49 protein-coding genes and 1 other annotated feature (1 of these 50 only partly in view) are annotated in these 57,671 nt (G+C 48.5%); of the genes, 18 read left to right on the top strand and 31 right to left on the bottom strand.

Annotated elements, in window-relative coordinates; genetic code table 11:
- The 5 genes from zwf to H583_RS0108810 all read left to right on the top strand — a co-directional run.
- Window positions 1-1,448, top strand: the 3' portion of a protein-coding gene (gene zwf / locus H583_RS0108830) for a glucose-6-phosphate dehydrogenase (protein ID WP_028560154.1). The gene continues 76 nt to the left of window position 1, outside the view; 1,448 of the gene's 1,524 nt are visible here — the last part of the coding sequence; its start codon lies off the left edge, out of view; the stop codon is at window positions 1,446-1,448.
- Window positions 1,426-3,417, top strand: a complete 1,992-nt coding sequence (gene tkt, locus H583_RS0108825; RefSeq protein ID WP_028560153.1) for a transketolase — start codon at window positions 1,426-1,428, stop codon at window positions 3,415-3,417. Before zwf ends, tkt begins: the two co-directional genes overlap by 23 nt.
- A 203-nt stretch (window positions 3,418-3,620) precedes the next feature.
- Window positions 3,621-4,289: a fructose-6-phosphate aldolase gene (gene fsa / locus H583_RS0108820; protein WP_028560152.1), complete on the top strand. Its 669-nt coding sequence runs from the start codon at window positions 3,621-3,623 to the stop codon at window positions 4,287-4,289.
- A 29-nt stretch (window positions 4,290-4,318) separates the two neighbouring features.
- Window positions 4,319-5,734: an NADP-dependent phosphogluconate dehydrogenase gene (gene gndA / locus H583_RS0108815; RefSeq protein WP_028560151.1), complete on the top strand. Its 1,416-nt coding sequence runs from the start codon at window positions 4,319-4,321 to the stop codon at window positions 5,732-5,734.
- Window positions 5,735-5,961: 227 nt separating this feature from the next.
- Window positions 5,962-6,423 carry a GNAT family N-acetyltransferase gene (locus tag H583_RS0108810; protein ID WP_028560150.1) on the top strand — a complete coding sequence of 154 codons (462 nt, stop codon included), beginning with the start codon at window positions 5,962-5,964 and terminating at the stop codon, window positions 6,421-6,423.
- Window positions 6,424-6,498: 75 nt separating this feature from the next.
- On the opposite strand, the gene trpS is transcribed toward H583_RS0108810, so the two are convergent.
- The 5 genes from trpS to H583_RS32355 all read right to left on the bottom strand — a co-directional run bounded on the left by trpS (window position 6,499) and on the right by H583_RS32355 (window position 11,142).
- Window positions 6,499-7,485 carry a tryptophan--tRNA ligase gene (gene trpS / locus H583_RS0108805; protein ID WP_028560149.1) on the bottom strand — a complete coding sequence of 329 codons (987 nt, stop codon included), beginning with the start codon at window positions 7,483-7,485 and terminating at the stop codon, window positions 6,499-6,501.
- Window positions 7,486-7,633: 148 nt separating this feature from the next.
- Window positions 7,634-7,915: a binding site (T-box leader), on the bottom strand.
- Window positions 7,916-8,024: 109 nt separating this feature from the next.
- On the bottom strand, window positions 8,025-8,312 hold the full coding sequence (locus H583_RS0108800) for a hypothetical protein (RefSeq protein WP_028560148.1): 288 nt from the start codon (window positions 8,310-8,312) through the stop codon (window positions 8,025-8,027).
- A gap of 227 nt (window positions 8,313-8,539) precedes the next feature.
- Window positions 8,540-9,313, bottom strand: coding sequence for an ABC transporter permease (locus H583_RS0108795; protein ID WP_028560147.1), 774 nt, complete (start codon window positions 9,311-9,313; stop codon window positions 8,540-8,542).
- 34 nt (window positions 9,314-9,347) lie between these two features.
- Window positions 9,348-10,118, bottom strand: coding sequence for an ABC transporter ATP-binding protein (locus H583_RS32360; protein WP_036708962.1), 771 nt, complete (start codon window positions 10,116-10,118; stop codon window positions 9,348-9,350).
- A 118-nt stretch (window positions 10,119-10,236) separates the two neighbouring features.
- Window positions 10,237-11,142, bottom strand: a complete 906-nt coding sequence (locus H583_RS32355) for a LysR family transcriptional regulator (protein ID WP_051236219.1) — start codon at window positions 11,140-11,142, stop codon at window positions 10,237-10,239.
- Between the two features lie 153 nt (window positions 11,143-11,295).
- Here H583_RS32355 and H583_RS0108780 point away from each other — a divergent pair, with 153 nt between their 5' ends.
- From H583_RS0108780 to H583_RS0108760, 5 genes are all read left to right on the top strand, one after another.
- Window positions 11,296-12,303, top strand: coding sequence for an ABC transporter substrate-binding protein (locus tag H583_RS0108780; RefSeq protein WP_051236216.1), 1,008 nt, complete (start codon window positions 11,296-11,298; stop codon window positions 12,301-12,303).
- Between the two features lie 99 nt (window positions 12,304-12,402).
- On the top strand, window positions 12,403-12,873 hold the full coding sequence (locus tag H583_RS0108775) for a DinB family protein (RefSeq protein WP_028560145.1): 471 nt from the start codon (window positions 12,403-12,405) through the stop codon (window positions 12,871-12,873).
- A 14-nt stretch (window positions 12,874-12,887) separates the two neighbouring features.
- Window positions 12,888-14,075, top strand: coding sequence for an amidohydrolase (locus tag H583_RS0108770; RefSeq protein ID WP_051236214.1), 1,188 nt, complete (start codon window positions 12,888-12,890; stop codon window positions 14,073-14,075).
- A 179-nt stretch (window positions 14,076-14,254) separates the two neighbouring features.
- Window positions 14,255-14,998 carry a bleomycin resistance protein gene (locus tag H583_RS0108765; protein ID WP_051236212.1) on the top strand — a complete coding sequence of 248 codons (744 nt, stop codon included), beginning with the start codon at window positions 14,255-14,257 and terminating at the stop codon, window positions 14,996-14,998.
- A 73-nt stretch (window positions 14,999-15,071) separates the two neighbouring features.
- Window positions 15,072-15,590: a P-loop nucleotide/nucleoside kinase family protein gene (locus H583_RS0108760; protein ID WP_028560142.1), complete on the top strand. Its 519-nt coding sequence runs from the start codon at window positions 15,072-15,074 to the stop codon at window positions 15,588-15,590.
- Window positions 15,591-15,662: 72 nt separating this feature from the next.
- Here the strand turns inward: H583_RS0108760 and H583_RS35220 are convergent, their stop codons facing one another.
- From H583_RS35220 to H583_RS32340, 3 genes are all read right to left on the bottom strand, one after another.
- Entirely contained in the window at window positions 15,663-20,624 is a 4,962-nt protein-coding gene (locus tag H583_RS35220) for a glycosyl hydrolase family 28-related protein (RefSeq protein ID WP_051236210.1), read from the bottom strand.
- A gap of 191 nt (window positions 20,625-20,815) precedes the next feature.
- On the bottom strand, window positions 20,816-21,541 hold the full coding sequence (locus tag H583_RS32345; protein ID WP_051236208.1) for a YukJ family protein: 726 nt from the start codon (window positions 21,539-21,541) through the stop codon (window positions 20,816-20,818).
- Between the two features lie 51 nt (window positions 21,542-21,592).
- Entirely contained in the window at window positions 21,593-22,420 is an 828-nt protein-coding gene (locus H583_RS32340) for an endonuclease I family protein (protein WP_425414509.1), read from the bottom strand.
- A gap of 231 nt (window positions 22,421-22,651) precedes the next feature.
- On the opposite strand from H583_RS32340, the gene H583_RS0108740 reads away from it, so the two are divergent.
- The gene (locus H583_RS0108740; RefSeq protein WP_051236228.1) at window positions 22,652-23,635 is read left to right on the top strand and encodes a S8 family peptidase; all 984 of its coding nucleotides are present in this window, start codon (window positions 22,652-22,654) and stop codon (window positions 23,633-23,635) included.
- Between the two features lie 253 nt (window positions 23,636-23,888).
- Here the strand turns inward: H583_RS0108740 and H583_RS32335 are convergent, their stop codons facing one another.
- The 7 genes from H583_RS32335 to H583_RS0108705 all read right to left on the bottom strand — a co-directional run bounded on the left by H583_RS32335 (window position 23,889) and on the right by H583_RS0108705 (window position 31,854).
- Window positions 23,889-25,205, bottom strand: coding sequence for a family 43 glycosylhydrolase (locus H583_RS32335; RefSeq protein ID WP_081667057.1), 1,317 nt, complete (start codon window positions 25,203-25,205; stop codon window positions 23,889-23,891).
- A 247-nt stretch (window positions 25,206-25,452) separates the two neighbouring features.
- Window positions 25,453-25,842 carry a tautomerase family protein gene (locus H583_RS0108730; protein WP_028560140.1) on the bottom strand — a complete coding sequence of 130 codons (390 nt, stop codon included), beginning with the start codon at window positions 25,840-25,842 and terminating at the stop codon, window positions 25,453-25,455.
- A gap of 207 nt (window positions 25,843-26,049) precedes the next feature.
- Window positions 26,050-27,285, bottom strand: a complete 1,236-nt coding sequence (locus H583_RS37530; protein ID WP_028560139.1) for a hypothetical protein — start codon at window positions 27,283-27,285, stop codon at window positions 26,050-26,052.
- A gap of 204 nt (window positions 27,286-27,489) precedes the next feature.
- Window positions 27,490-29,742: a M56 family metallopeptidase gene (locus tag H583_RS0108720; RefSeq protein WP_028560138.1), complete on the bottom strand. Its 2,253-nt coding sequence runs from the start codon at window positions 29,740-29,742 to the stop codon at window positions 27,490-27,492.
- Entirely contained in the window at window positions 29,739-30,146 is a 408-nt protein-coding gene (locus H583_RS0108715) for a BlaI/MecI/CopY family transcriptional regulator (protein ID WP_028560137.1), read from the bottom strand. The genes H583_RS0108720 and H583_RS0108715 overlap by 4 nt, the downstream gene beginning before the upstream one ends.
- A gap of 218 nt (window positions 30,147-30,364) precedes the next feature.
- Complete coding sequence (locus H583_RS0108710) at window positions 30,365-30,673, bottom strand: hypothetical protein (protein WP_028560136.1); 309 nt, start codon at window positions 30,671-30,673, stop codon at window positions 30,365-30,367.
- A gap of 254 nt (window positions 30,674-30,927) precedes the next feature.
- Window positions 30,928-31,854, bottom strand: coding sequence for a class I SAM-dependent methyltransferase (locus H583_RS0108705; RefSeq protein ID WP_028560135.1), 927 nt, complete (start codon window positions 31,852-31,854; stop codon window positions 30,928-30,930).
- A gap of 501 nt (window positions 31,855-32,355) precedes the next feature.
- On the opposite strand from H583_RS0108705, the gene H583_RS0108700 reads away from it, so the two are divergent.
- Window positions 32,356-32,874, top strand: coding sequence for a ribonuclease domain-containing protein (locus H583_RS0108700; RefSeq protein WP_245585881.1), 519 nt, complete (start codon window positions 32,356-32,358; stop codon window positions 32,872-32,874).
- Window positions 32,871-33,143 carry a barstar family protein gene (locus H583_RS35215; RefSeq protein ID WP_051236202.1) on the top strand — a complete coding sequence of 91 codons (273 nt, stop codon included), beginning with the start codon at window positions 32,871-32,873 and terminating at the stop codon, window positions 33,141-33,143. The genes H583_RS0108700 and H583_RS35215 overlap by 4 nt, the downstream gene beginning before the upstream one ends.
- A 147-nt stretch (window positions 33,144-33,290) precedes the next feature.
- Here the strand turns inward: H583_RS35215 and H583_RS0108690 are convergent, their stop codons facing one another.
- Window positions 33,291-34,325, bottom strand: coding sequence for a LacI family DNA-binding transcriptional regulator (locus tag H583_RS0108690; RefSeq protein ID WP_036708958.1), 1,035 nt, complete (start codon window positions 34,323-34,325; stop codon window positions 33,291-33,293).
- A 446-nt stretch (window positions 34,326-34,771) separates the two neighbouring features.
- On the opposite strand from H583_RS0108690, the gene H583_RS0108685 reads away from it, so the two are divergent.
- The 3 genes from H583_RS0108685 (at window position 34,772) to H583_RS0108675 (ending at window position 38,286) form a co-directional block, all read left to right on the top strand.
- Window positions 34,772-36,052, top strand: coding sequence for a sugar ABC transporter substrate-binding protein (locus tag H583_RS0108685; protein ID WP_028560131.1), 1,281 nt, complete (start codon window positions 34,772-34,774; stop codon window positions 36,050-36,052).
- Window positions 36,053-36,130: 78 nt separating this feature from the next.
- Window positions 36,131-37,444 (top strand): carbohydrate ABC transporter permease, encoded by a 1,314-nt coding sequence (locus tag H583_RS0108680; RefSeq protein WP_028560130.1) that lies wholly within the window; start codon window positions 36,131-36,133, stop codon window positions 37,442-37,444.
- The gene (locus tag H583_RS0108675) at window positions 37,441-38,286 is read left to right on the top strand and encodes a sugar ABC transporter permease (protein ID WP_028560129.1); all 846 of its coding nucleotides are present in this window, start codon (window positions 37,441-37,443) and stop codon (window positions 38,284-38,286) included. Before H583_RS0108680 ends, H583_RS0108675 begins: the two co-directional genes overlap by 4 nt.
- Window positions 38,287-38,390: 104 nt before the next feature.
- Here H583_RS0108675 and H583_RS0108670 read toward each other — a convergent pair whose 3' ends face one another.
- From H583_RS0108670 to H583_RS0108605, 13 genes are all read right to left on the bottom strand, one after another.
- Window positions 38,391-40,541, bottom strand: coding sequence for an alpha-amylase family glycosyl hydrolase (locus H583_RS0108670; RefSeq protein WP_028560128.1), 2,151 nt, complete (start codon window positions 40,539-40,541; stop codon window positions 38,391-38,393).
- A gap of 506 nt (window positions 40,542-41,047) precedes the next feature.
- Window positions 41,048-42,787, bottom strand: coding sequence for an alpha-glycosidase (locus tag H583_RS0108665; RefSeq protein ID WP_028560127.1), 1,740 nt, complete (start codon window positions 42,785-42,787; stop codon window positions 41,048-41,050).
- Between the two features lie 727 nt (window positions 42,788-43,514).
- A complete protein-coding gene (locus H583_RS0108660; protein ID WP_028560126.1) occupies window positions 43,515-44,381 on the bottom strand; it encodes a PhzF family phenazine biosynthesis protein in 867 nt (288 codons plus the stop codon).
- A gap of 470 nt (window positions 44,382-44,851) precedes the next feature.
- Window positions 44,852-46,408, bottom strand: coding sequence for an ABC-F family ATP-binding cassette domain-containing protein (locus H583_RS0108650; protein ID WP_028560125.1), 1,557 nt, complete (start codon window positions 46,406-46,408; stop codon window positions 44,852-44,854).
- Window positions 46,409-46,767: 359 nt separating this feature from the next.
- Entirely contained in the window at window positions 46,768-47,235 is a 468-nt protein-coding gene (locus H583_RS0108645) for a GNAT family N-acetyltransferase (RefSeq protein ID WP_245585880.1), read from the bottom strand.
- A gap of 223 nt (window positions 47,236-47,458) precedes the next feature.
- On the bottom strand, window positions 47,459-48,595 hold the full coding sequence (locus H583_RS0108640) for an amidohydrolase family protein (RefSeq protein WP_028560123.1): 1,137 nt from the start codon (window positions 48,593-48,595) through the stop codon (window positions 47,459-47,461).
- Window positions 48,592-49,656 carry an aminotransferase class V-fold PLP-dependent enzyme gene (locus H583_RS0108635; protein WP_028560122.1) on the bottom strand — a complete coding sequence of 355 codons (1,065 nt, stop codon included), beginning with the start codon at window positions 49,654-49,656 and terminating at the stop codon, window positions 48,592-48,594. Before H583_RS0108635 ends, H583_RS0108640 begins: the two co-directional genes overlap by 4 nt.
- On the bottom strand, window positions 49,640-50,425 hold the full coding sequence (locus H583_RS0108630; protein ID WP_028560121.1) for an ABC transporter ATP-binding protein: 786 nt from the start codon (window positions 50,423-50,425) through the stop codon (window positions 49,640-49,642). The genes H583_RS0108635 and H583_RS0108630 overlap by 17 nt, the downstream gene beginning before the upstream one ends.
- Window positions 50,426-50,427: 2 nt before the next feature.
- Entirely contained in the window at window positions 50,428-51,183 is a 756-nt protein-coding gene (locus H583_RS0108625) for an ABC transporter ATP-binding protein (protein ID WP_245585879.1), read from the bottom strand.
- Window positions 51,180-52,046, bottom strand: coding sequence for an ABC transporter permease (locus tag H583_RS0108620; RefSeq protein ID WP_081667056.1), 867 nt, complete (start codon window positions 52,044-52,046; stop codon window positions 51,180-51,182). The genes H583_RS0108625 and H583_RS0108620 overlap by 4 nt, the downstream gene beginning before the upstream one ends.
- Window positions 52,043-52,966, bottom strand: coding sequence for an ABC transporter permease (locus H583_RS0108615; protein WP_245585878.1), 924 nt, complete (start codon window positions 52,964-52,966; stop codon window positions 52,043-52,045). Before H583_RS0108615 ends, H583_RS0108620 begins: the two co-directional genes overlap by 4 nt.
- A 62-nt stretch (window positions 52,967-53,028) precedes the next feature.
- Window positions 53,029-54,636: an ABC transporter substrate-binding protein gene (locus H583_RS0108610; protein ID WP_028560117.1), complete on the bottom strand. Its 1,608-nt coding sequence runs from the start codon at window positions 54,634-54,636 to the stop codon at window positions 53,029-53,031.
- Window positions 54,637-54,828: 192 nt separating this feature from the next.
- Window positions 54,829-55,206 (bottom strand): PilZ domain-containing protein, encoded by a 378-nt coding sequence (locus tag H583_RS0108605; protein ID WP_028560116.1) that lies wholly within the window; start codon window positions 55,204-55,206, stop codon window positions 54,829-54,831.
- 278 nt (window positions 55,207-55,484) lie between these two features.
- Here H583_RS0108605 and H583_RS0108600 point away from each other — a divergent pair, with 278 nt between their 5' ends.
- On the top strand, window positions 55,485-56,204 hold the full coding sequence (locus H583_RS0108600; protein ID WP_028560115.1) for a YebC/PmpR family DNA-binding transcriptional regulator: 720 nt from the start codon (window positions 55,485-55,487) through the stop codon (window positions 56,202-56,204).
- Between the two features lie 159 nt (window positions 56,205-56,363).
- On the opposite strand, the gene H583_RS0108595 is transcribed toward H583_RS0108600, so the two are convergent.
- Together H583_RS0108595 and H583_RS0108590 are read right to left on the bottom strand one after the other, a co-directional pair.
- The gene (locus H583_RS0108595; RefSeq protein ID WP_028560114.1) at window positions 56,364-56,990 is read right to left on the bottom strand and encodes a hypothetical protein; all 627 of its coding nucleotides are present in this window, start codon (window positions 56,988-56,990) and stop codon (window positions 56,364-56,366) included.
- Between the two features lie 155 nt (window positions 56,991-57,145).
- Window positions 57,146-57,454 carry a hypothetical protein gene (locus tag H583_RS0108590; protein WP_028560113.1) on the bottom strand — a complete coding sequence of 103 codons (309 nt, stop codon included), beginning with the start codon at window positions 57,452-57,454 and terminating at the stop codon, window positions 57,146-57,148.
- Between H583_RS0108590 and H583_RS36570 the strand changes: the two genes are divergently transcribed.
- Complete coding sequence (locus H583_RS36570; RefSeq protein WP_154665844.1) at window positions 57,455-57,586, top strand: hypothetical protein; 132 nt, start codon at window positions 57,455-57,457, stop codon at window positions 57,584-57,586.
- Window positions 57,587-57,671: the final 85 nt, after the last annotated feature.

The following is a 57,671-nucleotide window of genomic DNA, read 5'->3' as shown; positions in this document are numbered from 1 at the left end:
ATTTATTTCTGGATCAAAAACTGCCGGAACATTTCTCCCTGATCGGTCTTGGACGAAGAGAACTGACCGATGAATCCTTCCGGGCCAATGTAGAGAAGTCCCTTCATGACTTTTCCAGACGCAAGGCCCAGGACTCTGTGCAACTGCAGCGTTTCCTCCAAGCCTTCGGATACAATGTCCTGAACATCGGGAACAAAGAAGACTACCAAGCTCTGCGTCAGCGTATCGAGCAGCGGGAACAAGAACTGAGCCTGCCGCCGAACCGGACGTTTTATCTCTCGGTAGGACCAGAGTTCTTCGAGACGATCGCCGCCAACATTACGGACAGTGGACTTGGTTCCGCTGAAGGATGGAAGCGTCTTGTCATTGAGAAGCCTTTCGGCTCGGATCTGCAAACTGCCCGTGATTTGAACGAGAAGCTGAGCAAAGCCTTTACGGAGGAAGAAATTTACCGTATCGACCACTATCTCGGCAAGCCGATGGTGCAAAATCTGGAGGCTCTTCAACAGGTGAATCCGGTATTCCGCGCATTATGGACCAACCGTTACATCGCCAATGTGCAGATTACTGCAAATGAAACGGTTGGTGTGGAAGAACGTGCCGGGTATTACGACCATGTCGGGGCCTTGAGAGACATGTTCCAAAACCATATGCTGCAGTTGCTGATGATGACCGCAATCCATGTTCCGCAAAACAGCGCATCCGAGAAGGTGCATCAGAAGAAAAAGCTGGTGATGGAAGCTCTGGAAACACTGTCGAAGCAGGATGCCCACGCTGATGTTGTCCGCGGACAATACATTGCGGGCAGCATTCAGGGCAAGCCGGTTACCGGTTATCTGGATGAGCCGGGTATCCCGCCACAATCCCGGAATGAAACATTCGTCGCAGCGAGACTGAAAATCGACGATTACTTCTGGCGCGGCGTGCCGATCTACATTCGCACCGGCAAAAGAATGAATGAGAAATCTACCCGGATTGTTATTGAGTTTAAGGAACCGCTCAAGCAATCGACATCCAAGGTGGATGCTTCTGCACCAAACCTGCTCGTATTTGAGATCAGCCCGAATGAGGGAATCAGCCTGCAGTTAAATACGCGTGATCCTCAGCATCGTGGAGAATTCAAACCGATGCATATCAATCTCCATGAAAATCAGGACAATATTGCCGAAGCGTACGAGAATTTGATTCATGACGCCCTGAACGGTGACCCTACCTTCTTTGCGCATTGGGATGAAGTGGAGCTGTCCTGGGCATGGGTACAGCCGATTCTTGAAGCGTTCGAAGAAAATCTGGTCCCGCTCCATACCTATGAAGCAGGCTCCTACGGACCTGCAGCATCGGATGCATTGCTCGCAGAAGACGGCTTCCACTGGTGGTTCGACGCCAAGCCTGAATCTAATATGAAAGCCACGGAAGGAGAACAATATGTCTACAACCAAAACCATTGATCAACTAGCAATCGATACGATCCGCACATTGTCAATCGACGCCATTAACAGCGCGAATTCCGGCCACCCGGGCCTGCCTATGGGTGCTGCGCCGATGGCGTACACCCTCTGGTCCAAACTGATGAACCATAATCCGGGGCACTCCAAGTGGTTCAACCGCGACCGTTTTGTACTCTCTGCCGGTCATGGCTCGGCCTTGCTGTACAGCCTGCTTCACCTGTCCGGCTATCAGGTATCGCTGGACGATCTCAAGCAGTTCCGCAAGCTCAACAGCAAGACGCCTGGGCACCCGGAGTTCGGCCACACGGATGGCGTTGATGCTACAACAGGACCGCTGGGTCAGGGCATTGCGAATGCTGTCGGCATGGCAATGGCTGAAGCGCATCTCTCGTCGAAATTTAATCAGGACGGCTTCCCTGTCGTTGACCATTACACGTATGCACTTGTTGGAGACGGCTGCCTGATGGAGGGCATCTCCTATGAAGCGATGTCCATGGCTGGTCACATGAAGCTGGGCAAGCTGGTCGTCCTGTACGATTCCAACGATATCTCCCTCGATGGCGAGCTGAACCTCTCCTTCGGCGAACAGATTCAAAAACGGGCGGAGTCTGCCAACTGGCAATACCTGCGGGTTGAGGACGGCAACGACATCGACGCAATCTCCAAAGCCATCGAAGCTGCCAAGCAGCACGATGCCCAACCTACTTTGATTGAAGTTCGTACGATTATTGGATACGGCAGCAAGGTTGCGGGAACCAATAAAGTACACGGAAATCCGTTGGGTAAAGAAGAGGCGGTTGCTACGAAAAAAGTATACGGCTGGGATTACGAAGAGGAGTTCACCGTACCTGCGGAAGTCAAAGCGCATTACGAGCAGCTTAAACAGCAGGGTGCTGCCAAGGAGGAAGCCTGGAACCAATTGCTGGCTTCCTATAGCACGCAATACCCTGAGCTTGGCCAAGAGCTGAAGCAGGCGATTGACGGTACCGTATTGATTGATGCCAAGGACATTCTGACCTTTGATACGTCCAAAACCGTATCGACTCGTGTTGCCAGTGGCGAAGCCATCAATCACTTTGTAAAAACTGTACCGTCCATTTTCGGCGGAAGCGCGGACTTGTCGCATTCCACGATGACCGATATCCGCGGCGAACAAAAATTTGCCGTTGACTCTTATGCCGGACGCAATATTTACTTCGGGGTACGTGAGCATGCGATGGGCGCAGCGGGCAACGGATTGGCTCTGCACGGAGGCGTAAAGCCGTTCGTCAGCACCTTCTTCGTATTCAGCGATTACCTTCGTCCTTCGATTCGTCTGGCTGCACTGCAAAAGCTGCCTGTAACGTATGTGTTTACCCATGATTCCATCGCTGTCGGCGAGGATGGTCCAACCCATGAGCCTGTCGAGCATTTGGCTGCACTGCGGACGATTCCGGGACTGACCGTCATCCGCCCAACGGACGCGAACGAAACAGCCAGCGCATGGGCATACGCCTTGCAGCAAAATGAAGGTCCGGTTGCACTCGTCTTGAGCAGACAGAACCTGCCGATCTATGAAACGACCAAAGGAAACGTAGCAGACGTAGCCAAAGGCGCTTATGTACTGGCAGAAACAAATGGCAAGCCGGATGTGATCCTGATCGCAACAGGGTCCGAGGTTTCACTTGCAGTGAGCGCCAAAGCAGAGCTGGAGCAAGAAAACGTATCTGTACGTGTGGTGGCAATGCCTAGCCGGGAATTGTTCGACCGCCAGCCGGATGCGTACAAGGAGCAAGTGCTTCCTTCCTCCGTCTCCAAGCGGATTGCAATTGAAGCAGGTATCTCACTGGGCTGGGAGCGCTATACAGGTCCAGCGGGCAAAGTTTTGTCCATTGACACCTTTGGCGCGTCGGGTCCAGGTCCAGCCGTTCTGGAATACTTCGGATTCTCGACGGACAATGTCGTTCGTACCGCCAAGGAACTGCTGTAAGATTTGTTACAATAGCCGCCAAGCGTTAATACACGGTCCGTGCGCAGCTGAAATCCAGATGTCCCGGTTCAGCTGCGTTCCGAAAACCGCACATGTAAGTCATCACAAAGTCTTGCTTGTATGCGCAATGAAATATAAGGTCATTTATCAAGTTGCCAAGCCTGAAAATTCTTATATATTCAACTAAATGGAGGTTGTTCAATATGAAATTTTTCATCGATACTGCCAATCTGGATGATATCAAAAAAGCGTACAAAATCGGCGTCCTGTCCGGTGTAACGACCAACCCGTCCCTCGTAGCCAAAGAAGGCGTGAAATTCGAAGACCGCATTGAAGAAATTTTGCGCGAAGTGCCGGATGTTGAGTCCGTATCTGCGGAAGTAACACCAGATGCTGTCACAGCGGAAGAAATGATTGCACAAGCCAACGAGCTGATCAAGATCAACAACAATGACAAGAACATCACGATCAAGCTCCCGATGACTCTTGCTGGTCTGGAGGCTTGCCGATATTTGACTGCCAAAGGTGTAAAGACGAATGTCACGCTGATCTTCAGCGTGAACCAGGCACTGCTCGCAGCCCGTGCAGGCGCGACTTACGTCTCCCCGTTCCTTGGCCGTCTGGACGACATCTCCGAGGATGGCGTACTATTGGTCTCCAAGGTCGCTGAGCTGTTCCGTACGCATAACCTGGATACCCAGATCATTGCAGCATCTGTCCGTCATCCGGATCACGTCACCCGTGTCGCGATGGCTGGCGCTCATATTGCAACCATTCCATTTGCGGTTATCGAGCAAATTTCCAAGCATCCGCTGACGGATCAAGGGATCGAGAAATTTGCAGCCGACTGGAAAAAAGCTGTACAAAACTAAGCAAAATTCAGATATAGGAGGGGAATCCTGTGAGTAAACAACAAATCGGTGTCGTTGGTCTGGCCGTCATGGGCAAAAACCTGGCCTTGAATATAGAAAGCAAAGGCTTCTCTGTAGCTCTGTTTAACCGTTCACCTGAAAAAACGAATGAGCTGCTGGAAGAAGCCCCAGGCAAAAATCTTGTCGGTACGTACAGCATTGAAGAGTTTGTACAGGCACTGGAAACACCACGCAAAATCTTGATTATGGTAAAGGCCGGGCAAGCAACGGATGATACAATCAATCAGCTCGTACCTTACCTGAGCCAAGGAGATATTCTGATTGACGGCGGCAATGCCTTCTTCCCGGATACTCAAAGACGCAACAAAGAGCTGTCCGCACAAGGCTTCCGCTTTATCGGCGCTGGTGTATCCGGCGGCGAAGAGGGCGCACTGAAAGGGCCTGCGATTATGCCGGGCGGGCAAAAAGACGCGTATGAACTTGTCGAGCCAATCCTGACGGCCATCTCTGCCAAAGTCAACGGCGATCCTTGCTCCACCTATATTGGTGAAGACGGCGCAGGCCACTATGTCAAAATGGTGCATAACGGTATTGAGTACGGCGACATGCAGCTTATTGGCGAAGCGTATCACCTGCTCAAGGACGTGCTTGGCGTGAGCACAAGCGAGCTGCATGAGATTTTCACCGAGTGGAATAACGGGGAGCTGGACAGCTATCTGATCGAAATCACAGCTGATATCTTCACCAAGACTGACCCGGATACAGGCAAGCCGATGGTCGATGTCATTCTGGACGCAGCCGGACAAAAGGGAACTGGTAAATGGACCAGCCAAAACGCCCTTGACCTGGGTGTTCCGGTATCGATTATTACCGAATCCGTATTTGCACGGTTCATCTCTGCGATGAAGGAAGAGCGTATTGCTGCCAGCAAAATCCTGAGCGGACCTGAAGTATCCGGCTACGATGGCGACCGCAAAGAATTTATCGAAGCTGTACGCAAGGCACTGTATGCGAGCAAAATTGCTTCCTACGCACAGGGCTTTGCTCAAATGAAAGCAGCCTCTGAAGCGTATAACTGGAATCTGAACTACGGCAGCATCGCGATGATTTTCCGTGGGGGATGTATTATCCGGGCAAGATTCCTGCAAAATATTAAGGACGCCTACGACCGCAATCCAAGCTTAAATAACTTGCTGCTGGATGAGTACTTCAGCAATGTGGTCGACAACTACCAGGATGCATGGAGAAAAGTGATCTCCGTGGCGATCACAAGAGGCATTCCAGTCCCTGCATTCGCTTCGGCCCTGGCGTATTATGACAGCTACCGTTCCGAGCGTCTGCCTGCGAACCTGCTGCAAGCACAGCGCGACTATTTCGGAGCGCATACGTTCCAACGGTTGGACAAAGAAGGAGCCTTCCACTTTCAATGGATGGACAACGAATAATCTGACTTCATAACCCTTTCATATAGATTCAAGCACCCCTATGTCTGGTATAAAAGGCAGCGGAACTGCATCCTGTATAAGACAGGAACAGTATTCGGGCCGCGACAGAGGCAGGGGTGCTTTTTGCATGCTCGAAGACAAGTATTTGAATAAAGGGATTCTAAATCGGCTGCGCGAATAAGGTAAGAGTTTTAAAAATTAGAATATACATGCAGTGAGGTGAGCCCATGCCAATTATACGTTTGGCTGTTTTAGAAGATATCGATGAACTGGTACAAATGCGCTGGGATTTCTCAGTGGAAGACTATGATGAAAGCCCCGAACCTTTTGAGGAGTTCTATCAGACTTGCAGTGCGTTTTTGACTCAGGCTCTTGAAGGCGGGGATTGGTATATTTGGGTGGCAGAAGTTGAGAAGCGCATCGTCTCACATATGTATCTGCAACGGATTCATAAAGTGCCGCGTCCCGGGAAATCCAAAGACCCTTACTTCGGATACGTGACCAACGTCTATACGCGGCCTGATTTCAGGAGCCAAGGGCTTGGAAGCAAAATTCATGCGGCGATGGAGACGTGGTCAAAAGAACATGAGGCCGAATTTCTAATTTTGTGGCCCAGCATAGAAAGTGTTGATTTTTATGCCAGAAACGGCTTTTCTCCAAGCGCGGAAGCGGTGGAAAAGCACTGGTAGAGGTGCAGAATGGCCGGAGTCCCTCGCAGCTGCTCTGTGAGACTCCGGCTTGAATTATAATCGTAAACTTCTTAATTAAAAGTAATCCAGACTCATTGCTTCCCTTATCTCCTGCATCGTGCTCTGCGCAACTTCCCGCGCCCGCCGCGTCCCCGACATCAAAATATCATCAACCAGGGCTGGTCTGGCAGCATAGTAAGTGCGGCGCTGGCGCATGGGCTCAAGCAACTGCTCCAAGGCAGATATAATCAGCCCCTTACAGGCCGAACAGCCGATGCGTCCCTGCTCGCAGGCTTCACGGATTTCAAGCGACCCATCTTTGCGAAAAGCTCTGTGATACGCATAGATCGGGCAGATATCAGGATGGCCCGGATCAGATTTTCGGATGCGTTCAGGGTCGGTCACTGCTTTCTTTATTTGGACTGCAACCTCTTCCGGTGAGGAGTCGAGCGCGATGGAATTGCCGCGGCTCTTGCTCATTTTAATGTGCCCGTCGATTCCTGCCAGCCTGGACGTCTCACTGATAAGGGCAGCAGGCTCCACGAGCACAGGCCGATACAGCTCGTTGAACCGCCGGACAATCTTGCGGGCCAGCTCCAGATGCGGAAGCTGGTCTTCTCCCACTGGAACAATCGTTGCTTTGCAGAAGGTGATGTCCGCTGCCTGACTGACCGGATACCCCAGAAAACCGTAATACATATCGTCGAGGCCGCCAGTTTTGGATTCGGCCTTTACCGTCGGATTATGCCGCAGCACATTAACCGTGACGAACATGGAATAAAATACCGTCAATTCCGCAATTTCCGGAATCATGGACTGAACAAAAATTGTGGAACGCCCGGGGTCAATACCGGCAGCCAAATAATCAAGCGCAATTTCGCGCAAATGGCTGCGAATCAGCCCTGGCTGCTCAAAATGAGTGGTTAAGGCCTGAACATCAGCAAGAAGAACAAATGTCTCGTATTGCTCCTGCAGAGCCACACGATTTTGCAAACTGCCGGCGTAATGGCCAAGGTGAAGCTTGCCGGTAACCCGGTCTCCGGTCAATACTCTTTCTGTCATGGGATAATATCCTCCTTGTTATGCTGACTATCCTCACTAACTGGGAATCGTCAGGTTGAATCGTACTGACTTTTTGATACATGAACCGCCACCACCAGCCATCTTCCATGGCCATCACCCCCTTTATAAAATCAAAAAAACCCCGTCCAATAAGGACGAAGTTGTCGTGGTACCACCTTAAATTGACCGTCCGGACACATAGCTGTGCCGTTCCGGTCTTCTCTTCACGGTGCGGAAATGATAGACTCATCTCGAGACCGTCCCCTTGATAACGGCGGGATGCCCGGCATTCTTCTACTGCGCATAACAGCGGTTCGGAGAAGCAACTCCAAAGTCCATTCGATCATGCGCCGGACACCGGTTCACAGCAACCACCGGCTCTCTGCAATCCCCTCTCGCATGCCTACTTACCCTTTTTCTGCGTTTTTCTTGAAATATATGGGTGATTATAGCATTACACTATTCATTTGTAAACCGGAATGTTACCACTTTTTATCGGGCTCGGGCATCGGATCATACAGGCTTCAGACTGCAAATACTCATGATTTTATTTTCTTCTCCAGCTCTATGATCCGTGTGCGCAGCTTTTCTGCTTCATCTCCTAATGACTTTCTCGTGGTAAAAGACAATAACGTAATGGCAACTGACTGCACGCATAATGCAATGACGGAAAAAGCGCCAAAAAAGAAGAGCAAATCAAAATCCGTCGCGAGCAAATGACGATGATCCGACAGCAGCACCAGACCATAACAGGCAAATCCAAATACAATGACACTCATGATAATGCAGATAATTGCGAATTTTTTCAATCCTTTTTCAGAATACATTCCTTCACTCCCTCAAGTGCCTTGCGCATACAAGTAGGCTGTTGTCTCTGAAGCGGCAGATACCGCTAAAGATAATTACTTTTCCTAAAGTCGCACAAAAACACAAGCATAGCCCAATAGCTGGCCATCCCCTGTACATCATAGTCCTGCAAAAAAAGGCGGCAAGGCCGCCCCCATCTACATTCTATTTTATTACATAAAAGGAATTTACGGAACCACTCATTAAATCATCCGCGATAACTATCCCGCCATTGCAGCAGGCGCGCCTCCAGAATCCGTACAAGCGAATCGGTCAGCTTGCCGACAAGTGCAAAAATGATAATCCCGACGAACACAACCCCCGTGCGCATGTAGGAGCGGGCATCCTGAATCAAAAAACCGATTCCCTGGTCTGCACCCATCAGTTCAGCTACAACCAGACACAGCCAGGCTGTGCTGAGAGATAAGCGGACACCCAGTAATATATTGGGCATTGCAGCCGGGAGTACAACCTTGGTCAATTGGTGCAAACGGCTGAATTCCAGCACCCTTGCGACGTCGAACAGCTTGGAATCCACATTGCGCACCCCAAGGAAGGCATTGACATACAACGGGAAAAAGGCACCCATCGCAATAAGCAGAATTTTGGACAATTCCCCGAAGCCAAACCATAAAATAAATAGCGGCGTTACAGCCAGCAAGGGCACCGTCCGCATCATTTGAACGGTGGGATCGACTAATTCCTCAGCACGTTTGTACAAGCCAGACATGAGTCCAAAGAAGAGTCCCAGCCCGCCTCCTACTATAAATCCGATCATGGCACGCATGACGCTGATCCCCAAATGATGAGTCAGTTCGCCGGACACCAGCATCTCATAGAAATCCTGCAGGATAGACGTCGGAGGCGGAAATAAATTCTCCGATAACAGATGCGCCATTACAGCAACTTGCCAAACGGCAAGGACAAGTATGGGGATTATCAGGCCTAGCAGCAATCGTTTTGTTCGTTCTTTTGCAGGCATATGTCAGGTCAACCTTTCTCTGTGGCAGTAAAAGTTATATGTCATAGCCAACGACATCCGCTTCCTTATGGTTCAATGCAGACAGAACCTGGGTTCGAAGCTGCTGGAATGCTCCACCCACACGATTGCGGGGATAGTTCAGATCTACAGATATAATCGCCTTGATCCGTCCCGGCTTGGCATCCATCACTACGATGCGGTTGGATAAAAATATCGCCTCATCGATATCATGCGTCACAAGCAGCATCGAGGTCTGATTTTGGCGCCATATCTCCAGCAGCGACTCCTGCATATGATTGCGTGTAAAGGCATCAAGCGCCCCAAACGGCTCATCGAGCAGCAATACCTGCGGGTTGCGCAGCAGCGCCCGGGCAATCGCAACGCGTTGGGACATCCCGCCGGAAATCTGCTTCGGATAGGCTTTTTCAAATCCCTGCAAGCGCACCAGCTCGATCATTTCATCCACTCTGCTGCGTACTTTCGGGTCCTTTAGCGACAAGTCGGCGGCAATATTTTTCTCGACGGTGGCCCATGGAAACAGCCGGTGCTCCTGAAAAATAAACCCTTTTTCCTTGCTTGGTCCTGTCACATCTGTGCCATTAAGCAGGACCACGCCTTCATAATCGGCATCGAGGCCGGCGACGATTTTGAGCAGCGTGCTTTTCCCGCAGCCGCTTGGTCCGATAATCGAGACAAACTCTTGTTGCTTCAAGGATAAACGGATATCTTCAAGCACATGCGTAACGGTAGTTGCAGTACGAAAGCTTTTATTCAAGTGACTGATTTCGAGCGCTGTTGTCGCCATTAACGGGTCCTCCTGCCATGATGTAAAGTCGTGCACCATTGAGTTTAGGAACGATCTTAGCAGACAGCGAAAATAATTGTCAATATACCCCCTAAAGGCAATATTTGCTCTTTAGCCGTTATTCAAAGCTGTTGTACTCCCGAATCAGGTAGTTCAAAAATTCTTTTTGCGCAATCGAAAAATGCTTGATCGCGAGCCTCGCCCAGCCCAGTGAAATCGTCGACGGCTCATGCCCGACAAGCGGGATAGTCACAATATCCCCGCTCACAACGAATGGATTATTCATGACTGCATATTCGATAAACAGCCCCACAGCCGCCCCCTCAGCAATCGTACGCATCAGCAGCTCAATGTTGTTGGACTTAAACAGCGTATTCACCTGTCCGTGCTTGTCCATAAAGTCGTTCAGGAACCAGTTGGAGAACACTCCGTCAATATTGACGAACGGCTGGGACAGCAGCTCCTGCGGGGTTACGCTTTTGTGCATCGCCAGGCTCGAACGCCTGCCTGCACATACCACCATCCGCGATACATGCAGCGTCTTCATCTGGAGATCCTTGATATCCTCCGGCCTGTGGTTATCCAGATAGATCAGGCCAAGATCCGTGCGATCCTCCTTCAGATCCTGAATGACCTCCTCTGAGCTTTTCGATGTAATCTCGAGCTTCACATTCGGATAGTCCCGCTTGAAGGCAATAATCGCTTTGGACAGAACAGCCATAAAGTTTGGACCCACAGAGAAACGCACCTCGCCCTCAGTCAGAGAGCTCTGGACCATCGACAGCTCGCGGATTTCCTCCATGCGCGCCAAAATTTCGAAAACCTTCTCGATGATGATCTTCCCCCTGTCGGTAGGAACGGTGCCCAGGCGCGAACGTTTGAACAAGGTCATGCCCAGCTCCTGCTCCAGCTTGGACAAGGATTTGCTTATGCCGGCCTGGCTTACATGGAGCTGTTCTGCAGCAATGGTGATGGAACCGGTCCTGGCAATAGCGGCAATATATTCAAATTGCTCGAAGTTCATACGAACACCTCTGATACATAACTTTTAGTTATGGTACTATATATCATAGTTATTTTACTAGATTAGTCGGAAATAATACAATACAGATAATTCAATTCACACGTCTCACCATTGCTTGACCACAACTTGATCCACACAAAGGGGAAATGAAGGATGCGCAGCACCACGAATAAACGCACGTCAACCGTTCGCACAGGACTTGTCGTTCTTGCCGCACTTATCGGGCTTATGGGATTATCAGCATGCTCCGGCAAGGCCCAGGAAAACGAGAAAGTCACTGTAAATATCGCAATTAATGGCGGACTTAACCTGCTTACCATAGCCAAGAACAAAGGCTTCTTCGAAGAAGCCTTCAGCAAGGCCAATGCCGAGGTCAAATGGAATGAATTCCAAAGCTCCGTACCCTTGCTGGAAGGGGTCGTCTCCAACAGGGTGGACTTCTCCTTTATCGGGGATGGCACCGTCGTAACGGGAAAAGCAGCCAACAGCCCCTTCACTGTCATTTCCGTCACCGGCGTTGAAGGCAACCAAAACAGTGTAATTGTGAAGCCGGACAGCCCGATCAAGTCTATCTCGGATTTGAAAGGCAAGACAATAGCGGTTGCGAAAGGTTCCTCCGGACATATTTTCCTGATTAAAGCCCTTGAGAAGAACGGCCTGTCCGAGAACGATGTCAATCTGGTGCAGTTGCAGCCGGATGAAGCCAATCCTGCTTTCCAGGCCGGAAATGTCGATGCATGGGCGATCTGGGACCCGTTCGTTACGCTTGAGACCGAAGCCGGGCGTGCCCGAATCGTAGAGAGCGTGAAGACGATGGGATTCATTGCACCCGCGGTGATGATCGGACGCGACCAATTTTTGAAGGATCATCCGGACTTGACTGCATTGTATCTGAAGGTCTATCAGCAAACCGTGGAATGGGTAGCCAGCCATTTGGACGAAGCGGCGGATATTCTGGCTACCGAGAAAAAGATGGATGTGAAGCTCGTTCGCACACTTCTTGCGAACACGCACTACATCAATGATCCGGTAACGCCTGAAGTTGAGGGTGCCATGCAGACGACCGCCAACATTCTGGAAACGACAGGAACCGTCAAAGCCAAAGTGGATATCAGCAAGGTCTATGATAATTCCTACCTGACCGAAGCATTGAAAAAATAAGCTGTTCTGTCTGCAAACCATTGGAAAAGGCATCGCTGTTCGTCTCAAGCGGCAGGATGCCTTTTCCGCTATCAATTACGTCTCAGGAGGTTATGAATCATGAGTACAGCCAGACAAGCATCCATCGAAAACTATGTAAATACAGCGGGCAAGATCCGTGCCAAAGTGCAGGGATTATCCCGCGAGCTGCTCGTATGGCAGCCGGGACCCGGCAAATGGAGTATTAATGAAATTGTCGGGCATCTGCTTGACTCCAATATCGTCAATTCGTATCGCATTCGTAAAATTATTTCCGAGCCCGTGACGCCGATTGTTACATTTGCCCATGAGAATTGGACCGCCAGGCAGCACTTCAACGAAAATCCTATGGAAGACCTGCTGGCCGCTTATGATGCTCTGACCACCTACAACGCTTCATTGTTAAAGAAGCTGGACGAGGAGCAATGGCTGCGCTATGGCATGAAGGACGAGGAACGGATCAGTGTGACTCACATTGTGGACCGTTTCATCTGTGGTCATGTAGAGGGCCATCTGGCTCAAATCGACCGCAACATTGCAGCTTACAGCTGAAAGGAGGGTTTCACATGGAGCTTAAAGCTTGGCTTGAGCTTGCCGACTTGCAGCATAACCAGGTTGTAGCTTGGAGGCGCTATCTGCACCAGCATCCTGAACTCAGCTTTCAGGAGTCAAATACAGCCCTATATATAGAAGAAACACTTCGTTCCTTCGGCCACATGACCGTATCTCGTCCGACAGCTACCAGTGTCATGGCCCGCTTCGCCGGAGCCCAGCCGGGGCCGGTGCTCGCTATCCGTGCAGACATTGACGCGCTGCCGATTCAGGAGGAGAATGATCTGCCGTTCGTCTCCCAATCGTCAGGGGTCATGCATGCATGCGGTCATGACGGACATACCGCAATTGCTCTTGGAGTAGCGAAGCTGCTTACTGAACAGCTTGATCCGACGTCCCTTGAAGGGGAAATCCGCTTCATCTTCCAGCATGCTGAGGAGCTGCCTCCGGGCGGTGCTGAGGAAATGATCGCAGCCGGTGTGCTTGACGGCGCCGATTATGTCATCGGGGCACATTTGCAGTCACCGGTCGAGACAGGCAAGGTCGGTGTCGTAGCCGGTCCAATGCTTGCATCGCCGGACATTTTTACCGTGACGGTTACAGGGAAAGGCGGCCATGCTGCCGAGCCCCATCTGACTGTAGATGCGATTGCTATCGGTGCGCAGGTTGTGACGAACCTTCAGCATTTGACTTCCCGGCATTTCAGTCCGGTTGAGCCGCTGGTCGTCTCAGTGACGAAATTCCTTGGCGGGCATACCCATAATATCATTCCCGGCAGCGTGGAACTGGGCGGAACGGTACGCTGCATGGAGCCCGGACTGCGAGAAGAAGTTCCTCGCCGTATGGAGCAAATCATTCGAGGCATTACGGAAGCACATGGCGCTTCCTATGAAATGTCGTATACGTATGGATACCGCCCGCTGATTAATCACAAGAAAGTTACACAGATCGTTGCCGGTTCGGTGATTGACGTATTAGGTTCGAATGCCCTGTATACAATCAAGCCGAGCATGGCGGCAGATGATATGTCGGCTTACATTCACCGAATTCCGGGGACTTATTTCAATATCGGGGCAGGCAACCGGGAGCAGGGCATTGTCTACCCGCACCATCACCCGCGCTTCACCATTGATGAAGAAGCCCTGCGAATTGGGGTCAAGGTATTCATTGCTTCGGCGCTCAAGCTGATGGGATTAAGGTAATCGGATAAAATAAACGTTCACTGGGAAGGCAGCCTCCAGCATTTATGCTGTGGCTGCCTTTTCTATTAGCCCATCATTTATTAGTCCATTATATAGAAGTACTAACCTTATCATTTGCATGAATGTTGTACGATAGGGTTGAAGCTTGAGAAAATGTTCTGCGGAGGGAGATCCTGTACGTGAACACAAACCAAACCTGCTCCATTATCCCCATATTTCCATGCAAATCCATAGACGAGCAGTTAGATTTCTATCAAGCATTGGGGTTTGAGCTGACATACAGGCAGGCCAAGCCCAATTTGTATGCATGCGTCCGCCACCCCATCATCGAACTGCACTTTTTTGTGTTGAAAGCTTTGGAACCCGCGAATTCCTACAGCATGTGCTATGTGCATGTACCGGATGTGGATGCTGTTTATCGTGAATTTTGTAATCAATTGAAGAAAACGTACGGGAAAATTCCCTCCAAAGGATTCCCGAAGATAACCAGAGTGAATGATCTTGCCGAAGACCGGAGATTTAACTTGGTTGATCCGGCTGGCAACCGGTTATTAATCGGCCAAAAGCATGACCGGCCCAAACTCATTTCTATTGATCTCCATGAGACGGTTACACGATTCCGACATGCATATGATATAGCATACAAGCTGGCCTATGCCAAGGATGAGCCGGCAGAAGCTGCCCGCGTATTGGATTTGGGATTTGCCAAGGCAGGAGAGGAATCATCCGCACTTTGTTTCCAAGCCTGTGTTCTTCGGGCAGACATAGCTGTCTCCATGAATGATTGGGAGCTGGCTGTGACCTTTGTTCAAAAGGCGGAATCACTACCGCAAAATGATCCCGGCCAGGAAGATGTATCGGAGGCAGCCTATCGATTGCTTGAGCTTAAAATGATATTGGAGCGTGGCTATCTTGCAGATTAGCTGTGGAAGGGCTGAGTTAGAGCGGGTATATTTAAAAGGGAACAGAAAATGAATGAAGGAGGCATGGCAAAGAATGAAGCCGCAAATCATCGTCATAACCGGCATTATGGCTGCCGGGAAATCAACCGTCGCGGAACTGCTGGCAGCACGGTTCACACAAGGGGTTCATCTGCGGGGAGATGCCTTTCGCAAAATGATCATAAGCGGCCGGGTGGAAATGAGCAGCCAGCCGGATGAAGCTGCGCTTCACCAGCTTGATCTGCGATACCATCTGACCGCACAAGCTGCCAAAGGCTACTATGACGCCGGATTTACTGTTATCGTACAGGACAACTACCTGGGGGAAAAACTGCCTGAATTCCTGAACATGCTGGAGTCCTATCCGGTATCCGTCGTTGTTCTGTGCCCGGATGTGGAGGCAGTAAAAAAGCGCGAGCAAGAGCGAAACAAAACCGGCTATATCGGCTTTACCGTTGAAGAACTGCATTCAATGTTCATGGAGACCACGCCGCGGATCGGCCTATGGCTGGATACATCTCATCTAACCCCGGACCAGACGGTGGAAAGTATTATCGATTATGTACAAAAATAACGGGATGGAAGACCCCGGCAGTCTAGTCGGTTCTGCTGCGGAGTCTTCCATCCCGTTTTAAAACGGTGCCGATTAAATCGATCCCTGATACTGCCCATAAATTCGGTAAAGCAATGCCGCTGCTTCCAGACGGGTCAATTGCCCTTGTGGCAGCAGACGGTTGCCGCTTCCCTGCATAATGCCTGCCTGAACAAGCTTTGTCAGATGCTCCTTTGCATACGAAGCTATTTGTGCTGCATCTGTGAAAGTACGGATGACATCCCCGCTTTTCACGGCCAACTTGAGTGTAGGCTGGTGTTCAACAGCACGTATGATCATGACCGCTGCATCCTGACGGCTAATCGAGGCGTCGGGGTTAAAAAGGTCATCCCCTGTTCCCTCTACAATGCCTAATTGCCTTGCGATACCCACTTCCTGCGCATAAGCTGCTCCCGCAGCCACATCCCGGAAGTTGTCTTGAGATGCCGTCTTCAGTTCCAGCGTCCGTACCAGCTGTGAGATGAACTCCGCACGGGTTATTGGACGGGCAAGTTGCTCTTGCTTCACGCTGCCAGCTTCTATGATTCCTCTTGCCGACAACGCCTTGAATGCAGATATCCCCCACTCCGGACCGGATAGATCATTGTCCGTAAACCTCACGCTAAATATGCCTTCTTGATGAATACGGCCACTTACTGCTTGTTGATCCGTGTTGTATCTGCTGCTCACGACGGGGATGTATTTCCCTTCTGATTCCCTGCCGATTACAAGCAATGCGCTCGCTGCCTTTTCTGTTTCAGCCGGCTGATAGGGGATCGCCAGTTGTATAGATTGTGCGGATGCCCATGCCAGTGTACCGTTATTGCCTTGTATGGTCAGCTTTACTGCCGGATAACTGCGGGATGTACTTCCTGAAGTCTTGCTCTCCCCGGATGATGCATGTGCCGAGTCCGCTTTTTCAAGCAAAATCACGACTTTATCGCCCGCCTGCTTCAGCTGTTCTTCGGTAAACAGGCTGTTCGGAACCGCTGCTTCTCCGATAACCGTATTCAGTATTAATGTACGTTGAGCCTGTGTGCTGTTAAAATAAGCCGCCGGAATTTCAAGCGCATAGCCCCGTGCATCCTTCACTTCATCCAATGGGACGATGACCGTCCGGCTCCCGGAAGCCTGCGATGCACCCGCCTTTGCGAAGGCATCTTCCAGCACAGACGCCGATAACTTGGCCTGAACCCGATGATCAGCCGGGATATAGTCGGCTTTTACCCGCAGTGTGGTCTGCTTGTTCTCTCCCTGCTCAATGACCGGCTCCTTCGATGGTGATGAAGAAGGTCCCGGATAATAGACGGGTGGCGATCCCTTGGTCAGTGCCGCCAGTCTGGCCTGCAGCCCGGTCCGCTCGCTGCCCTCAGGCAGCAGCGCAACATGCCAGCCAGCCGTATCAATGGCCAATTCGGATTTGACCGACTCCGCACGGCTGACAGCATCCTTGGCCGCCTTCGTCAACAGTTCTGCATAGGTATCGTCCAGCAAAATCAACTCGCCAAATGTCGTCTGATCCTTGCTCGTTCCGACGCCTTGATGATATTCAATAAACCCTGAACGCCCTTTGCCATCGTTTTCGTTAATTAACAGCGCAACCCCGATTGGTGCTTTCGGATCGAACGTTTTCCCGGCTCCGAGCATTTCGGCAAACGGAATCGTAATCGAATACGAGGTCGTCTTCTTTTCCTCATCCCGGGTGATTACAGCCTGTGTCTGGGGAATTTGTGATGATGCCCCTTGCGGCGCCCGCCATCTATGCTTTTGGATGCTTCCATCATGGCCTAATGCGAAGCCAAGCTCATTGACATCCGTACTGGCAGCACCCTGGGTGCGCCCCAGATCGAGTCCGACCTGCAAGCTGTCCCCCTGCCAAATGTCCGCACCCTGCCAGGTTTGCTCATGCGAATCATCCTTCACCAGCACCTCGATGTAGAGCTGCTCGTCATCCCACTGCAAGCTGGCAGTGGCGCTTAAGTCCTCCGCTCCCTTCCATGACCCGCCAACACTCTGATAGTGCTCCTTGCCCAGCACAAGCTGCGGCTGACCGGATGCTTTCCCCTTCTTGGCTGCATAGGAAGCTCCGACTCTGGAGGTTACAGTATAAGAACTGCCGTCATTCAATGTCACCTTGAATTTGACCAGATCGGCTGCCAGATAGGGCAGGCCGATCTCCAGGCTTTCGCCTTGCGCAATGCTACTGAATCGGATTGGTTTATTAAGCTTGCTCTCATAGGCTGCCGGCAGAATAAGCTGAACACTTCCGCTAATTGGTGCGGCCCCTTCGGTATTTTTGATGACCAGCTTCGTGCCGGTATTCTCCGGGTGTGACCAGTCGAAGGCCGCGCGCTCTACCACAGCCGAGAATGGCGCAATAGAACCAACGACGGGCTGGTTGCCCAGATTATTTTTCCACTGTCCCATTGAAGCAACTACTGATGTACCCGGGTCAATGACCGAGGATTGCACGAATAGCTTCGGTTCTGTCCCTGCATCGAGCAGCTTATTGACCGGCCAGACGACCGAGTTGTTCAGCTTCAGCGTTCCCGTGCCGCTGAGCTTGGCGAAGCTGTTTTGCCCCGGATTGTGGAAATTCGCCAGCTGCATATAGACCGAACCGCTATCTATCCAGACACCATCGCCAGGGGAGCCCCAGTAGTCGGAGCTATGCAGGCGAACCTCGCCGTCCAGTCCAGAACCTGTCAGAATGTACTGGGTATCCCCGCCTCCAATGGCGACGATCTGGGAGTTAATAAAGTCGAAGCCGCTATCGCCTACACCATCCAGCACAATTCCCTTGCGGGCGCCGTCGACTCCAAGCCCCATACTGATGCCTGTCGGCCCCTTTCCGTTCTCGCTTTCAAGCACCATGCCGCGATGCGAACCGTAGTGGAAGTTGTTATACAAAATTTCGTCCTGTACATCACCCAAAATCAGAAAATCCAGATTGTCAAAGCCATATTCATACACTGGCTGGTTATTGGGCATATCCGGGGAATTTGGCCACGAACCAAATTTAGACTCGGTACCTGCGGCATACACGATCAAATTGAAATGAAGATTCGTAATTCTTCCATCCTGGGCACCACCGCCAGCCTTGACTCCAGTCTTAAAGACATGACCCATTACGGATTCAATATCATGCCGGTCCGTACGGTATGTGAACAGGTCAATACCGCTGTAAGTAGCCCGCATTCCTACATTGACCACATACACATCCTCGCCTGTCACTTGAATTAGATATGGATAGGCTGCCATATTCGGCAGATGGGATGAATCCTGTTCCGGGTAGTTGAAGGTAATCCCGCGCAGGCCGCTTTCCTTGGCCAGCTTCAGGAACGGCTCTCCATCCGGATCATTGCGTCCCGCATACACTTCAATAATGCTGCCGGGGCCCATTGGCACACTGCTATTGTCTGACGCGCCTTTCAGTTCCACACCTGTCGGAACCGTCAAGTTGCCATTCACCCGATACTTGCCCGGAGGAAGGAAGACGACCCCGCCGCCATCGGTTGCTGCCTGATCCAGTGCTGCCTGAAGCGCCGCCGTATTATCGGTGACACCATCATGTACAGCGCCGAACTGCGGATCAGTCACCACATACAACTCCATACGCGAAGGCTTATGCGTAAGCGGCTTGATCTCCGGGAAATCCGGCAGCGGCTTCATGTCTACAGGGGTATGATCAATTCTGGAGTAGTATTCAGACGTATATTCGATATCCACAGGTTGCCCGAACCGGTTGCCCGTCACAATTCCCCGCCCGTTATCCGTAATGCGGATTTGTGGCGCGGCATTGTTGAAATCTGAGTTCGAAGGCATGAAGGTTCCACCCTTTATGCTCACCTCTCCCGCAGCGATCACACTTTCTTGCAGCTGGAGCTTGGTCGTTGAGGCCGTATCTACTGCAATTGCATGTTCAGTCGCCTCAATATTGATCTTATTGAGCTGAAGAACACCGGAGGTCCCTTCTCCAACCACAATTCCGTTCTCGCTATCGGAAATATGAACATTGGTGAACATGATGCCGTCACTGCTGACGGTTTCAAAATATATGGCTGTCTGGTTATTTGTGAAATTCAGGTCATTGTTATGTCCGTTGGGAATGGAACCAGGGCTGGCAATAGACGGGGCAACAAGGAAGCCGCGATTGTATCCGTCTACCGCAATATAACCCGAGTAGGTCCAGTCATTGCGGCGCATGACAATACCCGTACCATGCTCATAGATCCACTCCTTGTAGGCTGAACCCGGAGCAGGTGATCCTGGAAGGCCTGAACCTGCCCAATAGTCAGGGGAGAAATCCACCCACTCGATCCGCCCTACATCGGCGATATTGTCAATTTCAATACCCCGGGACAGCGGCGTGCCGTAGATGCCGTTAATAACCGGACTTGAACCACCGTTTTGTCTGGAGAAAATGATACCGTTATAAGCGTTAACGAGCGTAATATTTTTAGCATTACAGAAGTCATTGCCGAAATAGTAAGGCTTGCCGAACATAATGGCAGGAGGGTAAGGTGTAATGTTGTCGGGATGTTGTTCGGGATACCAGATCACCAGATCACGAACAGCTGAGGAAGGTTCTTGGGTAATAAAGGGGGTGCCGTTCTCATCGCCGCGGCCGGCATACGCCATAAGGACGGTGCCTTGGACAGGCTCTCCGCGGGCTGGTTTGCTCCATTCGCCCCGCAGCGTTACACCCTTCGGAATAACCAGGTTGCCGCGGATCACATACTTTCCTTCAGGCACAAACAGTGTGCCCCCGCCAAGCTGGCCCAGAGAGTCGAGCAAGGTTTGGAACGTGCCCGTAACATCCGTCGTCCCGTCTCCGGTTGCCCCGTGATCCTGAACGGAATATGCGGCGACGAACGTATCCACTGTGTCATACGAAGACTCAACCAGCTGCCAATCCGGGGTCAGCACAGCGGCCTCAGCAGTCTTGTCGGGAATAGGGGCTAAAGTGACGGTCAGCAAAATGGTTAACAGTATTGCGAGAAATTTGCGTGACATACATGATTACCTCCTCTTTATATTTTGGAACCGCTTTCATTATATAAAGAGAAAGGAGATCATTTCCATGGGTCATTCGTAAACTATCCGATGCAATCTTGGCTTGGTTACAGGATTTTGTACAGTTTCAAAACAGCAATGAGGCAAGACTCCTTAAACCGGATGGTCTTACCTCATTGTTGTATTTTTTCTTAGCTGACCGGAGTTGGTTCCCCATTTTGCAATTTGACTTTCACCTGATTGAACTTGCATGCTCCTGCTGGGTACCCGTCCTTGTCAAGGCTTCCTTCTGTCGGTTCTCCATTTTCATCTGTGCACCAGGATTGACTTTGGAAGGCCAGAAAGTAAGCAATCCATTTGTTTTCATTTTTAAAATGCAACAGAAAACAGCCATCATGGTAAGCACCATTTTCATCGCGAGCAAACAGGAAATTGCCTTGATTCATATGCACATTATGAACGCCATTTCCGCCATTTGGAAAAAATGTACCATATGCATAAATGACTGCATCATCATTATTCAATGCATTGTGCATATGTTCATCGATAAACTCATATAAATCGTTTTTGTCACCCGGAGCATTGGGAGGCAGGGGTACCATTTCATTTGGATTAAATAACCCGCTGCGAATGTAATCAACCGCAATATCAGCATTTACATTCTGCTGATGGTTAATTTTATGGAACCCGGATGACATCGTTGGAAGTATGGTAATGGCATGAGCCTGATAATTGGCATCGGAGTAATACAAGACCTTCGACATATGCTTGTCTTTTGATTGAACGTTAATCGGAAGTTTGTATTTTTTGCGATTCTCGCCCTCAATCGTTAAATTATAATGGGGTTTTTCATCGTTATTTACATTATCTTTGTCAATGTTAACAACCTTCCCAATTAATACACCATACTGTTCCATATTTATGGCCTCCTTATTTTATATGAAGTACTTTTACAAATCATCAGGGAGTTATTGTTGACCGCCCCATATCTGGTTCACCCACTCCGGATGGTCAATAAACGGGTTGCGATTGTGCTGGTATTTTTCGTAAATGACATTATTTCTACGTCTCTCAAAGTCATCGACGGCATCTTCATTATGCCATTTTAATAAGGCTGAGAGCTTCCCATGCAATGGGGATTTATCACGAACTGTCCGATCAACCACCTTCAAATCCTTCCAATCATCCTCATCATATCTTGTATCCATATAGAGTATGATTCGGGCAACATCCCCCTTTACCTCATCTCTTGGTTCCCAGGAATCCTGATCCCAGTGAGTATCAGGAGCTTCTTCCTTTGGATATTCATCATCCGATTTATCAAAATCCAGCCGCCCCCTGTCACTATTAACACCTGGGTCCTCGGCTCTTAGATTATGCAAATCCGAACCCATTCCATGTCCTGTGCCGAAGTCCCCATGGGATTTGGCCCATACATGTTCTTTATTCCATTGGCTATCATAATTTGCTTTTTTAACAGACCGCCCAGCATAGAGCAATAAGACATTATCCTTGTTGTTCGGATCCTCGTCTGTATCGCGGAGAGCCTCAGTCGCGTCCCTGTAACTGATTACTTCCTGTTTGCTAATAATGTCGTTGAGAGCTTGTTTTAATTCAGCTCCTGATTTCCCAATAGCCGTTTTGTAATAGGTGTGATCCAAATCGTTCTCAGCAAGTGAAATACGCTCAGCGTTCCTTGTTTGCTGCTGGACGATGTTCTGCTTTGACGAATTCTTTTGTCCTTGCGTGCCCGGATTTGGAGCAGGCTGATTTGTTCCGCAGCCCGAAAGCGCAATTACGGACACCACGCATATTACTTTTATCAATTTTTTCACTTGCGATGAACTCCCTTCATGTTGTTTATGACCCCGGTTAACCTACCCACCCCACCAAAAATTAATCCGGGTTATTTCATACCAGTAAAAGGAGGGAAATAAAAACGGAACAGCCGGGCACTATACTTCTGGTTTAAAAAAGATGTTAAAGGAGAGAATATTGTGCCAAATTATCGACTAATACCTTTTACTATGGAGCCTGCCGCTGGCAGGGCCGAAATACCCCAAGGAATTAAAATGATTCAAGCTCCTGAATTATGGAATCAGGGCCATAAAGGGGAGGGAGTCGTTATTGCTGTTATCGACAGCGGCTGCGATGTAAATCACCCGGACTTGAAGGATCGGGTAATTGATAAGCATAATTTCGTACCATCAGAAGGTAAGGCGGATGATGTCACAGATCACAGCGGGCACGGCACTCATGTCGCAGGAACAATTGCGGCGGCAGAAAATGGGGCAGGCGTTATAGGAGTTGCTCCCAAAGCAGAGCTAGTTATATTAAAAGTAATGCAGCGGATTATCGAACAGGGCCAAGAAGAATTTGGAGCTTCTAATCAGTCCATCATTAATGCGATTCGTCTGTGCATTAACTGGAATAAAAATGGGAAACGTATCAGAGTCATTAATATGTCGCTCGGGGGAAAAGATAACGATCCGGAACTGCATAAAGCAATACAAGATGCTGTCAACCATGATATCCTTGTAGTTTGCGCGGCTGGCAATGAAGGAGAACTTCGGGACGGTGGGGACTGTGGTGTGAAAAATGACGAATTAAGCTATCCAGGAGCTTACCCGGAGGTTTTGGAAGTTGGGGCGGTTGGTTTGGACGGCAGGTTCCCATGCTTCACGAATACTAACCTCGAGCTCGACTTGGTTGCACCTGGAGTTAATATTCAGTCCACATGGCCAGGGGGAAATTATATGGCGATTTCGGGAACGTCTATGGCTAGTCCTCATGTTGCGGGTGCTGCCGCACTTATCATTAATCTTTGTGAGGACAAATTTGACCGAACATTTACAGAGCCTGAAATATATGCGCAGCTTATCAAGAGAACTGACTTCAGGGACGAAGATCCAAAGCTTGTAGGAAACGGATTGTTAAACCTGAATAATTCTTGTTCTACAAACACGATGTCCAACGAATTGAAACAGAGAGAGCTGGTAACTGCTCATTGATTGGGATATCCAAATATTAATAAGCTATTAAATTTTAACGTTACTTCAAATTTATTATATTTGACAATGGGGAAGCCGAGACACGCTTCCCTATTTTCTTGTCCTTAGGCTGTTTCTCTTTCTATTAAAACGCTACAACTGATTTGGGTCATGTCTCCAACCCAAAAAGGGCTGCAGCAGCCTGCCTATTGGCAGCATGTGCAACCCTGATTCGCACTTATTCGCAATCTCTTAATTTTTTATTACTACTGTATTAGTCATTGAACGGGACAGCTGTAATACCGCTTACACGAACCTCACCCTGTCCTCCGGTCAGCTTAATTGTATTGTCGCTCCCGGGATTCAAACGGACCGTAATATGGGCACAGCCCCAGTATTCAGAACCGTCTTTTGTTCCGGTCAGATTAATCAGGGATAAATCGTCACCGTTGACGAACAGGCGCAGCTTGGCGAGAGTCTCTCTTGTCTCATAATAAATGTAGAGAGCGGTTCTGCCTCCTCCCGCACCGTCGATCCCGGGGAAGCTGCAATATGCTCCAGGCTGCGCCAGATTCGTAGCTGCTTTGTTCCCGGCATCATCAACCGAAATTGTTCCACCGGCTCCCACCTCACTTACCTGATAGAGCGGATATTCAGCCGATTCCGTAATAGCACCTGCAGGAGACAACCCTTGCACAGTCTGCGTTACAGTGCAAATGCTGCCGTCCTCATTGAAATGCAGCTCATCAATGCACATGCTCCGCAAATTGCCTTGATCCGAAATCGCCTGGTTGTGGTAGAACAAGTACCACTTGCCTTTGAACTCCGCTACCGAACCATGGCTGGTAGAGCAGCCCGTCGTTTCCAGGAAGACTCCCCGGTACGTCCATGGACCGAGCGGGTTGTCACTTGTGGCATACCGCATCTGGTTGTTGTCATGCACATTGTCCGAGTAGGTCAGGTAGTAGACCCCGTTTCTCTTGAACACCCACGTCGCCTCATGAAAATCCTCCAGCGTGTTCATGTCGTGCATGTCGCCCTTGATGGACATCATATCCTCATTCAACTCTCCGCCTGCGCATCGTCCGCCGCCGCCATAGTACATGTAGGCCCGGTTATCATCATCTACAAATACACAAGGGTCGATCATGGCAAATGCGCCAAGACCCGGGATATATCCCTGATCGACAAACCCTGTGCCGGGCTGCTTGCTGGTTGCGACCCCAATCTTCCAGGAGTTGTTCCAGTCGGATTCACTCGGGTGCGGGTAGTAAAAATAGTACGTGCCATTCTTGTAAGCACAATCCGGCGCCCACATGAAGCCGCCTTCCGGCCTTCCCCATGAAACGTCTTCGGAGCGCAGTATTTCGCCCTCATCCAGCCAATTGACCATGTCGTCAGATGAATAGACATGGTACCTGTCCATTAAATCACAGCCGCGGGCCGGGTCCATATCGTGCGAGGCATAAATATATATCCTGCCGTCCTCCCACACATGAGCCGAAGGATCGGCAGTAAATATAGCGGTCACAACCGGATTTGTACCGACCGGTTTAACGGCTTGTGCGGGAATCTTAAAGTTGTTGCCCATAGTCGATAGCCTCCCCAAGTTATGAATTGAACTGCTTGCAGCAGCTCAATTTCTTATGGCATTACCTTAGCTATAGTTTAAAGGCACCCGGGCCAATGCACTTGTCATCCATTAGCATGATTCTGTCATTATTTGCTCTGGCCATAAAAGAGGACTGTTCATTGTATTCAGCTTTCATATGAAAATGGCTCAAGCCGTTCACCGCACAACAAAAAAACAGCCCTCTCAGGCTGCTTGGACACTACAGTTATACATTCACTTTATAGTTAAGTGCCAGTTCGTCACCAGGGACACCCCGAATGCCCCAGTTATGCTTGGGAGTTTCAAATATCGTGATCTCCAGATCTTCGGGAGAAATGCCAAGCTGCTCCTTGAATGTTCGGAATAACAGTCTGATAAGCTGCTTCTTCGTATCTGCCGTCCTGCCTTCAAACATGCTAATCTCAATAATAGTATAGGCGTCCGAACGGCCATTGGCATAAATAAAGTCTTCCTTGTCCATCGAAAAAAAACGATGGAACCTCTTGTCCGGGGGGAATTGAAAAACTTCCACCACAGCAGAATGAATCACATCGGACATTTGAGCCTTGATCGGATTCAGCTTTTCCCTGATTCCATAGATTTTAATTTGCGCCACTTATGAGGCTCCCCTCTCTATCCGGAAATTAGATTTGACTATGAAATTTTTGACTCATCACTTTGCAATTTGTTTGTAATTAATTACCTATTTTCTCACAAAAAGAGGATCTGCGCTATAAGAAAAAGAGAAGCCCGGAGCAAGGCTTCTCTAATTTTAACCTAACAAATTTACTGTATAACTTCTGGCTGAACGATGCGTCATTCATCACTTCGCAAGCTGTACAGGCCGGGTCTTGATCAGAGCGGCAACTGCTCCTTGCGGGTCTTTTACCTGATCCTTCTTGAATACAGCCTGATAGCATACGCCCTGTTCCAGCCAGAAGTAGCCGATCCAGACCGGGTTATAGGCGCTGCTCTTCCCGCCATCCGATGTGTACGGGGATGTGCGCAGCACTTCTTTTCCTCCAATCTTTATGAGCTCGGCGGATACCTTGCGCGCCCCGCCGTCAGTGCGGAAGAACAGCACCTGTTTATTGGCCTTGAAGGTCTTGAATTGCCCGTCATCCTTCATCTGAAGCAGCTTGAACCATTGCGGATTTTTCTTATCATGGGAGTCGGAGGATTCATATTCACTGTAGAGCACCCGCGTCAATTCCTCTTTTCCATTTCTGGAATAACTGAAGTTGATTTTGCTGGTCACGAATGCGCTTTTCAGCGTAAATCCGGATACCTGGAGCGGAAATTTGGGTGTGAATCCAATAGCTTTCGCCGCCAGCTGTAAATCTTCCCCATCCACCACGTCTACCATAAGCGAATCTTTGTTGATATAGGTTTTCCTCATGTTCTCGTCAGGAATTTTCATGGAGGAAATCAGTACCTCAATCTCCTGTTCAGAGAAATCAGAGTTAAGCAACTCCAATTTGTAGCTAATCCCATTGCGCTCCCAGAAAAAATAAGACAAAGCCATCTTAATTGAATCATCCTCCAGGGTTGCGTTAATTCGAAGGACCGCCTTGCCTGCGACATCTGTTTCTTTCTCTTCGATGATGAACTTTTGCTTCTGTAAACTAGCTTTTAGGCTTTCCACAATTTCCTTGCTGCTCTTGCTATACTTCAGATTAGCCGCTTCCAGTCCGAATGAGGAGTAAGTACGATTTTTAACAGCCGGTTCAAAACTCAACGTTACGTAGTCCATTCGCTCAGAGTTGCGGCCCGTAATTTCACCCGACAATTGGACACTGCTCAACTGATAGCCTTTTGGAAGCAGGGATGGAGCTTCAAAGGGAAATCCCGCTGCCTTTACTGCCCGGTCCAGCGAATGATAGGTTCTGTGCCCTTTGGGCTTTATAATGTTCTCGCTTGTTTTAACAGACTGATTGACGCCCGCCGCGAGCACCGGACTTCCCAAAGCATTAACCGGTGTGCCTGCAGCAAGCACCGCCGTGATCAGCACAGCAGCGGCCGGAATCCGGTATGAACCCTTTTTAAATAATTTGACCATGATTATCCTCCTTGATTTCTCCTTCATCCTAACAGAATTGAACGGACAGAAGGTTTCCATCTTCTCTCTTTATATCTACATTTGTAATTCTAAAGTTTAAATAAAAGCAGCCCAAGCCATTCGCCAGTTTTGGACTGCGTCACAAACCATTCCATATGGTTGCAGATCATGATGTGCCTATCCGGTGCAACCTTTATACAATTGCTAATCAAACTTTACAGGCTGTGCCTTCATCAGGGCAGCCATCACCGCCTCAGGGTCCTTCACCTGGTTTTCTTTATACGACAACCGGTACACAACGCCTTTATCCACCCAGAAGCAGGTAATCCAGACCGGATCAAGAGACGTACTCAGACTGCCGTCTGTTTTGTATGGGGATGTCCGCAGCACCTCTTTGCCTTGAATTGTGATCAGCTCTGCCGGAACCTTGCTCGCAGTGCCATCCATCCGGAAAAACATAGCCTGCTTATTAGCCTTGAAGGAAGCAAATTGTCCATCATCCTTCATCTGGTAGAACCCGACCCGTGGAGAATCTTTCTTGTCATTGGAAATGGCGGATTCGTACTCACTGTAGAGTACCCTGGTCGCTTCTTCCTTCTTATTTCTCGGGTAGCTGAAATTAATTTTGCTGGTTACAAATGCATGCTTGAGGGAAAAGCCGGCCGCTTCCAGCGGCAGTTTGGGAGCAATGCCCATGGCATCGGCTGCCGCCTGCAAATCCTCACTGTCCACCACATCAACCGTCAGGGAATTTTCATCGATATAGGTCTTCCTCATGTTCTCATCAGGGAGCTTCATGGAAGAAATCAGTAAGTGAAGCTTTGTCTGCTTCTCCTGCGCAGTTAAATCCCCATTTAAGTCCAGCCTGTAACTAATCCCGTCATGCTGCCAGAATAAATAGGAATACGCAGAACTATGCGTACCATAATCTATAATTTGATAAAGCTCATGCACATTCATTTCTGCAACAACATGATCGATTTCTTCCAGCGCGGATTTATACTTGGCATTCGGTTTAATCAAATTATGTTTCAGGTTTTGAATCAGCCTATTGTGGCTCTCGGTGTATTTCAGATTACTTGCAGTTATACTAAAAAATCCGTAGCTATTGTGATTATTGTCATCAGGCCCAAAGGAAAGTATTACTTTGTCAAAGCGTTCAGCTCCGTTGCCCAGCACGATCCCGGACAGACTTGCCTCTCTGAACTTAGTGCCCGCGGGCAGCACTGGAGCTTCAAAGTCAAAGCCTGCTTTTCGCATTGCCCGGTCCAGCGAATTATATAATCTATGGCCTGTCGGTTGCAAAATGGCCTCATTTGCTTTGAGCGGCTGGTTGATGCCCGGTTCAGGGGGCGTACTCCCGGAAGCATTGGTCAGAGTGACTGTGCCAAGCGCTGTCATCAATAGCACAGTAATGACCGAGATACGATAAGAACCCTTTTTAAATGATTGGATCATCGTAAACCTCCTTATCAACTCTTTCCGTCCATTGTAAAAGTAGAGCAGCCCCCGGCGATCTGCTGCGGCAGAATATCGCTGCAGAAAGCTGATCATTGTCATCCCGTAGGCAACGGCTTCTTCCTCGCCCGACTTCTCAAGTACGTAAGCATCACAGGCCAGTTCCCTGTCTGCTTTCATGCGCCGCATGCTAATCCAGATAAGCGGATTCATCCAATGTACAGCGGCAGCGAGACTGCCAAGCAAGCTCCACAGCATATCTTTCCGCTTGTAGTGCGCCAGCTCATGAGCCAGAATATGAGACAACTGTGCCCTGTCCATCTCCCGGATCGCCGACTGGGGAACAAAAATCCATGGGCGCAGCAGCCCGAACAAAAAGGGGCTGGAATTGGAAGGACCTGTGTAAAGCGGGATTGGCCTGGCGATTTTAAAGCTGCCGCGTACCTCTTCCAAAATAGCAAGCACACTCGGCTCCGTTACCTGATTGAGCTGCCTGCGCAAGCGGGCCATTCGCCACAAAAAAATCAGCAGATTCATAATCAGCACAATTGTGCCTCCAAGCCACACAACTGCTGCAACCTTGAACACAAGGGAATAGGCTTGGGAATTCATCCGCCTATTTTCACTTGAATCCGCGTGCAATTGCTCTAATGACGGTGAGAATCGGGCTGTATCTTCCATCTTGTCCGGATTAGCCAATGATACGCTGAGCTGTGCCGCATTAGAGATTGCCCTATCAGAATTCGCCGGGACATCTGAAGACCATAACTGCTCTTGAAGCGTTTGTCCGTAATCCAGCACATGAAAAATGCTCACCGTACTCTCCGGGAAAATGGGCACCAGCAAGCGAATCATGACCAGCGCCCATAACAAATGACGAATACGGGCACTAATTGCCTTGCGAAAAACCATTTGAATAACCAGAATAAGAAGAATGACGACACTGGCCGCGAGAGTGGACTCCAGAAGGGCCGCAAAGCCCCCATAGAAGGTATTCATCCCTGATCACCGGATGACTTATCCTGTGTGTGCCCTTTCTTCTCCTTCAGAATCCGCTGAAGCTCTTCAATCTCTTTCTCTGACAGTGCTGCATCCTCCAGAAAGTTCGTCATCATCAGATTCGTGGCCCCGCCAAAGACCCGCTGCAGGAAAGACTGGCTCTCTGCCCGCACACACTCCTTCTCGGAGACGAGCGGGTAATAATGATAGCTCCGGCCTTCCTTGTTGAAGCCGATGGCCTTCTTTTTGAGCAGTCTTGTAATAAACGTGCGTACCGTCTGTTCGCTCCACTCAATATCGCTTGGCAGCTTTGCGGCAATCTGCTCAGCCGTTATCGGATGGCTGCTCCAGATGATTTTCATAATCTCCCACTCGGATTCAGATATCCTCGGTACATGGCTCATAGGTCTATTTCCTCCTTTCAAACTAAATCTACATTTGTAATTTTAAACCCGAAGATAATATTACATTTGTAGATCAAGAATGTCAACCCTGTTTTTTCCAAATAGCTATTTTGTCTCACATTATGGGGTCAGTCCCAAGAGACGATTAATATTTTTCTCGACATCAATTTTACACTTCCTTTTTAATAGTTTAATTAAATAATCTGAAACCCCAACATTCACCTCCCTTTCAAAATTTTTGAATTTATTTCTTTCAATATTTCTTTAGCTTCAATAGAGTTACTCGCTGGTGCCAAATATCTTATGTTTTTTTCTATAAGAACAAAATATAATTTATCAAATTTCTCGTCAGACCAAAATATATCTAATACTTCTTTATTTTTATTTAAAAATATTGGAAACTGTCTAGTTCCACTGATTTTTTTATTAAAGAGTTCAAAAAGATCATCATCCCTAACAGGTTCAAAGGTTTTATAACTCTCCTCATTTATTTGGATTTCACCCACAAAGCTTGTTGGGCTAAACAAACTACGCCTTGCAATAATACTTAAACTAATATCTGCACTTTTTCCATCTATTGTGCTGGCACTGTAGTTCTTTTCTATTTTATATGGGAGTTTATAATAAAAAATTAATGAAAAAGTTATTAAGACAATTAATATAGTTATATTAAGTACTTTCTTAATAATTTCAGACCCTTCTTATTCATTTTTTAATTATTCTAAAACTTTATTAGCTAGCGGCTTGGAAGTAATGTTTAATAGGCTTTAGGCTTAGAAAACTATTTTTTTACAGCATGAATATAATGTACGGTCTCAAATGCAGACAAATAATCCGTCCTATTCTTAAATAGGAGTTTGTTCATCATTTCAGGTGATAGATGCTCTTTAATTTGTAATCCTGACTTTTCCAATATGCTTGTAATTTCATCATATGTAAATCCTGATTTCATGGGTTCCCCGCTTGCTTCAGCAAACTTCACCAGGTTTTCCACCCGATTAGACATTCCTTTTTCTTCAAAAAGTTTTTCAGTTGCATAATCAAACACAATAGAACTACCTGATGGGACATTTGCAAAAAAATGTTGCATCAAGGAAGCGTTTTCTTCTTTTGATAAATAATATGTGACACCCAACAGGCTAAAGAACGTTTTCTCGTTTTCAAATCCTTCCTTTACTAAGCTCTGATGAGAAAACTCTGTAGTAAAGTCCATTGGTACAAAATAAAGATTATCAGGGATGTCGAATTTAGCAGCTGCTAGCTTTTTTTTCTTTAACACTTGTGTATCCGGATGATCAATTTCAAAGATCTTTAAACTGCTTTGTAATTCCGGAAACCGGAGTGCGAAAGTATCCAGGCCAGCGCCTAATATGACATACTGCTTTAGGCCAGACTTCACTTCATTAAGTAATACTTTTTCACAATAGGCAGAGCGTGCTAGAGGTATTGAAGATACCTGAACTTGTGTAATCCATTTTAAAATTTTATCTGATTCATCTTTAAACCTTTCTCCGATATCTTTATTAAAAAATTGTATACCGTCAATCAAATTTTTACTGATAGCTGAAAATTCCTCTTTGGAAATCAACTTATTTACAATAAAATCATCTACCACTTTCGGTGAATCATACCTACTATGATACGCCCTACCAAAAGCTGATACTAAGGAAGTTAAACTAGCCCCATCTTGTTCTGAATCTGTTTCCACAGAAGCGTCTAATTCTTCTGGTATGTCGCTTTTACTATTGTATGTTCGGTCAAATGCTGAACCTAAAGCTGTTACGTTCGACTCAGTTGGTTTCAATACGTTTTCCTCCCCAAATAATTACAAAATTCTCCATGACTTAGAGTCAGCCCTATTCTACACAATATAATTGAATTGTCAACAATAGCTGTCCGCACGGAAATTGAAAATGTTTTGGTAGATGTAAAGTACGGACAGCCAGTCTCAACTTCTATCAGTTGTACTATATGATCTTTCTTAAACTACCACTTGCTCAAAGCAGATGGTAGTTTAAGGCTTTTTTGACATTGCTTTCGATCCTTTTAGATAAATTCACGAGTCTCTCCAAAGAAACACTGCTCTAATGACAGCTCCATTCTGCTTCTTATCGATAAACGAATTGTGGTACACTGTTACATAAACCCAATACCCGCACCATCCTGTATGGGAGCCGGGCAACAACTACGATTAACAAAGGCAGGTACGATGATGTTTAATGCAATACTGAAACAGATGGGCCGCTGGACGCGTTCTTCTATGGCCGTCATGATCACCTTGCTGGTCATGGTCCTGGCGGGCTGCGGAGCTATAAGTGATTTAGCCTCCAATCCGCCGCAATCAACCGGGACTTCCCAAGGACAAGAGAATGCCCAGGGTCCGCTGACCAGCTTCCAGGCGGTATCAGATTACATTCGGGAGCACGGCAAGCTTCCAGCCAACTACATGACGAAAAAAGAAGCTTCACAGCTTGGCTGGGTGCCTTCGAAAGGAAACCTGAATCAGGTAGCACCCGGAAAAAGCATCGGCGGCGACCGGTTTGGCAACCGGGAAGGACTTCTGCCGAAAGCCAAAAACCGAATCTGGTACGAAGCGGATATCAATTATAAAAAAGGGTCGCGCGGCGCAGACCGGATTCTCTTTTCCAGTGACGGGCTAATCTACATGACGACGGACCATTACAAGTCATTTACGGATATTACAAAGGAAGGCAGTGTCCCTGAATGAGCAAAGTTGTGGAATTGAGACAGTCCGATGCGGATCATTATGAGAACGTCCATGAATGGCTGAGACGGGAGCTGGACCTGCCGGAGTGGTACGGTGACAATCTGGATGCGTTATGGGATTGTGTCACGGGTGATCTGCCCCTGCCCTTGAAGATTAGCTGGGTTGCCGACACGGAGCATGAACAGCGCTACTCCGGTATCGTACAGGTCTTCGAGGATGCCGCAGATCAATATGAGGAAATCTGCTTCGAGTATAGAAGAGTAAAATGAGATACAACGCCCTGGGCTATACCGGCTTAGGCGTTGTATTTTTTTATGCAAGAAATTTGGGGACAACAGCGATCGGAACTTGCTCGCAGCGCTCCCCCAAGTTGGTGTCAAGCACTGATTTCTGTGTAGAGCCACCAAAATTCCGCATTAATTCCTTTTCGAAATGGAATGCACAGAAGAATCCCGGACGATTAAGCGGTGCGGAATGATCACCCGATTTTGATGAATCGTTTCTTCCTGAATACAACGTATGAGCATTTGGGATGCGGTGTAGCCAAGCTGATAAGTGCCAATATCTATAGAACTGATAGGCGGTGTAGCCAGTTCCGACAGCGCAATATTGTTGAAGCTGACAAGACTGATATCTTCCGGCACCGTATAGCCGATCTCTGTCAGCCCATGCAGAACGCCAAAGCCGACCACATCGTCAATGACCACAAGTCCGCTGGGTCTCTCCGGCAGGCTCATCATAAATGACATCGCCCGGTACCCGCTATGCTGGAGAAACTCTCCTTCTACAATCCATTCCGGGCGGACAGGCAGCCCCGCCTCATTCATGGCTTTGCGATAGCCTTCCATCCTGTCCAGCGACACCGTAAGGTTAGGGAGTCCGCTGACGAATCCGATTCTCTCATGTCCCTGTATAATCAGATGATGTGTAGCATCATAAGCAGCTTTTACATTATCATTATCGACGGACAAAATATTCGGCTGCCCTTCCGAACGCCCGATGAGCACGGTAGGGAATTTATGCTTATTCAATAAATCGATTAAAGGGTCGTTAACGCGGGAAGACAGCAGAATAATGCCGTCCACACGCCGGCCGAACACAAGCCGGGATATTGTATCGTCTTCATCCTGTGGCGAAGTAGCCGCAGCAAGCATCATATCGTAGCCCGCCCGTGTAGAGTGGGCTAATATCCCCCTTAACAACTCACCGAAGAAGAAATCCTTGAACAGCTCCTCTGCCGGCCGCGGAAGCATAATGGCAAGGGTCTGTGTGGTTTTGGACACAAGGCTTTTGGCCATTACGTTGGGATGATACCCCATTTCCTCCATGATTCGTTTCACTTTTTGAGAGGTCTCCTTGCTGATTCTCGGATGATTGGATACCACCCGGGATACCGTTGAGGGAGAGACCCCTGCCGCTTTCGCAATATCTTTAATGGTTACGACTGCCATTGAAATAACCCCTTTATGCAGCTGCTTAGCTAAATGCATGCATGTTTAATGCAACTTGTTGCTTAAATGATAATATATAACGTTTGCACTGCATACTCAAATGTTGAAATATTTAGAAAATGAGCGAAATCGGAAGATTTTTCAAGGGAATGTATCATTTTCTTACCAAATCAAGTTGTGCAAACGTTTTAACAAAAAGCAGAATTTGCTGTATAGTATTAAGCATGAATATAGCGCTTTCATATCAAGTTCTTTGTTGAAGTGAACAAATTATGGGGATTTACGGTGTGAATCGGCTATTTTTTATCGAGTTTTGAACAAACGTTTGCACACAAGCTGTTACAGATGCTGATCTGGTTGCAAAAAGGTTATTCATTGCTCGATAGCCGGCAGCAAAGAATGCGGGGCTTGTATTCGAGTTCAACAATGGAGAGGGGATTATTGAAATGAAGACATGGTGGGTCATGGTATTAATAGCTTGTCTGTTTGTCGTCTCCGCTTGCGGTACAAAGTCCAACGAGGCGCCTAATAACCAAAGAACGGCGCAGGCAAATCAGGTGACAGATGATGGTGAGGACATTGTTCCTGAACCGGGGGCTAAGCTGCTCGTTTGGGAGAGCAAGGAGGAACGCCCATTCGTTGAGGCAATCGCGAAAGAATTTACGGCAAAGTATGGGATCGAAGTAAAGTTTGAAGAGGTTAGCGCAGGAGATCAGGTGACGAAGCTGACAACCGATGGTCCTGCCAAACTTGGCGCAGACGTGGTGCTCTTCCCGCATGATAACCTGGGCAAAGCGGTCACATCCGGCTTAATTCTGCCCAATGACTTCTATGAGGATCAATCCAGAGACGAGAACTCAGAGATTGCTGTGAGTGCCGTTACATACGATGGCGTATTATACGGCTACCCCCGTTCGATAGAGACCTATGCTTTGTTTTATAATAAAAAGCTCATCGCGGAGGCGCCAAAATCATTCGATGAAATCGTAGAGTTCGCCAAATCATTCAACGATGTCAAAAATAATAAATTCGCATTGATGTGGGAAGTATCCAACTTTTACTTCAGCTACCCGTTCATTTCAACAGGCGGATATATTTACGGCAATCATGGGCAGGACAAAGACGATATCGGGCTAAATACAGAGGGTGCAGTGAAAGGCTTGAATTATTACGGCTCCTTGAAAAACAGCCTGCTTCCCATGAATTCCGGAGATATTACGTACGATATCAAGAAAGGCTTCTTCGTAGCCGGAACACTGGCCCTGGATATTAATGGGCCTTGGGCACTCGGTGATTACAGGGATGCAGGCATTGACTTCGGTGTAGCGCCGCTCCCTACTATTAATGGTCAGACTGCCTCCTCTTTCTCCGGCATTAAGGCCTGGTATGTGAACCGTTATTCCGAATATCCGATGGCTGCGAGGCTTTTCGCCAGGTTTGCGTCAACCAAGGAAGCACAGCTGCTGGATTATGAACTGACAGGAGCGCTTCCTTCCAATAAGGAGGCGGCAGAAGATCCTGCTGTTCAAAATAATGACATTGTGAAGGGATTCCTGGAGCAATTCCAACAATCCACGCCAATGCCTTCGATTCCGGAAATGGGTAATGTGTGGTCGCCTATTGCAGCGGCTTTCTCTGATGTATGGAATACAGGCAAGGATGCGAAGGAGGCGCTGGACAATGCTGTGAAGCAGATCCGGGATGCCAACAATGGGGCTGGAAAATAGTCATCTTTCATCGGGCCGCCCGCCGGTTTATTGGCGGGCGAACCGATGTTGTATATACAGGAGAAGGGAGTCAGGCGGATGAATCGACATCGCAGCACGGCGGCTGTTCTATCCGTCCTATGGATGGGACTTGGCCAATTATATAACCGCCAATTTGTAAAGGGTCTGCTGCTTATAGCTTTCGAAGCGGCAGCTCTTCTCTATTTCATACCGAATTTGGGGAAAGCAGTCTGGGGAATTATCACCCTCGGGGAGAAAACACAGGGCCTTGAAAAGGTCGGCAAAATAATGGTTTCTGTTGAAGGCGACCATTCGATTTATTTATTAATTAGCGGGCTGATTACCATCTTCATATTTGCTGTTGTTCTCGTGGCCTATATATTGAATATTCGAGATGCTTACCATACCGGCAGCTTGCGGGATAATGGGATCGCTGCAGCTGGTCTAAGGAGCTCCTGGGCAAATATGACGGACCGGCATTTTCCATACCTGATGCTGTCTGTCCCTGCTTTGGGCGTTCTGTTCCTCACCATTATGCCCATCATATTTATGATTCTGCTGGCTTTTACAAACTACTCCTCTCCCAATCATATTCCGCCGGAATCACTTGTGGACTGGGTAGGCTTTCAGACCTTCAGGGATTTGCTCACCCTCAAGACATGGAGCAGCACCTTTGTCGGCGTATTGACATGGACGATTATTTGGGCGGTCATTGCGACGGTAACGACTTATTTCGGCGGCATGATTGTTGCGCTGCTTGTTGAGGCCAAAGGCGTCCGGTTCAAGAAATTCTGGCGCACCATTTTTATTATCCCGTATGCCATTCCGCAGCTGATCTCGCTGCTTGTCATGAAGAACCTGTTTAACGGGCAATTCGGGCCGATCAATCAATATTTAAGCTACTTCGGTTTAGGCAAGCTTCCCTGGCTGACCGATCCGACCTGGGCAAAGGTAACGGTCATTATCGTTAATATGTGGATCGGCATTCCGGTCTCAATGGTTCTCATTATGGGAATCCTTACCGCCATTCCGAAAGACCTCTATGAAGCGGCTGACGTAGACGGAGCTTCCGGCTTTCAGAAATTCAAGATTATTACACTGCCATTTGTGCTGTTTGCTACTGCTCCCATCCTGATTATGCAGTTTGCGGGCAATATCAATAACTTTAACGTCATTTTTCTACTAACAAACGGCGATCCGGTTAATGGGAGCTACCAGTATGCAGGAAGCACCGATCTGCTTGTTACCTGGCTGTATAAGCTCACCCTTAACAACAGCAAATATAATATGTCCTCTGCAATTGGCATCATCATCTTCGTAATCGTGGCTTCCTTGTCCATTTGGAGCTACCGTCGTTCGAGATCCTACAAAGAGGAGGATATGATCCAATGAAAACGGGGAATAAAGCATCAACTGCCATACGATTAACGGTTATCTATATCATTCTGGCCATCATAGCCATCTGTGCGATTTATCCGGCATTATGGGTATTGATGTCATCCTTGCGTCCTGGAACTTCCTTGGCAGGCTCGTCACTTATTCCGGATCAAATAACAATTGGCCATTATATAGAACTGTTCACGAATCAAAGTTTTCAATATGGTATGTGGTATATAAACACCCTTAAGGTTGCAACCTTAACCATGATTTTCTCCACCCTGCTGATCACACTTAGCATGTATGCCTTGTCCAGATTCCGGTTCCGCGGCCGTAAGGCAACACTGACCACAATGCTCGTTCTGGGCATGTTTCCGGGCTTTATGAGTATGATAGCCATCTTTATCGTGCTTTTGCAGCTTAATTTGCTGGATACACATGCTGCGCTTATTTTGGTTTATTCTGCCGGTTCCGTGCTCGGAGGGTTTGTTGTAAAAGGCTTTTATGATACGATTCCGCGCAGCCTTGACGAGGCCGCCCGGATTGACGGGGCAACCCATCTGCAAGTGTTTATTAAAATCATGCTTCCCTTGTCGCGTCCTATGCTCACTTATGTATCGTTAACGACATTTACCGGCGCTTGGGTAGATTTTATCTTTGCCCGCCTTGTGCTGCGGAGCAAAGAAAATTGGACGCTTGCCGTCGGCATGTGGGATTTGGTCAACAACTTTCAGAACAGCAACTTTACCTTGTTTGCGGCGGGCGCAGTTTTGATTGCGGTCCCGATTACACTGCTTTTTGTACTGCTCCAGCGTTTTCTGGTACAGGGACTCACTTCTGGCGCATCGAAAGGATAAAACAGATTAAAGGATTGCATGCCGAAGAGCACTCGTCAACAAATGACGAGTGCTCTTTTTTCTAGTATCGGGCCCTGCATCAAGCATTAGTTAACCGCCCGTCGTTACCAGTTGATATGGACGGTAGCAACACCGCTGGCCGGAGTAGTGAAGGTACGGTTGCTGCCGCTCTGCCAGGTAACCGCCGTCCCGTTCTTCTTGAAGAACTTGTACTGCAGAGTGGTGTTGGCTGGAACACTCACATCATAGTACCAGGTCGGATAAGCATACAGAACCTGATTGTACATCGGTCCGACAGCTTTGGCCGTATCCCATACCCCCAGCTCTGCAACGTGGCCGGACAGGTATACGCTCTCTCCCGGAATTGTCGTAGCGCCGGAGACGACAAACCGTACAGTCACCTGATCGCCAGACAGCAAGTTAAAGTCGGCATAGCTATTGCTACTGGCACCAGCAGCCGTGCGTATCTGGATCTGATATTTTTTCGCTGCAATGGCAGGCACAACAACCTTGATTTGTGTATCTTCCCAAGAAACGATATTGGCACCCGTAACCGCAGTGGCATCAAATAATACGGTCCCTTTGGCAGCTCCAAATCCGCGCCCGTCGATCGTGACCACATTTCCGGCCTTGCCCATATCAGGACCGATATTGCCAATTGCCGGAGCGGACGCGGCAGTCGTATGCTGCCACACGCCAACAGCTCCTGCTCCCAGTGTAAAGGTACTGACAGCCCCGCTGCCGGATGCAGAAATGCTATTGCCGTTAAGCAAGCCCGACAGCACATCCGTATACGTGCCTGCAGGCAGTGAAGTTGCCAGACCGCTAATCGCTACAGGTGCTGATCCGCGGTTGATGGCAATTACGGCGACGTTATTGCCGAATTTGCGCTCATAGATATAGACATCAGAATTTAGCCAGCGCTGCTGGGTCGTTCCGTACGCAATAGCCGGATTTGATTTCCGCAGCGGTGCCAGTTTTTTAATCAGATTGTATGCGGTTGATGTCCGGTTAAAGGAGGTCATCATGCCCCGGTTATCCGGGTCGCCATTGCCCGTCATATATTGTTCCGTCCCGTAATAGATCGCCGGCACGCCTCTGGAGGTAAGTGTGAAGGCAACGGCCTGTTCCAGTCTTCTGGCGGAAGCTCCGGTGGTGTGGAAGCGATCCATATCATGGTTGTCGATAAAGGTGACCTGATCTGCAACTTGCGTATAGGCAGAGGCTGTTCTGTTGATCATGGCATCCAAATCGTACATCGTTGCGGTATTGTCCCGGAAGACCTGTCTCGCCGTCTGGCCGAACTCAAAATCGAGCAGGCTCATGCCGGAATCATTGGCAAAATGATAGTTTTCCGGACTGATTTCATTGACGCCAAGAAACCATTCTCCGAAAGTAAACACCGGCTTATAGCTATAAATGGTTGACATCCAGCTCTTTTGCCAGCCAAAAGGCATATGCTTCACCGCATCTACCCGTATGCCGTCAATCCCCATATCCAGCCAAAGCTTGATTGATTCTTTGAAGTAGCTGTCTACCGTATTATTGTTATGATTGAAGTCTGCAAGGTCATACAGGTTTCTATAGATGCCGTCCTCGATTGTGGCGAAGCTGGTTCCGCCATTATGGTGAAAGTAGCCGTTGGTATCCCCGGTATAACCGCCCATAAGCGTTCCATTGTTATAAAGTCTTCCGTTTTCTGCAAATGCCGGATCGGTCTCCGAAGCAGGCGAGGTATGATTCGGGGCAAAATCAATGATGATCTTAATATTTTTGGCATGCGCCGCTTGAATGAGATTTTGGAAATCCGTCATGCTTCCAAAGGCGGGATTCGTCTTTTTGAAGTCACGTGCCCAATAGCCATGATAGGCGGTATTATTTACACCGGAGTAGTTGATGACGGCGTAAATATTTTCTACCGGCTGTGAAATCCATAGTGCGGTAATGCCCAGCTCCGTAAAATAATTATCATTAATTTTGGCCATTACACCGGCCCAGTCCCCGCCGCAATACACCCTGAGATTCTGGCAGCCGGGCGAGAATGCGGCTCCGGTCGGATTATTGGCCGGGTTTCCGTCCAGAAAACGGTCCGTGACAATTTGGTAGATCACATCTGTGGAGAAGTTTTGTTGGTTGAGTACAGAAGTATCCGGCGCAGCTTGAACAGCAGGCAAGCCCGAAAGCGCTATCAATCCGAACGATAATACAGCAGCGAGCAACAATTTCAGAGCCATGCGGGAAGTGCGAACGATCATGGTTGGTCCACCTTTCGTTTTTCATATTCTTGTGCGCGATTCAAGAAAACATGGCTGCCAGCAGCCTGCTGCATCACCTCCCATATGGAGTACAAGCATAATCAGTAGTGCTTTCTTTTAGAAAGGCAATTTTTTCACAATAAAAACAACCCCGAGATTCTCAAATATTTGAGATTCCGGGGTTGTTTTCAAACCAAGGCGGTTTAAAAAAGCATGGCCCTTAAATTGTTAATGGCTCAAAATCGAAATCAATAGTTGACACGAAACGCTGAAGCAACGCTGCAAGAAAGAGGGGACTTCCGATCGCTGTTGTTCCCAGATTTCCTGTATTCCTCCCTGTACGTGATTGAAATCCGCGAACAAAGGCGACCGCTACGCTTCTCCAGCCTCCCTCTTTCTCTCCGATCAAGCTACTTATAGGGGTCAACTGCTAATTCTTAAATGGAGCCAAATTTATAGCTATATTTTAAGAGTAGTCAGAATAGTTTGTCAATATTTACAAACGGTTAACTTTTAAGTGATTTTAGAATCAGATAGCCATAGGCAGGAATTTCAATGGTACGCTTCAATACATTTTCATGGCTGGCGAGAATACCGGTCCATTCCCCGCTGTTGATGTCCTTGCTGTACTGGGCCGCACTGCCGGAATTGTTCATTATAATCAACAACTGGTCTTCATCGTCCCATCGCTCATAGGCGAGCAACTGCTTGTTGGCTTGAGGGTAGAAACGCAGCCCTCCTGTTCGCAGAGCACGATATTGCTTGCGCAGCTGAATCGCTTTCCGGAAAAATGAGAACAGCGCAAGATCCTGCTTGCCTTGATCCCACTCCATGCATTTGCGGTTCAGAGGGTCATGCTCCCCATCCATTCCAATTTCATCGCCGTAGTAGATACACGGCGCTCCGTAAAAGGTAAGCTCGAATAAATAAGCCAGCATGAGTGATTCCTTATGGCCTTTGCACAACGTCAGCAGGCGGGTCGTATCGTGGCTGCCCAACAGGTTGAAGGACACTTCCGTGATTTGCCGCGGATAGCTGGCCAGTTGAGCTTGAATCGCATGGGAGAACTGTTCCGCATTTGTTGTTTTGCGGGCGAAGAAGTTCAGCAGCGCATTCGTGAACGGGTAATTCATGACAGCATCGAATTGGTCGCCTTGCAGCCAAGGCATCGAATCATGCATAATTTCGCCTAATAGATACGCATCAGGGTTGACGGATTTCACTGTCTTGCGGAATTCACGCCAGAACTGATGGTCCACCTCGTTGGCTACATCGAGCCGCCAGCCATCAATGCCAATCTCCTCAATCCAATACCTGGCGACATCCAATAAATATTGCTGCACTTCAGGATTTTCAGTATTCAACTTCGGCATGATGGGCTCAAACGCAAAGGTTTCATAGGTTGGGATGCCGTCCTTTACCTCAAGGGGCCAACTGTGTACATAGAACCAATCGGCATAAGCGGAAGCGGCACCGTTCTCCATAACATCGACAAATGCGGGAAAGGTCTTGCCGCAATGGTTGAATACCGCATCCAGCAGCACTCTGATTCCGCGGCCATGGCAGGCGTCAACCAGTTGCTTCAGCTTCTCATTGGTACCGAAGTGGGGATCGACCTTGAAATAATCCTTTGTATCATATTTATGGTTCGTCGTGGCCTCAAATACCGGCGTAAAGTAGATGGCATTAATACCGAGCTCAGATAAATAATCCAGATGGTCCATTACCCCTTGAAGATCACCGCCAAAAAAATTGGAAGGCGTAGGTGTTCCTCCCCATGGAAGGACATCGTCCGGATCATTGCCGGGATCACCGTTGGCGAACCGTTCAGGGAATATTTGATAGAAGACAGCGTCTTTCACCCAAGCGGGCGGGGTAATGATATCAACCCGGTTCATATAGGGAAAATCATACAGACCTTCGTATACGATGGCCGGCTTCTGATCGAGGAAGCCTTTTTCTAGCATGTAAACCGTTTGTTCGTGGTCATGGAGCTGGAAATAGTAAATGGTTCTGCGGAAGCGGGGCTCGATTGCAGCTTCCCAGTAATCAAACAGGCTATCCGATGCCCATTTTGTCATTGGCACCTCAGCGCTTGTCATCTCCCAGCCGTACTTGTCCCCATAGTGCAGGATAACATTCGTCAAATCATCTTTCTTGGACCGCAGGCGAATATGAAGTGTTTTCTCGTCGTAAGCATAAGACCAATTTTGCTTGATCCGGTGATAAAGCGCTTCCAGTAACATCTCCAACCAGCTCCTTTTGAATCATTTGAACGCAAAAAAAGGTCCACCCTCTCTTGCCAAGCGAGGTTGAACCTTCTGGTTACATTGCCTTCATGTTTGAGGTCATTATACTTGAAAATACGGTGCTGTGCAATAAGGGACGGTGAGAAACTAGGATGAACTTCCCGATTATATGAAATCTTCAGACTGGGGAAAAATGTACAGCAACGCAACTCATTTTCGGAAATTACTGAAGCACTATTTGTTCCTTTTTTATTGAATTAATGTATAATTTTATGTGTCGTCTTATTATCCTCTATTGAATAACAATCAAATGAAGCAACTTTTACTCATTGATTTATCGCCTCACTAATATCATTACTAGACAGATTACTAATAATCATAATTTCGAGAAAAGGTATTAGAGTATATTGGTAAATCGTTATTATTATAAGTTGCTTTGCCAGTTTAATTAGCAAGAAATTATCATGAATTAATCCCTAATAAATTCTATGTGGAGACAAAAATGAATAATAGAAAATTATCTAATTTTTTTACATTTTTAGGAATTTTATGTTTGGTTATAGGTACTGCATATCCGCTAGGTTATATTAAAAGTCCATATATTTTCTTTTTAGTTCCTATAAGCATGTTATTATTTTATATTTCGAACAAGTTAAACATTAAAAAATGAGCTCTTTAAAAACAGCAATTCACGGCTGTCCATGTAATCCATCCTTTTACCGGTTTATACCTCAAATTCTCCAACATACACCGCATTCCCCGTCACTTGAATTTCTTCCCCGTTCGTTACGGTTACTTGCACTCTTCCATCCCTGCCAATTTCTTGTCCTTGTTCCACGACAAGATTTAAATTCGCTGCCGGTTTTATATATTTGGCATAATAAGCGCCCATTACCCCGGAGGCCGTGCCCGTGACGGGGTCTTCAATGGTACCCGAGAAAGGGGAGGAGAAGTGTCGGGCATGCATATGCGCATCAGGATCATAGGTTTCTATACAAAAAGGATGCACCGATGCCCGCGGCATTTCCTCCAAAATATCCGGAAAACGCTTGTTCCGGGGCGTCATTCGCTCACACGCGTCGAGGCTTTTCACAGGAACCAGAAGTGTCCATGTCCCCGTGCTGCCATACACAATCGGCAATTCCGTCTCTATATCGCTCACCTCAATTCCCATGGCATGAGACAATTGCTCCACGGAGCCGTTGAAAGCTTGAAATTGAGGGGCTGCCTGGTTCATTGTAATATAAATTCCGTCAGTCGATGTCAATTTGATCCCCAATATCCCTGCTTTTGTCTCGATTGTGAAATCTGTTTTATCGTTCAGTAAGCCTCTGGTTGCCAGCGCATAAATCGTTGCCATTGTGGCATGGCCACAGAGATTAATTTCATGGCCGGGGGTAAAATAGCGGATTCTGAGATCAGCCACGGCAGACGGAAGCGGAAAGGCGGTTTCATTAAAACCTACCTTCTCTGCGATTTCTCTCATTTGTTCTCCCGTGAAATGGCCGCCATCCAGGACGACACCTGCAGGATTGCCCATATTCGGTATGTTGCTGAATGCATCGTAATGGTAGACTTTTATAGTTTTCATATTGACCCCCCGGATATAAATTTACCAAATCTGATTAAGATACTCCTCAAGACAGAACGATGAAATCTACTGGCCTTTTTGCAAATTCATCCTCCACTTTTCGTAAAAAGCCGTAATGGATGTGTTCAATATTATTTCTACCTGATCCTGTTCCGGGTTCCGAATGATTGCATTCAATGCCTTCATTCCGTGGTTTTCGACGATATACTGAATGATTGACCCGCTGTAAAAGTACGCTGAACTGCCTTTTAAATCAAAATAATCCGGACTTGTTAGCTGCTCCAGAGTCGGAATATCGTAGCGAACGGGCTTTTGGGACAGCTCTTTCTGAAGCTGGCATTATCTTTTGTTTCCCAATTTTATACAAGACCATTCTCAGAATTCTGTCCTCTTGAGGCTTCTGCTGACATTGGAGCACCAAAAAAGCCTTCCCAATCAAAAATGAATGGGGAGGCTTTTGGCATCGCGTATTAAAATACCTTTGTCGTCCAGGATTCACAGTTCCATGTCTCCGTCACGACATCACGATAAAATTCAGGTTCGTGGGAAATAAGCAGAATGCTGCCTTTGTAGGCTTGCAGAGCACGCTTCAGCTCATCCTTGGCATCAACATCCAAGTGGTTCGTCGGCTCATCGAGCACAAGCAGATTCGTTTCCCTGTTAATCAGCTTGCACAGGCGGACCTTCGCCTTCTCTCCTCCGCTGAGCACCGTAATTTTGCTCTCAATATGCTTGGTTGTCAGACCGCATCTTGCCAGAGCGGCGCGGACCTCAAATTGCGTGAAGGAAGGGAACTCATTCCAGATTTCTTCGATACAGGTATTGTAGTTGTCTCCCTTGGATTCCTGCTCGAAATAGCCGACCTGCTGATGCTCACCGCGCTCAACCGAACCGGAGATCGCCGGAATTTCGCCCAAAATACTGCGCAGCAAAGTCGTTTTTCCGATACCATTCGCGCCGACAAGCGCAATCTTCTGGCCGCGCTCCATGCGCAGATCAAGCGGACGGGACAACGGCTCATTATAACCGATCACAAGCTCCTTCGTCTCAAAAATCAGCTTGCCGGACGTTCTTCCCGGGGTGAAGTTAAACTGCGGTTTCGGCTTTTCCTTGGCAATCTCGATGACTTCCATCTTGTCGAGCTTCTTCTGGCGGGACATCGCCATATTCCGCGTCGCTACGCTCGCCTTATTCCGTGCCACGAAATCCTTCAAGTCGGCGATCTCCTGCTGCTGGCGCTTGTAGGCCGACTCCAGCTGCTGCTTCTTCATTTCATGAACCTGCTGGAAATGCTCGTAATCCCCAACGTAACGGTTCAGTTCCTGATTTTCCATATGATAGATCAAGTTAATGACACTATTAAGGAACGGAATGTCATGCGAGATCAGAATAAATGCATTCTCGTAGGCTTGCAAATAGCGCTTGAGCCATTCGATATGCTGCTCGTCCAGGTAGTTGGTCGGCTCATCCAAGAGCAGAACTTCAGGCTTTTCCAGCAACAGCTTTGCCAGCAGTACCTTCGTACGCTGTCCGCCGCTCAAGTCGGTAACATCCTTTTCCAGACCGATATCGGTCAGACCGAGGCCGCGTGCTGTTTCATCAATTTTGGCATCGATCAGATAAAAATCCTGGTTCGTCAGCGTATCCTGGATTGTACCCACATCCTCAAGCAGCTGCTCCAGCTCCTCCGGCGTGACATCGCCCATCCGGCCGTACATGTCATTCATTTCCTGCTCCATATCGAACAGGTACTGGAAAGCTCCCTTCAAGACATCGCGAATCGTCAGTCCCTTGGTCAATACAGCGTGCTGATCCAGATAGCCGACACGCATGCGCTTGGACCATTCCACCTTCCCGTCATCCGGCTGAAGCTTGCCCGTAATGATGTTCATAAAAGTAGATTTGCCCTCGCCGTTAGCTCCAATAAGGCCGATATGCTCGCCTTTCAGCAAGCGAAACGATACGTTATTGAAGATGGCGCGGTCTCCAAAGCCGTGACTCAGTCGTTCTACATTCAAAATACTCATTAGTTAGCACCTTTTCTGGCTCAAAATCGAAATCAGTGGTTGACACGGAACGCTGAAGCTACGCTGCGAGAAAGAGGGGACTTCCGATCGCTGTTGTTCCCGGATTTCCTGTATTTCTACCTGTACGTGGTCGAAATCCGCGAACAAAGGCGAACGCTACGCTTCTCCAGCCTCCCTCTTTCTCTCCGCTCAAGCTACTTACAGTGGTCAACCGCTGATTCTTAAATGGAGCCCCTTTTCTTTGTATAATCTTATCGTTATATTATAAACGTTAACGCGTTTTCAACTCAATGCCCAGTTCATGGCCGGCAGCTAAAATCTATTCTTATCTCTGGAAATCCGAACAGCTATATAATATTTTACAATGCATTTGTTGGATGCACGTATATTTTCGTTAAGTCGCCGTTAAATATATACCCTTCATTTAAGTAGTTCCAGCCGTACTTCTCATAATAGTCGTCCAAATCCGTAGAGAGGTACAGATTCTGATATCCCTTCTTTGCTGTCTCATCAAGGGCATGCTGAAGCAAAAGCGCCCCCAATCTGTTGCCTCTGCATTCAGGAATCACATATAGACAGGCGAACCAGGGAAATAAATCCTGACGGCTGATCAGATCGTTCGTCAATAAAGCATACGTCCCTACTATAGTCTTGTCCTCTTGCAGTGCAATATAAAATCGCGGCAATTCGCTCGCGGTGTCACACGAGTTTTTCATACAGTCATAATAGAAATTATAGTTGGTCTCGCTGCCCCATTGCTCCCAAACCATCCTGACAGCGGCGTCAAATAAGTCCATGCGTTGATTTAACTCCACAATATGAATCAAGTGCTCTCCCCCATTCGTTATATCTGAAGCAATTCACAATTGCACCGTTTTAAAGTTTTGTTCATGGCAGCTTTCAGTTTACCCTTTCCACACTATAACAGCAGAACGGATTGAAGGCTACAGATTGAACGCAGGAGGTATTAAAAGTTTCACCTTGGCTTTAGCGATAAAATAAGCTTGAACATGAAGAAGACTGCCGAGAAAAATCTCGACAGCCTGATGCTTACACAGCTCCGGTAATGACGGTAACGATGCTTTTTTGCAGCTCATCTGCATTTTTCGCCCGGTAAGGGTCGGCGTCAAAAATAATCGCATCTGCCAGATAGCCTTCTGCAATTCTCCCCAATTCGTAGCCGCTCCCGAGAATTTCGGCAGCCGTTGAAGTGGCGGACTTCAACGCTTCCGACCAAGTTAGCCCGTAGTCTGTCAAAGTGTCCAGTTCTTGAAGGTTATGTCCATGCAAGGCAGGTGTTGCGTAATCCGTACCGAATCCGAGGCGGACTCCCGCCTTTCTGGCATATTCAATGGCCTTCGGATGAGCCTCAACAGCGCGGGCAGCCCGGTCGCAAATCACCTGCGGCAGCGCCAGCACGCCGCGGGGATCAGCCGCAATGCGATAGATCGAGGCAGTAGGCACAAAAGCAACCCCGGCTTCTGCAAGTCTGCCCGCCTGATCTTCCGTCAAGAACATGCCATGCTCGATTGAAGTGACCCCGGCAGCAGCAGACCAGTCTATCGTCACTCCGCCCCACGTATGCACCATGACCTTTTTGTTATGGGCATGGGCATGGCGGACAATGAAGTGGAATTCTTCTTCGGAAAAGTTCGGATCAGCCACCTTCTCCGTCGGTGCTCCAAGACCGCCTGTGGCCATAATTTTGACCCACTGTGCACCTGACTCAAAAATCCCCTTCAGGCGCTGCTCCAAATGCTGGAGCCCACGGGAATCGGCGGCTCCCAGCATATCGGTGCTGGTTTGCACCCGTAGAGACGGCCCATAGTGCTCTGCGATATGCCGGACGGCAGCTGGCGGGAGTCCGCCCGCATCCCTCGCTGTCGTGACACCGGTGCGCAGGGTTGCTTCAAAGGCCTGGGCCTGCATCACTTCAACCTCATGAGGGTCCCGCTTCAATTGATCATCGTGGTCAAAATCTGTCCAAGCCAAATGGGTATGCAAGTCAATCACACCCGGATTTATCCATAGATCTTGAACCCCATCCACAACTTCCGCAGGGTGCGGATTGGATTCGGTGATGGATGCAAATCGCCCATTCTGAATCGAGATGTCGAACCGTTTATCGGGAATCCCCGCAATATAGACATGACGAAAGGTTTTGGACTGGGGAGATTTGAGAATCATGTATCCTGCCCCCAGGCCTGGGCGACAGCCCGGATTGCGTGATCCGGCTGTTGATTCAGAAGCTGCGCGATTGTCCGGATAGCTTCTTCTACACCTTGACGGGAAGCATTCACTCCAAAATGATTGATTCGCAGCAATTGACCGAATAATTCGCCATCACCAGGGGCCACGATGCCAATCGGCTGTTCAATCCGCAAGCTGTCATGCCCGGAAATCCGCACGGTTGTCGTCAGCGTTGAGTAGAACCGGCTGTCTTTCTGCCAAGGTTCAAGTCCCAGAGATTTGATTCCCGCATGTGCAGAGGCTGCCGCCCGTTCATGCCGGCGGATGAGCTGTTCCAGTCCTTCCTCCTCAACCCGTTCCAAGGCTGTGATTAAAGCTCTGGCCTCCAAAGCCGGAATGTTGGGCGGCACCCGCAGCGGCGCTGTACCCTTCGCGTTTGGCTTCAAATCCAGCAGGGACAGAATCGAGTTGCGTGGCGCATGGCTGTTCGTTTCGAGAAATTCCCAGCCGCGCGGCGAGATGCTGACGGCACTGACGCCATTTGGACCGGCCAATGCCTTTTGCGCCCCTATTGCTACAAAGTCGGCGGCCCATTCATCCACCAGCAGATCCTCTCCCCCCACCGCGGACACCGAATCCATGACGGTGATCAGATTGAAGCCGCGCGCAATCTTCAAGATATCTCTAGCTGGATTAGATCCCCCGGTCACCACTTCAGCATGTACAAATGACAGGGCACACGGGCTGTATTTCTCAATCGCCGTCTGAACAGCATTTGCTGTCACCACTTCATCAAAAGAAACTTCAACTTCAACAACAGTTGCGCCGCCGCGCTCCAGCCATTCTCCAAACAAGGTTCCGTAAGGGCCGGTTACCACGTTCAATATCGTTCTTCCAGGTGCGGATATCCCGGCTGCCACGGCTTCAATGCCGAGGATGGCCTCCCCGGGAATGATGACCGGAGCGTGCTGTGTAGACAGCAGACTGGAGAGCTGACGGGTAAGGGTATCCCATTCCGGTCTCGAAAGCGGTACGTATCCTTTATGTTCTTGGCTCATGGAAACCTCCTGATGGTTTTAGATTCGGCATTCTCGGGACAGCAGATAACAGCTCGCGGCTATAGGCCGTTTCAGGGCGGGAAAAGAATTGATCCTTATCATTAATCTCAACTAGCCTTCCCTGCTTCATGACCGCTACCGTATCGCTGATTTCATGAATAACCCCAAGATCGTGGGAAATGAACAGCAGGGTAAGATCAAGCTCAGACTTCAGCTTGCTGAACAGGTCCAGCACACTGCGCTGTACAGACACGTCAAGCGCGCTCGTTGGTTCATCTGCAATCAGAACACTTGGCTCTACGCTCAAAGCCCGGGCAATGGCAATCCGCTGCCGCTGGCCGCCTGAAAACTGATGGGGATAACGGTCCAAGGCGCTCTCATCCATATGCACTCGGGCCAGCAGCTCCTTGCAGCGTGTCCCGACCTGAGCACGATCTACAATACGGTGAAACAATAATGCCTCGGAAAGAATCTGCCTGATCGAATGCTTGGGATTAAGCGACGCATCCGGATTCTGAAAGATCATCTGGATCTTTTTGTGCTGCTCGCGGCTTCTCTTCCTCTTGAGCAGCTCCGGTCCCAGTAAAACCTGTCCCTCATTAGGGACAACCAGCCCGGCAATAACCCGTGCCAGAGTGGACTTTCCCGAGCCGGATTCGCCCACAAGTCCCAGCGTGGTATGCTTCGGCAAATCCAGATTGATGGAATCCAGTGCTGTAAATCCGCCATAATGGACCGAGATATTTTTGACTTGCAGGGCTGCTCCCATCTTTAATCGCTCCCTTCAAGCTCCGGTACCGGAAGCACCGAGTTCATCAGCATTTGTGTATATGGGTTTTGCGGGTTTTGCAGCAGGCTAAGGGTATTCCCCTGCTCAATAATCTTCCCTTCTTTCATCACGCACAGCTTCGAACACATCGCAGCCGCAATGGCAAGATTATGCGTCACAAACACCATCGCAAAGCCAAGCTCTACCTGCAATGCCGAGATGGTCTCCATGATTTGCTTTTGCACGGTTACATCCAGTGCTGTTGTAGGCTCATCACAAAGCAGAATGCCAGGCTTGCATGCCAGAGCCATTGCAATGACGACCCGTTGGCACTGCCCGCCTGACAGCTGGCTAGGATAGCGGTCGGAGGTTTGCAGGGAAGCCGGCAGCCCGAGCATGTGGAGCAATTCCAGCGCTGCCTTGCGCGAAGCCCTGCGGCTTAACCGCTGCCGGTAGTATACAACTTCCGTCAGCTGCTTCACTACAGGACAGAGCGGGTCGAGCGACCCTCTGGGGTCCTGGAAAACCATCGCGCTGCGTTCTTCATTCTTAACGGTTCCCCCGACCTGCTCAATACCGCGCGGAAGAATGCCCAGAATCGCACGCAGCGTGAGCGATTTTCCCGACCCGGATTCGCCTACTAATCCCAAAGTTTCTCCCTTGCTTAATGAAAAACTGACATTGTCGACTAATTTTTTATTTGATTTGGCTGCAAGCGACAAGGCGTCGATTTCAAGTACTGGACGTATTGCCATCATTTTTTCCTCCACAGGTCTGCCAGTCCGTCACCTACAAGGGACAGCGCAATACCCACATAGACGACCGCAAGTCCCGGGACTGCCGAGAGCCACCATGCTGTCGTAATGAACGGTTGTCCATCCGAAATCATCGTTCCCCAGTCCGGTGTCGGCGGCGCAATGCCGATGCCCAGATACCCGAGCGTCACAATGGCTACAAGCAGCCCGACCATATCGGTCATCAGGACAACAATCGCCTGAGGCAGTACATTGGGCAGAATATGGCGCAAAATAATCCTGATGCCCGGCAGTCCCAACGTTTGAGCGGAAGCGACCCATTCCTGCTGGCGAAATGATGCAGTCAGGCCCCGGGTCACACGGGCAAATACAATCCAGCCTACCAGCATAAAGGTGATATAAATTCCCCGCTGTCCGGCTCCGCTGGCAAAAGCCACGATGATAACAATCAAATAGAACGGAAAAGCAATAAATGTATCCGTGAGCAGCGATATGACTGAATCGAGCCATTTGCCGTAATACCCTGCAATCATGCCCAGTAACACACCTGTGCAAAAAGGGATGATTTCAGCCAGCACCATAATGGTTAAATCTGTCCGCGCCGCATAGATCAGCCTCGTAAACAAGTCACGTCCCAACTGGTCCGTACCCAGCCAATGCTTGGCCGATGGAGGCTGCAAAAATGCGCTCAAATCCTGCCCGGTAGGATCATGCGGACTTATAAACGGAATGAATATAGCCAGCAGAACGAGCACCGCAAGCATGATGCCCCCCGCCAGAAGCGCCGGGATACGCCAAATTCGGCTGATGATGCTCGTACTTTGACCATCCTCATGCAGTTGAGGGTTTACTGTTATAGGTTTCATGGTTTTCCTTTCGTTCTGGGATCAAGCAGCCAGGAAATGATCTCAATCAGGAGACTGATAATCACTACACCAATCGCACAATAGAGGGCGATTCCTTGAATGACCGGAAAATCCCGATTGGAAATGGAAGTGAACAACAGGCTGCCAATTCCCTTGATGCCAAATACCTGCTCCACGACCAATGTGCCGCCGATCAGATACGAAATATTGACCCCAAGCAGCATCAGGGTAGGGAGAGCGGCGTTCCGGAGCACATGTTTGAACAGAATGATTCTCCCCGGTATTCCCGCAGCCTTCAAGGTGACAACGAAATCTGATTCCAGCACTTCAATCATCTGTACCCGCAAGGACCGGATCAAAGTCGGTGTCTGCGAGAAGGCCACCGTTATCGCCGGCAGCGTCAGGCTGTACAGCGTCCCGCTCCAGCCTTCCCCGATTCCCCCAACAGGGAACCAGCGCAGGTGGACACTAAACGCCAGAATTAAAAGTAAGCCAACCCAAAAGATTGGCATACCCAAAGTAACTGTAGGAAAAATACGGATCAGATGATCCAGCAGCTTGTCTTTTTGTGTAGCGGCAACCGCAGCCAGCAATAGGGCGATCACCACCGCCAAAACACAAGCCATCCCGATCAGAAGCAGTGTAACCGGAGCCCGCTCGGCAACCAGCTCTCTGGTGGAGGTCCCGGCAATAATGGAATTGCCAGTATCTCCCTGGGTGAACAGCGTCTTCACAAACCGGATGAACTGCTCCCATACAGGGAGGTCCAGCCCGAGCGCATGATGCATGCGCTCAAGGGCCTCAGGCGTACTGTACTCTCCCAATATCATTTTGGCCGGGTCGCCCGGTACGATCCGAATGATGAAAAAAACGGCTGTCACCACACAGAAAATCACGATTACGGCTCTGACAATCGCCATGATAAGCCAGCTGTATGAGCTTTTGGTCCCTGCCGGTTTCATTGTCGCTTTGCTTAGTTTCATCATTTCTGAAGCCGGACGTCCTCCAGGCGGAGGCTGCCGTTAGGCAACACAACCAGGCCTTCCACGGAAGAACGAACACCTTTCAGAATATCCGGATAGAAGAGCGGAATGTAAGGTACTTCATCTGCAAGGATTTGCAGCAGCTTGCCGTAAACAGCGGCACGCCCGTCTCCATCCAATGTTTTTTGCCCTTCACGGAGAAGTTTGGTTACTTCATCATTCGTATAATGTGTCCAGTAAGACTTGCTGAAGCCTTCCGGATCGGTTTGGAATGCAATAATCGAATTCGCATCCGGTGAATCCGCTTGGCCGCTGTTCAACATAATTGAGAAATCATAGGCAAAGAACCGCTCGCGGAACGTAGCCAATTCAATGGATTCGATCTCAATGTTAATGCCGATCTCCTTGCCTGCCGCCTGGATAATTTGTGCTTCCTGTGCTCTGGTGCTGTTGCCGGAAGCGACCAGCAATTTCGTCGAGAAGCCATTCGGGAAGCCCGATTCGGCAAGCTCTTCCTTGGCTGCCGTTACATCGAAATTCAGTGGTTTGACCGTATCATTGGCATTGTAAGGAATCGCTGTCGGCAGCAAGGAATTCGCCGTCTTCGCATAGCCGAACGTGAGCGCATTGGTCAGTCCGTCCCGATTGACCGCCAGGGCCAAGGCACGGCGCACATGAACATCGGAGAAATGCTTGTCCAATGTATTGAAGAACAACTGCTCAGTGACCCAGCTGCCATTGGTGACAACAGTAGTCTCCGGCCCCTTCTTGATCTCGTTGGCATTTTGCAGTGCCAGCGACTCTATTGCGTCTACTTCTCCCGCTTTCAGCTGGTTGATTGCCTGACTGTCATCTTGAATGAGCTTGTAGACCAGCTTATCAATGTAAGGCTTGCCTTCCTGCCAGTAGTTTGTGTTCTTTGCAAAAGTCACATCGCCTGCCGGGTCCCACTTTTCAACAACAAATGGTCCTGTACCGATTGGCTTCTTGAAGAACTCTTCCTCGGAAGCCCCGCCGAAGTTGTTCGGGATAATCCCATTGGAGAAGTTGGAAAGCTCCGAAATAAACGGCGTGTACGGCTCCTTGAGCTTGATCACCAGCGTATGCTCATCCTCAGCCTTAACCTCTTCAATCTTGGCCGCAATCGCAAGCGGACCGCCAACCTTCAAATGCCGGTTAATGGAGAATACGGCATCCTCAGCTTTTACATCCGTTCCATTAGAGAACTTCAAGCCGTCACGTAGCACAAATGTGTACGTCAATCCATCCTCACTGATGCTGTGGGACTTGGCTAGCCAATCTGTGATTTTGCCGTCGCTATCGAAGGTAACGAGCGACTCAAATACTTTGTCAATCGCAAACGCATTGTTCGCTGTAATCTGATTATGCAGATCAAATGAAGTCACGGAAGCAGGCCGCCCGTATACGAAGGTGCCTCCTGTTGCAGGCTCGCCCTGATTTGCGCCCTGGTTCGTATTTTGCGGGGGCTTGTTCGTTTGTTCGGGTGTATTCTTGGCTCCAGAGCATCCGGCAACCAGTACCATCAATACAATTGCCGACATGCCTATCGCTAATGTTTTCTTTAAAGATGTTTTGTACTTTAACACGTCTAACACTCCCCTATCTTATAAATCCCATGGATTTAGTATGGATAGTATTATGAACCTCTCCCTGCGCAACTGTCAAGCAGAAAATGCTTACTATCATGCAGGTTGAGGCCAATTCATTTCCGGCAAAGGAAAACCATCCAATTTTGTAAGATTAGGGTTTGCTTATTTACACAATTTTACTCATTGATCCTATTTCACAATAATCCTCCCCTGTCCTGCAAGCATTCGCATCTCCTTGAACAGCCGTTCCTGATCATCCCCTTTCGTTTCAAGATTTACGCCATAGAACCACTGACTCTCTTGCTTTTTATCCCAACGCAGCGTACCTTCTAATGCGATAGGGTCCTCAACGAGGGTCAGACTCATACGAATCCTTACATCATTCGATTCAGCATGCAGACTAAGCGGGAGCGCAATCTGGCAGCCGGACCGGCTGATATCGAACAACTCGGCAGGGATCGGCTTGGCGGGTGCCGGGACCCCGTTAACACTCAATATATAGATTTCCAGTGCAAGCGGCTCCTTCAGGGTATAGCGAAAAGGCTCTTTTCTCTGATTATTTGACATCATGACCTCCATTGCATCACGTAAAATTTAATCCGGTTCAGCCTCCCCAGCTTTGGATTCTTCAAGCGTGACAACTTTTTTTACTCTTTAGTATACCATGAGCATGCCGGACACTCCCTTTTCCTTTCATCCCCGTGCCGGGCTTGGTATAATAGATAAATAAGATGGCGGTTAATTGGAGGTCATAAGGAGGATTTGCGTGTTCTTATACTGTCCAACCACCCGCATATTTGGTTATACTAAAGTTGAGATTATTTTATATAGAAAGCAGGTTTGAGATGGGTCGCAAATGGAATAACATTAAAGAAAAAAAAGCATCCAAGGATGCCAATACCAGCCGGGTTTATGCCAAATTTGGCCTCGAAATCTATGTCGCGGCGCGCAAAGGTGAGCCGGACCCCGAATCCAACCGTGCGCTGAAGGTCGTGCTTGAGCGCGCCAAAACGTACAACGTGCCCAAAGCAATCATCGACCGTGCAATTGACAAGGCCAAAGGCAGCTCGGATGAAATCTATGAAGAATTGCGCTATGAGGGCTTTGGCCCGAACGGCTCCATGATCATCGTAGATGCGCTGACCAATAACGTTAACCGTACAGCATCGGCTGTTCGTGCCGCTTTCAGTAAGAATAACGGCAATATGGGCGTTAACGGCTCCGTTGCGTATATGTTTGATGCAACAGCAGTAATCGGTGTAGCTGATAAACCGCTGGATGAGGTTATGGAGATTCTGCTGGAAGCAGATGTAGATGTACGGGATATCGAGGAAGAGGATGACAACGTGCTGGTCTATGCAGAGCCGGATCACTTCCACGCTGTTCAGGAGGCACTGCATCAAGCAGGAATCACTGAATTTACAGTGGCCGAGCTGACCATGCTTGCCCAGAACTATGTTACGCTCCCCGAGGAGTCTATCGCATCGTTCGAGAAGATTATCGACACGCTTGAAGACCTGGAGGACGTACAGCAGGTATATCATAACGTGGAGTTTGCGGATTAAATTTTATGTCCGTCTGAGAAAGCCGTACTGCCACTTGGGACTGTTCACGGTTCCCGTCGTGATGGTACGGCTTTTTGCCATTCATGCGATCCTGTTGGTTAAAACACCATTTGGAAGTCAACCCGATACATACAAATATGCGGTGAGTGAATATGGCGGTTATTCAGAAACGGATTTGAGGTTTTTCAGAACCTCCAGGAACATGGGCAGTGCGGTTTTTGTTTCATCCTCAGAATACGAAAGCCGAACCACATATTTCTGCCCACCCTGCTCAAGGACAAAATAGTCCTCAAATTTCACTTTGACTTGGTCAGGCCCATCCCATTTCGTCGAACCTGCATATTCTTCATATTTTTGAAGTTCCGGGTTTTGGCTATTCAGGTCTGAAGTATAGGTATCGTAATATTCCAGCAAGGAAATGCGGTTATTATCGTAGCCCCACTCCTCCCCATCCGAAAACTTAATGGTTTCCATTTTATCAGGAATATACAGGCCAAATGGCAGATAAGGCGCTTTGATAAATTGAGCTGTTGATTGCTGGTCCCCCCAATGAAGAGTTATTTCTTTTGTTCCGTCAAATTCTTTAAGATCAAAGAGCCGCGTCTTGTCTGTTTGATTATTTGTCTCCTGGTTTGGGTCGTCATCCTTGCCCTGCTCCTGGTTCGTTTGACCTTCAGTCTGTTCCCCTTGCGTTTGATTTACTGTTGGCAACGCACCGTTATCCTTTTGACAAGCGGATAATAAGCAAACTGTGATAAGCGCAAAAATTAAAAATTCCTTCTTCATCTTACTCCTCCTTTAAATTCCAAGGAAATGCTATTCAATAAGACGTACGGCTTTCACTAAATGTTCCAAATTAAGTTAAAAAGGAAAAATACACCGTATAAGCAAGCTTTGCTTAAAGCGGTGTACTCTTATTGAATGCTGCCCAAACAAAACTGCTATTGTCCAACTGAAAGGGCAGACAGTTCGTCTTTCATCATGCCATAGCCAAGCTGCTCTTTTTCTTCCCGGTTCTCTGCAAAATGCTGTTCAAAATAGGCTTGCACCGGATGCACCGTTATCTGTTCTGAAATAGACAGCAGGTAAAACAGCTCATATTTGAATTCACCCTTACTATCCTTGTCAAAGATCAGCCGCAAAGGAAAGGCACTGCGATCTGTCTTGTTGTAGTAGGGCTTCATTTCTTTCAGATAGCCGTCAATCATTTGTACGCCCGCTTTTCTTAGCTTCATCAGTTTTTCCAACATGTGTCCCGTGCTCTCCCCGTAAACCGGATCGGGACTGCTGAGGATGTCGCTGAAAGTGTGCTCTCTCTCATCCGAAATGAATTTAACACAGGCAGCGTGTTGCATGTAGATGGAGGCCACTCCATTGTGTAATTGAAATAAAAGGTTGATACATATCGTCATGTATACGATGTATCAACCTTTATTTTTTATGATTTTTTACAATTTGGGATTACAC

Origin of the sequence: Paenibacillus pinihumi DSM 23905 = JCM 16419, from assembly GCF_000422505.1 — a bacterium.
Lineage (GTDB): Bacteria > Bacillota > Bacilli > Paenibacillales > Paenibacillaceae > Paenibacillus_D > Paenibacillus_D pinihumi.
Note: the sequence above shows the minus strand (reverse complement) of the source record. Positions and strands in the feature narration are given on the sequence as shown.

What these genes read in the sequence shown, in the direction of transcription:
- tkt (WP_028560153.1), top strand. Translation starts at nt 1,426, where the DNA reads ATGTCTACAACCAAAACCATTGATCAACTAGCAATCGATACGATCCGC.
- fsa (WP_028560152.1), top strand. Translation starts at nt 3,621, where the DNA reads ATGAAATTTTTCATCGATACTGCCAATCTGGATGATATCAAAAAAGCG.
- H583_RS0108810 (WP_028560150.1), top strand. Translation starts at nt 5,962, where the DNA reads ATGCCAATTATACGTTTGGCTGTTTTAGAAGATATCGATGAACTGGTA.
- trpS (WP_028560149.1), bottom strand. Translation starts at nt 7,485, where the DNA reads ATGACAGAAAGAGTATTGACCGGAGACCGGGTTACCGGCAAGCTTCAC.
- H583_RS0108800 (WP_028560148.1), bottom strand. Translation starts at nt 8,312, where the DNA reads ATGTATTCTGAAAAAGGATTGAAAAAATTCGCAATTATCTGCATTATC.
- H583_RS0108795 (WP_028560147.1), bottom strand. Translation starts at nt 9,313, where the DNA reads ATGCCTGCAAAAGAACGAACAAAACGATTGCTGCTAGGCCTGATAATC.
- H583_RS32360 (WP_036708962.1), bottom strand. Translation starts at nt 10,118, where the DNA reads ATGGCGACAACAGCGCTCGAAATCAGTCACTTGAATAAAAGCTTTCGT.
- H583_RS32355 (WP_051236219.1), bottom strand. Translation starts at nt 11,142, where the DNA reads ATGAACTTCGAGCAATTTGAATATATTGCCGCTATTGCCAGGACCGGT.
- H583_RS0108780 (WP_051236216.1), top strand. Translation starts at nt 11,296, where the DNA reads ATGCGCAGCACCACGAATAAACGCACGTCAACCGTTCGCACAGGACTT.
- H583_RS0108775 (WP_028560145.1), top strand. Translation starts at nt 12,403, where the DNA reads ATGAGTACAGCCAGACAAGCATCCATCGAAAACTATGTAAATACAGCG.
- H583_RS0108770 (WP_051236214.1), top strand. Translation starts at nt 12,888, where the DNA reads ATGGAGCTTAAAGCTTGGCTTGAGCTTGCCGACTTGCAGCATAACCAG.
- H583_RS0108760 (WP_028560142.1), top strand. Translation starts at nt 15,072, where the DNA reads ATGAAGCCGCAAATCATCGTCATAACCGGCATTATGGCTGCCGGGAAA.
- H583_RS35220 (WP_051236210.1), bottom strand. Translation starts at nt 20,624, where the DNA reads ATGTCACGCAAATTTCTCGCAATACTGTTAACCATTTTGCTGACCGTC.
- H583_RS32345 (WP_051236208.1), bottom strand. Translation starts at nt 21,541, where the DNA reads ATGGAACAGTATGGTGTATTAATTGGGAAGGTTGTTAACATTGACAAA.
- H583_RS0108740 (WP_051236228.1), top strand. Translation starts at nt 22,652, where the DNA reads ATGGAGCCTGCCGCTGGCAGGGCCGAAATACCCCAAGGAATTAAAATG.
- H583_RS32335 (WP_081667057.1), bottom strand. Translation starts at nt 25,205, where the DNA reads ATGGGCAACAACTTTAAGATTCCCGCACAAGCCGTTAAACCGGTCGGT.
- H583_RS37530 (WP_028560139.1), bottom strand. Translation starts at nt 27,285, where the DNA reads ATGGTCAAATTATTTAAAAAGGGTTCATACCGGATTCCGGCCGCTGCT.
- H583_RS0108720 (WP_028560138.1), bottom strand. Translation starts at nt 29,742, where the DNA reads ATGAATACCTTCTATGGGGGCTTTGCGGCCCTTCTGGAGTCCACTCTC.
- H583_RS0108715 (WP_028560137.1), bottom strand. Translation starts at nt 30,146, where the DNA reads ATGAGCCATGTACCGAGGATATCTGAATCCGAGTGGGAGATTATGAAA.
- H583_RS0108700 (WP_245585881.1), top strand. Translation starts at nt 32,356, where the DNA reads ATGATGTTTAATGCAATACTGAAACAGATGGGCCGCTGGACGCGTTCT.
- H583_RS35215 (WP_051236202.1), top strand. Translation starts at nt 32,871, where the DNA reads ATGAGCAAAGTTGTGGAATTGAGACAGTCCGATGCGGATCATTATGAG.
- H583_RS0108690 (WP_036708958.1), bottom strand. Translation starts at nt 34,325, where the DNA reads ATGGCAGTCGTAACCATTAAAGATATTGCGAAAGCGGCAGGGGTCTCT.
- H583_RS0108685 (WP_028560131.1), top strand. Translation starts at nt 34,772, where the DNA reads ATGAAGACATGGTGGGTCATGGTATTAATAGCTTGTCTGTTTGTCGTC.
- H583_RS0108680 (WP_028560130.1), top strand. Translation starts at nt 36,131, where the DNA reads ATGAATCGACATCGCAGCACGGCGGCTGTTCTATCCGTCCTATGGATG.
- H583_RS0108675 (WP_028560129.1), top strand. Translation starts at nt 37,441, where the DNA reads ATGAAAACGGGGAATAAAGCATCAACTGCCATACGATTAACGGTTATC.
- H583_RS0108670 (WP_028560128.1), bottom strand. Translation starts at nt 40,541, where the DNA reads ATGATCGTTCGCACTTCCCGCATGGCTCTGAAATTGTTGCTCGCTGCT.
- H583_RS0108665 (WP_028560127.1), bottom strand. Translation starts at nt 42,787, where the DNA reads ATGTTACTGGAAGCGCTTTATCACCGGATCAAGCAAAATTGGTCTTAT.
- H583_RS0108660 (WP_028560126.1), bottom strand. Translation starts at nt 44,381, where the DNA reads ATGAAAACTATAAAAGTCTACCATTACGATGCATTCAGCAACATACCG.
- H583_RS0108650 (WP_028560125.1), bottom strand. Translation starts at nt 46,408, where the DNA reads ATGAGTATTTTGAATGTAGAACGACTGAGTCACGGCTTTGGAGACCGC.
- H583_RS0108640 (WP_028560123.1), bottom strand. Translation starts at nt 48,595, where the DNA reads ATGATTCTCAAATCTCCCCAGTCCAAAACCTTTCGTCATGTCTATATT.
- H583_RS0108635 (WP_028560122.1), bottom strand. Translation starts at nt 49,656, where the DNA reads ATGAGCCAAGAACATAAAGGATACGTACCGCTTTCGAGACCGGAATGG.
- H583_RS0108630 (WP_028560121.1), bottom strand. Translation starts at nt 50,425, where the DNA reads ATGGGAGCAGCCCTGCAAGTCAAAAATATCTCGGTCCATTATGGCGGA.
- H583_RS0108625 (WP_245585879.1), bottom strand. Translation starts at nt 51,183, where the DNA reads ATGATGGCAATACGTCCAGTACTTGAAATCGACGCCTTGTCGCTTGCA.
- H583_RS0108620 (WP_081667056.1), bottom strand. Translation starts at nt 52,046, where the DNA reads ATGAAACCTATAACAGTAAACCCTCAACTGCATGAGGATGGTCAAAGT.
- H583_RS0108615 (WP_245585878.1), bottom strand. Translation starts at nt 52,966, where the DNA reads ATGGCGATTGTCAGAGCCGTAATCGTGATTTTCTGTGTGGTGACAGCC.
- H583_RS0108605 (WP_028560116.1), bottom strand. Translation starts at nt 55,206, where the DNA reads ATGTCAAATAATCAGAGAAAAGAGCCTTTTCGCTATACCCTGAAGGAG.
- H583_RS0108600 (WP_028560115.1), top strand. Translation starts at nt 55,485, where the DNA reads ATGGGTCGCAAATGGAATAACATTAAAGAAAAAAAAGCATCCAAGGAT.
- H583_RS0108595 (WP_028560114.1), bottom strand. Translation starts at nt 56,990, where the DNA reads ATGAAGAAGGAATTTTTAATTTTTGCGCTTATCACAGTTTGCTTATTA.
- H583_RS0108590 (WP_028560113.1), bottom strand. Translation starts at nt 57,454, where the DNA reads ATGTTGGAAAAACTGATGAAGCTAAGAAAAGCGGGCGTACAAATGATT.